We start from the raw sequence: 57671 nt of genomic DNA on the forward strand, positions 1-57671 counted from the left end.
AGCACGTCGGCGCCGGCGACCGTGGCGTGACCGGCGGTGGGGCGGGCCAGGGCGCACAGCAGGGCGATGGTGGTGGACTTCCCCGCGCCGTTGGGGCCGAGGAAGGCGTAGGTCTCGCCTTGTGCCACATCCAGGTCAAGGCCGCGTACGGCGTGGATGGTGGTGCCCTGCGGGCCCGGGTAGCTCTTGACCAGGCCGCGCGTGCTGATGGCCTGGACGGGCTCGGGGGCGTGCCGGGTGGTGTTCGGGGTGGTGTGCGGGATGGCGTGTGCGTCGGTGACGGCTGCCGTCGTGCGTGCTGCTGGGGCCAGGTCGTCATCGCCTGCGGGGAGCTGCATGGGTCCGGTCCTCTCCTGGGGATACGCCCACCGCGGCCTCCCGGCCTACGAGGCGCTTCAGGCCGTCGCTCCGGCCGGCGGCTGTCCCGGGACAGCCGCCGGCCGGATGGTGCCGGCTGTCTTAGGCGCAGCTGATGCCGATACAGACGGTGTTGAGGACGGTCAGCAGGCCGACGCACTCGCACGTCGCGGCGAACGGCGCTCCGTCGACACCGACGGGGTCGGTCTCCGGAAGGGCGTGGAGCCGGGCCAGCAGTTCGAGGTCCTTGTTCTCCATGGGTTTCTCCTTCTTCTCTTTCCTGTGGGGAGCGGCGGACTTCCCGCCGCTCAGTCCGGCACCTGGACCATCCAGTGCCGGGGGCCGGCGTGCCGGAGCCGTACGAGGAAGGCCAGGATTCCGGCGGATCCGTCGCTCCAGCCGGTCGAGACGTCCCCGTACTCGTTGGGGAAGACCACGTGGCCGTGCCGGTGGGCTCGCTCGCCGAGGAGGAGGCGGGACACGTCCTCGGCCATGGCCCGGTAGACGGGGTCACCCGTGGCGTCGGCCACGTCGAGGAGGAAGTCGCCGTTGCCCGCCAGCCCGTGGCACTGGGTGAGGGCGGCGCGGGAGGCACGTTCCATGACGGCGTGGGTACTGCGGCGGGCGAGGTCGCCGAACCTGTCGTCGCCGGTCGCCTGCCACAGCCGTACGAGGAAGGCTCCGATTCCTGCCGCACCGTGGCACCAGTACGGGGCCGTGGGCACGTCCGAGGCCTGGGCGGGCCACTGGGCGGCCTCGCCGACGAGCACGGCGTCGGCCAGCAGCCGCTCGCCGGCCTCCAGGGCCAGTTCCTCGTGCTCCGGGCGCTGCGAGACGGCCGAGGCGGCAAGCAGGAAGCAGCCGATGCCGGCCGTTCCGTGAGCGAAGCCGAGGTACCGCTTGCCGCCCTCCGAGGAAGCGGCCTCCGCGGGAACAGCCCAGCTCACACCCGTCGCATCGCGCTGTACGGCGGCGGTCAGCCGGTCGGCCGCGTCGACGGCCAGCTCGGCGAAGCGCGGATCACCGGTGCGGTGCCACAGGTGGACGGCGGCAAGCCCACTGCCCGCCGTGCCATGGGTGATGTCGTGATGGGGTGTCATCTGCTGCGGGGCCAGCGCCAGGGCCAGCGCGTGGTCCGTGAGCCCGTGGTCGTCGACGGCACGCCCGGCGTCGTACAGCGCCCAGGCGGTGCCGGGGCCGCCGAAATGCAGGCCGGGGCGTGGAGAACGGACATCGGTGCGGGCCGCGATCCAGCGACCCGCCGTGGAGATCAGGCCGGGCAGACGCGCGTCGCCGGTCAGTTCCCAGTACCGCGTCAGGACGGCCAGGACACCGGCCGCGCCCTGCTGCACGGTGCACGGATCACTCTCCCCGGCCATGGTGGACACGGGCCACAGCCGCCGGTCGTCCGCCGGATTCATCGAATCGACCAGGTGGTCCACCAGGCCGGTCACCACATCGTGGGGGTCGTCGCTCCGAGCCGGGCGAGGGACGACGCGGTTCCCCGGCCCGCGGTTCCCCAATCCGTGGTTCTCCGGCCGCACCGGGGCCGCCCTCCGGAGAGCCTCGCGCGCCCTGGCAGGGTCCCACCGCTCGGCGGGATCGTCCTTCATCAGCCCGAGGACCATCTCCGCCAGGCCCTCCGGCAGCCCGAGCGGACCCGTACAAGAGGCGAGCCATGCGGCGAGCCGCTGTTCCGCGGCCCTCGTGGCAGGCTCCTCGGGCAGCAGGTTCGGCACCTTCCCCGCCAGGACGAAGCACGCGGTGGCGCCGAGGCCGTAGTAGTCGGCCGCCGGATGGACGGGTGCGTCGGCCAGGCGTTCGGGGGCGCTGAAACCGGGGGTTCCCACGCGGGTCGGCAGGGCGGGCTCGTCCTCCATGACGGCGAGTTCCAGGTCGATGAGGCGCAGCTCGCCGTCCGGGCGGACCATGATGTTGGCAGGGGTGAAGTCCCGCAGGACGCAGCCGCGGGCGTGGGCCGCCGCGACCAGTTCCACCAGGCGCAGGACCTGCGCGGGCGCGTCGGCGCGGTAGCGCTCGGCCCCGGCGTCGCGGAAGTGCTCGGCGACCCACGTACGCAAGGTCACGCCCGGCACCTCGTCCTGGGCCAGGAACAGGTGCCGGCCGTGCTCGAACAGGGCCAGCGGCACCGGAGCCAGCCCCGTGCCCTTCAGCTTCTCCAGCGTCCGGGCCTCGGCGCGCAGCCAGTCGCGGACGTCGCGGCCCGACGCGTCGGCCTCCACGTGCGGACGGGCTTCCTTGATCACCACGGGTGCGCCCGTGTGGACGTCACTGCCCCGGTAGACACCGCCCTTGTTCGTGTGCCGGATCGCCTCCCGTACGGCGAAACGCCCGCCCAGCAGCACCGGCCCGCTCGCCGTATCCGCGGTATCCGCCGCCTGCCTCGTATCCGCGCCCTTCGTATCCGCGCCCCTCGCCTCCGCCGACCGCGGCGAGACGGGCACGGAGGCGGGGAACGGGCAGACCGCCCAAGAGGGCGGAGAATAGTGGCCGGTGCGCTTGTCCTCTACGGGATTGCCGTCGGGGTCCTCGATGAACCACACCAGCAAGCCGTCGTCCGACAGCCGGCGCCGGCCGACGAAGGAGCCGTAGCGGTAGTGCACCAGGGAATGCGCGGCGTAGGGCTGGTCGGACAGGATCCGGGGGCCGGCCAGCCCCGCCGTCACCCGGTGCAAGTCCCGGGCGAGCCGGGCCGCGTCGGCGTCGGAGCGCGGGTAGACGGTGATGAACTTGCCCGAGCTTCCCCTCGGTGTGGCACGGGAGTTGAGCGCACTCACCTGATCCAGCGACCGGGCGAACTTGAACGCCGAGTCCTCCCGCAGCAACACCTCCAGGGTCTTCCCGAGAACCACCGGAGCGGAGGCGGCCGTCGCCGACACGTGCAGCTTCCACCCCTGCTCGCGCCGCGCCCCGGCCAGGGGCGCGACACGGCACCACATCTCGTCCGTACCGGCCGTCCAGAGTGCGGCGGCATCCGCGGCGTGCAGGGCTTGGCGGAGGAGGTCTTCCAGCTCGACTTCGGTCACGTCGCTCGTCATTGACTGTCCCTCTCAACGGTGAGAACCGCTGGTCGGAACGTGCCCGATGACATAAGCAGACCAACACACAGGCGCCCGGATTCACTTGAACCGGCGAGCGCGCGGCGCTGCCCACCCCTCCGCAGGCGCGCCCGGCGCGGGCGGCGGCGCACGACGCAGGCCCCGCCAAGCGCCGTCACCGAGCGCCCAACCGGCCTTCGACACCCCCGCCCCGCGCCCCCGGCCCCCTGTTCAGGACACCAGCCCCAGCCCCTCCAGCTCGGTCAGCCGCACCGTGCACAACCCCCCACGCTCCGCCTTCACCTCCGTCACCTTCAGCTGCGTGCCCGGAGTGAGGAGGTACTCCTCCTCGCCCGTGAACGCGGAGAACCGACGGATCCCCACGGCACGTACGGGTGTCACCTCGAACAACGTCCGCTTGCCGCGGTTGCCGAGGAACGCCCGGGCCACGCCCAGCTCGGACGTGCACGACGACACGCCCCACCACGTCACCGTCCGCCCCAGCGGGTACTGGGACCGCAGGTCCAGCGCCACACCGCGCCACAGCGGCTCCGTCCTCGCCGGCAGCCCCGCCACCGCCGAGAACAGCAGGCGCAGGTACGGCAGATACGGCACCAGCCGCTCCCGGTCGGGGGACCGCAGCACGGCGTTGATCTCGCGGTAGAAGGCGGACTCGCACGTGTACAGATACAGCGCGGAGATCGCGTCGGCGGACAACCCGGCCACGGACGATCCCCCCGCCTCCGCCGCGGCCTGTGCCTCGGTGACCTTGGCCTCCGCGAACCGACTCGACCGCTCGATGTGCCGGTCCAGGTTCGCGAGCACCTGCGACACCGGCTCGACGGCCTTCCGGAAGTCCATCACCGGTGTGTCGAACACACCGGTGATCGGCGGCAGGACGAGGCCCTCGTCCTTGACGCTCGTGAGCCGCTCCAGATAGAGCTGGTGCAGCTCCATCGTCGACGCGATGAACGCCCCCATCCGCTCCGAGACGCCACCGCCTGCCGTCCCGCCCGTTCCCGCCGCGTCCTGGTCCCAGCCCTTCCGGGGCAACCAGTCGACCGGCTCGGCCCCGACCGCGGCCAGGGCGTCGTTCACCTGGGCGAAGTGGTCTCCCTCGCAGAAGATGTCGCCCTGCGCCGCCGGGTTGGCGTGGTCCAGGTGCCGGACCTCGACCCCCGGGTACTTCTTCTCCAGCCGCTGGACGACTCTCTTCAGGCTGCGGGCGTGCGCGCCCCACCAGGCGAAGACGACACCCCGGTCCTCCTCCGCCGCATCCTGCTTCGCCCGAAGGATCTCCTCGACGATCTGCTCGGCCACGGGCCGCCAGAACGACGTGTGCCGATCGGTCGGCACGGCCCCGTCCGCACTCGCCGTCAGAGACGCGTTCAGCAGGAGCACGCCCTGGGTGAGCATCGCCTGGAACCACTCCGGCGGCTGGACCGTGTCCTCCTTCTTCAACAGGGCCCGGATGTCGGCGATCGGCGTCTTCTTGGCCACGCCGTACTTCCACATCGCGGCGGCCTTGATGATGCAGCGCATGCTGACCACACGACCGAACTGGCTGTCCTTCCAGTCGCCGAAGGTGTTGTCGAACATCGCGATGCCGGTCGCGCTCTCGGCCCGCGGATACGGGTTCTGCCCGAAGGCGACGACCTTCCACTTCTGCGGCGGATGCGGCTTCAGCGCCTGGAACGTCAACTCCCTTACGGGAACGACCTCCGGACTCCGCTTCGGACCGATGAAGTCGGCGGCTCCCGGCTGCGCCTCGATCACAGGACCGAGCAACGGCAGCCACGGCTCACCGCCACCGGCGAACAGCTCGGCCAACCCCAACGGGTCCCCGGCGGAGGGGGAATGCCCCTCCGGTACGTTGATCCGCACCCGCTGTGCCGGCCCGGCGCCCTCGATGTCGTCGAGCTGCCCGAGCACTGCCGCCCGCAACGCGTCGTAGTCCGCGAACCCGTGGTCGTGGAACAGGGTGTAGCCCGTCCACATCAGGTTGGCGCACACCGTCGCGGGCACGCGCCCCGTCCGCGCGCCCATCCCGACGAGCGCCACGGAGCGGATGCTGCCGGGCTTCGCCCGGTTCTGCAGGTGCACCGCCTGGAACGCGGCCGCGCACGCCAGCGCCACGTTCATGGTGTCGCTGACGTTCTGCGAGGACTGCCGCATGGTCGGCGTCGAGATCAGATACCGCGGTACGGCCGCCCCGGACGGGACGCACACCGCGCTGCCCACGGGCAGACTTCCGCCGAACCGCTCGCGGATCGCCCGCTGCACCCGCACCTGGATCCCGGCACCCAAGTGCCGCTTGACGAGCGCGTCGACACCGCCGTCCATCCGGCCCCGTGCGTTCGTCGGGGACACCCAGGCGTCGACGTCCACATCGAGAAGGGAACCTCTCCGGATCTCGACCTGGGGCGTGTCCGCGAAGGCGGACCGCCAGGCCGCCACCACCTCGTCGTTGACATCGACCAGGACGACCTTCAACGCACGCTCGACACCCACGAATCCACCTCTCTCGCACACGCTCTCGAACGATTCCGAAGCTACAACGCCCCACTGACATTGATACTCGTAGCGGGTTCCGGGGGCCGTGGCTCTCCCACTGACTGACGCCCTGCTGGGCTGTCTTCGCGTTGTACCGTCCGGCCGCCGGGACCCGTTCTTCATGGCTCCGGCCAGGTGGAACATGACCTGATAGGAGCTTGGTCAGAAGCCCCATCAATGTCCTGTCTGCGCCACCTGGCCGGTGTCACCTCCGGCTAGGAAGGCACCCCCAGCATGACGTCAGCGGGCACGGTGGACATGGATCAGCAGTGGGTGTTCGGCGGCGTGGATTCTCATGCCGACACCATCCACGTCGCGGTCGTCACCGACAACGGCGGTCACGTTGCCGACGCCGAGTTCCCCACCACCACGGCCGGATACACCGCGGCCCTCGCGTTCCTGGGCGCCCATGGGGACGTGATCGCGATCGGCGTGGAAGGCACCGCGTCCTACGGAACCGGCTTCACCCGCGCGGCCCGGGCCACCGGTTTGACCGTGGTCGAGGTCAACCGCCCCGACCGCGCCGAACGCCGCCGCAACGGCAAGTCCGACCCCATCGACGCCTACGCCGCCGCCCGCGCCGCACTGTCCGGACGCGCGTCCAGCGCGCCCAAGGACGACGCCGTCACCGGCATACGTGCCCTCCACAACGCCGCCCGGTCCACGGTCAAAGCCCGCACCGCCGCCATCAACCAGATCGGTCACATCCTGGTCAGTGCCCCCGACGCTATCCGCGACCGCTACCGGGCCCTACGCGGCAAGGTGCTGATCGACACCCTCGCCCGCCAGCGACCCCACGGGGACGCGGTCCATACTGCCGTCCTGACCGCCCTGAAGAGCCTGGCCAGGCGGGTCCAGGCCCTCACCGGCGAGCACGACGAGCTCACAGCCGCACTCGACGGCGTGGTCAGCACCCACAATCCGGGCCTGCGAGCTGCCTACGGCGTCGGTCCCGACACCGCGGCCCAGCTCCTGATCACCGCCGGCGGCAACCCCGACCGCCTCCGCACCGAGGCGTCCTTCGCCGCTCTATGCGGCGTCGCACCCGTGCCGGCCTCCAGTGGCAAGACCAGCCGTCACCGCCTCTCCCGAGGCGGTGACCGGGCCGCCAACGCGGCCCTCTACCGCATATCCCTCGTCCGCATGGCCAGCGACCGGCGCACACGCGAATACGTGGCACGGCAGACCGCGGCCGGCCGGACGAAGAAGGAGATCATCCGTCTCCTCAAGCGGGCCATCGCCCGCGAGGTGTTCCGCTACCTCACCACCACGGTCACCGTCCCCGACATCGCCGACCTACGACCTCTGCGGCGGTCCAAGAACATCACCCTCACCACCGTGGCCGAGCACTTCGGCGTCTGGCCCGCCGTCATCTCCTGCGTCGAACGCGGCACCCGCCGCGACGACTACCTCGCAGGCGCCTACCGCGACTGGCTCATCGCAGCTTGACCCTCTGACGCGGAGGTTCACTCATAGCCAGTGGCGGCCTGAAGCGCTTTCGCCAGGAAAGCCCAGTTCCCGCCTTCGGGGAGCTCTTGACCCACGTTCTGATACCAGCCCGGCGAGTCATGCATCCATGCCGCAAGGGCCTCAAGGAATCGATCGAGGGTCTGGTTCTCCCACTCGTCTCCCCTTCGGAGATAGTCCTCATGCAGTCCTCGAACAAAGGAGACCAGTTCGTCGCGGCTGCGGACTTCATCGTCGGGAATCAGTGACATAGAGCGAACCTACCCTCCACCTCGTCCGCAGAGCGCTTGACGATCAATAGGAGCATCAACGCCGAGGCCCCGACGTCAGGGCCGGCCGGCCACCGGGCCGGCCGGCCGTCGGAGTGGGCGGTCGTCGGGTGGGCGTCCGTCGGAGTGGGCGGCGTGGAGGGTGCGGTGGACGGTGACGGCGAACTGTGTTCAGACGCCGGTGTGTCCCCCGTCGCCCGCGCCGAGGACGGGGACGGTGAGCTTGCGTTCGAGGGCCTTGGGCGGGGACCACAGTTCGGTGCGCCGCTTCCGGTCCTCCAGGCCCTGGCGTTCGGCACGGCGGATCCCGGGCACGGCGAGGGCCAGGGCGACCAGGGAGCCGGCCAGACCGGCGCCGAGGAGGACACCTGCACGTACGGCGCCGTCTGCCAGGGCGAACGGAAACGCGAACCCGAGGCAGAGAGTGCCGAGGCCGCCGAGGACGGCCACGATCCACCACAGCGGAGTGAGCGGGTGCTCGTTGCGCAGGTGGTCGAGCAACTGCCGGTCGGTCGGACGTCGCCGGGGATGCTTCTCGGCGGCGGCGAACAGCTCGGCCCGCCCGCGCAGTGCCCACACGGCATGGGCTCCCACCCATGCACCGGGCAGCGCGAAAATCGTCACCAGGATCAAGACCACCTGGACCGCCCGAGGCACCGGCACCCAGCCGGAGGCGTCGGCCACCAGTGATGCCACGGTGGCTCCCACGAGTACGGCACCAGCCGCGGTGGTGGCCACGAGCCCGCGCCGGGCCCGGCGTACCCGAGCACTGAGAGGGAACTCGACCGCGTCCAACGTCTTCTCCGTTCGATGACCACGGGTACTCTACGCAGCTCGCCGGGGACACCCGGCGGCTCCCTCGCGCCGAGCACGGCGACCCCCGCGACGAGATCCGACAGCGCCGGATGTCGGATCCCGTCACTGGCGACGACCTGGCTACCGGATCGTCCGCCTACCGGCCTCCTCGTTCACCCCTCTCACCCGCTCACCCACCCCCTCGCTCCTGAGCCGGTCGACCGTGACCGCCAGCTCCGCGATCGTGCGCGACGTGAACATCTCCCGGAGGCCGATCGCCACCCGGAACCCGTCGCGGATCCGGGCGACCAGCCGGGTCGCGGCCAGGGAGTTCCCGCCGAGCTCGAAGAAGTTGTCGCTGACACCGACCCGGGGCAGGTCCAGGACCTCGCACCAGAGCGCGGCGAGCCGTTCCTCGGTCTCCGTGCGCGGCGCGACGAACCCCGGCGCGTCACCGGCCTGCCTGGGAGCGGGCAGCGCGCGCCGGTCGAGCTTGCCGTTGGCGCTGAGCGGCCAGCTGTCCAGCGCCAGGACGTGGTCGGGGACCATGTGTGCCGGCAGTCGGTCGCCGAGCCAGACCCGGAGCCGTTCGGTGAGCGGCTGGGCGGGTTCGGCGGGCCGGGCGGGCGCGTCGCGGTCCACGCGGCCCCCGAGCAGGGAGTGCACCAGCACGTGGCGCTCGCCCAGCGCGAGCAGCGGCCTGACCGGGTCGAAGGAGAGCGCGCCGATCGGGCAGAGGCCGATGTCGGTGCGTGCCGCCTTGTCCATCAGGAGCTGGCCCATGTACCCGGCCTCCAGCAGGCACATGTCGCGGGCGATCGAGCCGTACATCGGCTCGATCGCGTCGAGGTCGGCGACGAGGAACACGCTGAAACCGGACGCCTCGAAGACGGCGCGGTTGTGCGGGGCGTGGATCGCGGCGTCGACCGTCGCACCCTCGTCGGGGGCGAGGGCGACGAGCGCGTTCTCCCGCGGGTCGAGGTAGTACGTTCCCGCAGGGAGTCCCGACACCGCACCGGCCTTCACGTACAGGTACGTCTGGACCGGGTAGAGGCCACCGGCGGACGGATAGCGGCACTTGGCCAGACCGTCCGCTTCGTCCTGGCGCAACACGCCCAGGCAGTCGGCCAGTTCGGCGAGGCCGACCGGCCCGGTGAGGAAGTCCCGGTCGCTGCGCCGCCGCGACGGCTCGTCCGGCACGCGCGGGAGGACGACCCGGGGGCGTTCGGCTTCCTGGCGCAGGCCGTGCCGGGCGAGCTTGAACGCCGCCCGGCTCACCGGGTCGAGCACGGTGACGCCACCGCGGCGGGCCTCCTCGACGTCGGCCGCGTCCGGCCCGGCGACGACATAGGCGACCAGGCCGTCGTGGCCGGGCCGGTCGGGGCGGCCGGTCGCGGTGACGACGGCCGAGGCGACGGCGGGGTGGGCGAGCAACGCCGCCTCGATCTCCCCGAGTTCGATGCGCTGGCCACGGATCTTGACCTGGAAGTCGGCCCGTCCCATGAACTCGATGGTCCCGTCGGGGCGCCACCTGCCGAGATCCCCGGTGCGGTACATCCGCTCCCCGGTGTCGGGGTGGGGGACGAACACCGCGCCGGTGCGCGCGGCGTCGCGCCAGTAGCCGTCGGCGAGGCACACACCGGAGACGTACATCTCGCCGGTGACCCAGTCCGGGCACTCCTGGAGCCGCTCGTCGAGCACGTAGTAGCGGACGTTGGCGAGGGGAGTGCCGTACGGAATGCTCCGCCAGGCCGGATCGACCTCGGCGACGCGGTGCCAGATGCTCCACACGGTCGTCTCCGTCGGTCCGCCGATGGCGAGCACCTCGACGCCCGGCGCCGCCTTCGCGAGGCGGGGCGGCACCGTCAGCGGGATCCAGTCGCCGCCGAGCACGGCCAGCCGGAGCGAGGCGAGCCGGTCGCCTTCACCCGTGCTCTCCAGGAGCATCTCCATCATCGCCGGCACCGAGTTCCACACCGTGACCCGGTGGGTGGCGATCAGCTCGCTCCAGTGCACCGGGTCGCGGCGGTCGGCGGCGGCGGGCACGACCAGCGTGCCGCCCGCGCCCAGCATGCCGAAGACGTCGAAGGCGGACAGGTCGTGGTGGAGCGCGGTGACCCCGAGACAGCGGTCGCCCTCGCCGATCCCGAACGTCTCGATGGTCTCCACCAGGCAGTTGACGAGCGCCCGGTGACCGACCATCACGCCCTTCGGCTCGCCCGTCGAGCCGGAGGTGAACATCGTGTACACGAGGTCCGCCGGGCCGCCGACGGACGGGAGCGACACGTCGGCGACGGCGGGCAGCGGCCGGTCCAGGCTGAGCCGCAGCGGTCCGGCCGGCCAGTCAAGCCGGTCGTCGAGCTGCGACTGGGTGAGGACGAGGCCGACCTCGCCCTTGTCGAGCAGGTGGCGGAGACGCGCGCCGGGCAGGTCCGGGTCGATCGGCAGGTACGCGGCGCCCGAGAACAGCACGGCGTAGGCGGCGACTACCTGCTCCCAGCCCTTGTCCATGACGATGGCGACCAGTCGGCCGGGCCGGGCCCCGTGCGCACGGAGCCAGGCCGCCACCTGTCGGGCGTCGGTGTCGAGTCGGGCGTAGGACAGCGTCCGGTCCGGGGCGATCACCGCAGGGGCGTCGGGGCGGGCGGCCACGTGCCGCTCGAAGAGGTGCTGCACCTGGATGTCCGGTACGGCCCTGGTCGGTCCCGCACTCTCCCGGCGCCGCTCGGCCTGCGCCGGGGGCAGGGCGAGCGGCCCGCTCCGCGACCAGGCGTCCTCGTCGGTCGCGAGCCGGTGCAGCAGGGCCGTGTGCGCGGCGAACATGTCGTCGAGGAGCCCGGCCGGGAAGAGCTCGTCGACCGTGTCCCAGTTCAGGAGGAGCGCGCCCTCCTCCTCGTGGACCTGCTCGTCGAGGGAGACCTGCGGGGTCTGCGAGACGGCGAAGACCGGGGTGAGCAGCCGCTCCAGCGGAGTCTTCGCCGCGGTGGCGAAGGCGAGGTTGCTGGTCATGACGACCGGCATGAGCGCCTGGTCGAATCCGCCCTGGAGCCGCATCAGTTCGCGCAGCACCTCCACGCCGCTGACGTCCTGGTGCCGCAGGTCGGACCTGAGCTGCCGCTGGAGGCCTCGTGCCCGGTCCCGGAAGGAGGCGTCGGTGCGGAAGTCGACCTCCAGCAGGGTGAAGGACGCGAACTGGCCGAACACCTCGTGGTACGCGGGGTCGTGCACGGGCCGGGTGAGGCGCGGCACGTTGAGCGTGAAGTGCCGGCTGGTGCTCCAGGTGGCCATGGTCTCGGCGTACGCGGCGAGCAGCAGTCCCGTCGGGGTCAGCCCGGCCCGGCCGGCCCGTTCCTTGAGGCCCTGCCAGAGCCCGGCGGGCAGGGTGACCTCCCGCCGGGTGAACCGCGGCCGGTCGATCGATCCGGCGCGGGCGGCCGCGGGCAGCTGTGGTGCCGGGGGCAGCTCCGGCAGCCGGCGCCACCAGTAGTCCCGCGCACGCCGGTACGCGGCCCCTTCGCGCCGCTCCGCCTCGGCCCGTACGTGGTCGCGGAAGGTCTTCCCCGGTGCAGGCGGCAGGGCGTCCGGTACGTCGTAGAAGCGGGACAGGTCGTCGAAGAGCAGCCGCCCGGAGGAGAAGTCGGCGATCAGCGAATCGACGCTGAGGTGGATGCGCAGTCCGCTGTCCAGCCGGGTGGCGGCGACCTCGAAGAGCGGCCACTGATCGGCCGGACGCACCTCGTGCGACAGCCGGTCCCGGGTGGCCGCCAGCGCCGCCTCGGCCTCGTGCGGTGCGCGGCCGCGCAGATCGGTCACCCCGATCTCGTACGGGGGTACGTCGGCGAGGATCCGCTGCTCGTTGCTGTCTGGCAGCATGACGGCCCGCAGCATCTCGTGCCGGTCGATCACGCGCCGCCAGGCGTGCTCGAACCGGGGCAGGTCGAGAGCGGGCGCGTCGAACTCCAGATAGACGTGGGTGGAGACGTTGCCCAGCTCGAAGGCGCCCGTGCGGCCGAGGCAGTACGCCTGCTGTGTGTCGGTCTGGGGGAAGGGGGCGGAGGAGGCGGAGAGGGCGGAGGAGTCCGCCGGCTCAGTGGCGGAGAGGGCGGAGAGGGCGGAGAGGGCGGAGAGCGGGGTCTCGGACGGGATCAGCAGGCCCTCGGCGGTGAGGGGGAGTCCCGACGGGCGCCGCTGGAGGAGGGTGGCCGCGAGGGTGGTGACGGTCGGATCGCCGTCGAACACGGCGTCGGCGATGTCCACGCCGAGGTCGCACTCGATCCGGCCGACGAGCCGCAGTGTGGCCAGCGAGTCCAGGCCCAGGTCGAGCAGCGGGCGCTCGCGGTCGGGTGCGTCCGCGCACCCCGGGACCAGGGTCGCCACCAGGTGGCTCAGATAGGCCTCGACGGCGTCGTGGTGGTGGTCGGCGCGGGACTGTGCCGGGGCGGTGTCCCCACCGGCGGTCCATTCGCCGACGACGGTGAGGGTTCCGTCGAGGAGAGCCTGCCGGATGGCCCGGCGCTGGATCTTTCCGCTGGAGGTCTTGGGGATGGTGCCCGTACGCACGAGGACCAGGCCGTGGAGACGGACGTCGAACTCCGCGGCGATCGCCCGGCCGACGTCCCGGGCGACCTCTGCCACGGGCGGCAGCTCCGCCCCGCGCCGGAGCTCGGCGACGAGCACCAGGTGCTCCGCGCCGCCGTCGTCCACGGCCACGGCGGCCGAGGAGTTGGCCTGGAGGGCCGGATGGCTCTGCTCGGCGCGGCGCTCGATGTCCTGCGGGTAGAGGTTGCGGCCCCTGATGATGATCAGGTCCTTGCTGCGGCCGGTGACGAACAGTTCGCCGTCGCGCAGGAATCCCAGATCGCCGGTCCGGAGGAACGGCCCTTCTCCGGTGGCCAGTTCGGCCTCGAAGGCCGCCGCGCTCTCGTCCGGGCGCCCCCAGTACCCGTGGGCGACGTTCGGACCGCCGACCCAGATCTCACCGACCTGCTCGGGCCCGCAGACGGTCGCGGTGGCCGGATCGACGACGAGCAGCCGCTGCCCGTCGACGGCGGAGCCGCACCCGACGACCTCCCGGCTCCGGCCGGGCCCCGCGTCGGCGGTGCCGGGGACGACGCGGTGCGCCTCCAGGGCGGGGGCGTCGACGGTGAGCGCGGACGAGGGGGTGAGGTACTCACCGCAGGACACCATCAGGGTGCCCTCGGCAAGACCGAAGCTGGGCCGCAGTGCTTCCCTGCGCAGCCCCCAGCGGGAGAAGTGGTCGGCGAACCGGTCCAGCGTCGCGGCCCGTACGGGCTCCGCGCCGACGATCACGGTGTCCAGTGTGCTCAGGTCCAGGGGCACGTGCTCCGCGGGGTCGACCCGGTCGACGCAGAGGTCCAGGGCGAAGGGGGGTGTCGGGGACGACGTGGCGCCGTAGGCGGAGATCGCGCGCAGCCACTGGAGGGGGTCGAGGACGAAGGTGCCCGGCGCCATCAGGACGGCGGTGCAACCGGCGACGAGGGGCTGCAGGATGCCGCCGATGAGCCCCATGTCGTGGTACGGCGGCAGCCAGCTCACGATGCGGGAGCCCTCCGAGGTCCGCGTGCGGGCCTGGATCTGGGCGGAGTTGTGCAGGAGGTTGCCGTGGGAGACCATCACGCCCTTCGGTGCGGCGGTGCTGCCCGAGGTGTACTGGAGGAACGCGAGGGAGTCGGTGCCGACGAGCGGATCGGTCCACTCCTCGGCGTCGGCGGTGACGGCGCTGCCCGGCAGCCAGGTGACGTCCCGCAGTTCGGGCGCGTCGAGGAGCTGCTCGCGGACGCGGGCCGTGATCCGGTCACCGGTCAGTACGGCGGTGGGCGCCGCGTCCGCGGCGACGGCCCGGAGCCGGGCCAGGTTGCGGGCGTGCGGCGGGTAGCACGGTACGGCGATCGCCCCCGCGTACAGGCAGCCGAAGTACGCGCTCACGTAGTCGGGGCCCGGCGGGTGCAGGATCAGCACCCGGTCGCCGGTCTTCCCCTCCTCCTGGAGGGTCGCCGCCACCACCCGTGCGCGGTGGTCGAGTCGGGCGTGGGTGAGGCGGGCCTCCTCCTCGCCGTGGCTGTCGAGGAAGACGTACGCGAGGCGGTCGGGCTGGTGCGCGGCCCGTGAACGCAGCAGGTCGACGAAGCTGCTCGGCCGTCGGCCGAACGCCTGCGGGAAGGGTGCGGAGAGGTTCATGACTCCTGGGTCCCGTCGAGGTCGTCGCTGTCGCCGGTGCGGCCGGCCGGTTTCGTCGCGCTCACCAGCAGGGTCGGGACCCAGGGGCCGCTCCACCACATCCGGGGGCCGGCGTCGGTGCAGGTCGTGTCGACCGCGCCCGCCGCGCGCAGGATCTCGACGTAGCGGCGGGCGTGGAAGATGTCGGCGATGAGCAGCCGACCGCCCGGCCTGAGGACCCGGTAGGCCTCGCGCACGGCTTCCTCGCGGCCTTGTGCGCTGGTGATGTTGTGGATCGCCATGCTGGACACCACGACATCGAACCGGCCGTCTGCAAGGGGGAGTTGTCGCATGTCCGCCGTGACCAGGTCGACCTGGTCGGCGACCTGCTCACGCTCGGCGTTGTCGGCCGCGGTCCGCTGGTTGTTGCCGGACTGGTCGACCGAGCGCCAGATGTCGACCCCGGTGACCCGGCCCTTCGGCACCCGGCGTGCCGCGGCGGTCAGCACCGCTCCGCGCCCGCAGCCCAGGTCCAGTACCCGCTCGTCGCCCTGCAGGTCCAACGCGTCCAACTGCTCGTCCCAGACAAGGAACTTGCCCCGTACCGAAGCGTGCAGGAACAGCCCTCCCGCGACGGCCAGGACCGGCGGGATCCGCAGCAGCCGCCGGGATCCGCCCGCGGCGACCGCCGCCAGGGGTGCCACGACCCCGGCGCCGAACGCCAGCAGCCAGTTCGGGGCGTCGACGCCGTAGCGCCCTCGTCGTCGTAACGATGTGTTGCTCATGAAAGACAATCCTTGATTCACGATGTCCGTACGGATGGGGTGCGGATCAGCGGGCCCGGCAGGCGGCCGATACGAGAGGGAGGACCTGGTCGCTCGACTCGAAGGGGAAGAAGTGGCCGCCGGTGAAGGTCCGGACCGTGACGTCGGTGCCCAGCTCCTGCCAGCGTTCGACCTCGGCGGGCGGGGCCGCCGGGTCGTCGGAGCCGCCGAGGGCGATCAGCCGCACACCGGCCGAGAGCATGGCGCGGGTCCGGTAGGTCTCGGCCGCCTCGAAGTCGGCGCGCAGCACCGGAAGGAAGAGCTCCAGCCACTCCTCCTCGGCGAGCAGCTCCGGCGGAATGCCGCCCAGTGCGCCGAGACGGCGGATGAACTCCTCGTCCGCGAGCCGGTGCATCGCGGGGGTGCTGCGGGGTACGTGGGGCGGCACACTGCCCGAAACGACCACCGCCGCCGGAGGGTTGGGGCCGTCCTGGAGGGCGAGGCCGAGTTCGTAGGCGAGCAGAGCGCCCATGCTGTGGCCGAACAGCACATAGGGAAGGCCGTCGGCCCGGTCGGCGATCGGCCCGGCGAGCAGCTCGCCGAGCCGGACGATCGACCTCTCGGCAGGCTCCGCCATACGGACCCCGCGGCCCGGGAGCCGAACCGGCACGACCTCGATTCCCGGGCCCACTTCACCATGCCAGAGCCGGAAGGCCGACCCGTCCGCGCCGCCGTGCGGGAGACAGAAGAGCCGGGCATCGAGCCGGGGCGTTTCTGGACGTTCGGGGGGAAGCCACAGGTTCTCGGAGATGACACTCACGGATTGCACGCACTTTCGGTTCACCGGTGACGCTGCGTCACCCCAATGGATCTTCGGGTGCAACGATCACTCCGGCCGAAAGAAACGGTTATCCGTACGGTCGCACGTGCGAACTCGATGACGGGTGATGCGTCACCGACGAACCGGCCTCCACCTGGTGTTCGTCGAGGCCGGGACGCCGGTGTCGGCCGCGGCTACTCCGCGGCCTTCGTCGCCGGGTGCGCCTTGGCGAGGGTGCAGACGCCGTCCTCGCACTGACGCTCCAGCCGGCCGCGCGAGACGGTCTGCGCCAGACCGACCAGCCAGCAGGTGGGGCAGCCGCGGAAGGCGATCAGGGCCAACGGGGCCGCCAGCAGGGTGGCCGGGCCGGCGACGGGCACCAGGGCGACCGAGCCGATGATCAGCCCGAAGCCGACGGCGCCGCGCGCCAGGTGGCGCGGGACGGACTTGCTGGCGAAGTCCCTTACGGGCGGGGTGGGTCGGGTGGACTTCGTGGCGTGTGTGGTGTGCTCGGTGTCCACTGTGCTTTCTGTGCTCACTGCGTTCACGGTCGCGGGTCTCCTCCGGTGGGTCGGTCGGCGGCTTGACCGGGTGCCTGGCCGGTCGCTGCCAGTGAGTGACGCAAGGTCGTGCGTGCTCTGTGCAGCCGTGACTTCATCGCGGCGCCGCTCAGACCGAGCGAAGCGGCGACGGTCCTGCCGGGCAGGCCCTGAATGTCCCGCATGATCAGGACCTGCCGCTGATCGCGGGGCAGGGCGCCGACCGCCGCCGCGATCCGCTCCACCTCCAGCCTGTGCAGCACCGTTTCCTCGGCGGACCGTTCCGCGGCGGCCTCCGGTTCGTCCGGGTGTTCGCCTCGCCGTGAGGCGAGCACCCGGACCTGCCGGAGGCATTCGTTGCGCACGATCCGGAACATCCACGAGGCGAGCGCGCCGGTGGCCCGCAAGGTGCCGATCTTCCGGTAGAGGATGATCAGCGCCTCCTGTGCCGCGTCCTCCGCGTCCTGCGGCGAGGCGCACAGGGACGCGGCGAACTTGCGCACGTGCGGCTGGGATTGCACGACGACGGTGGTGAGCGAGGTGACGTCGCCGTCCTGAGCGGCCTTGATCAGCCGTTCGTCCGGCCAGGAGAAGCGTCGGTTCATGGGTTACTCATACTCGGAAGGCCCCCCCGTGGCGCGCGCCGGTCAGCCTCGGCTCCGGTAGCGGCGCATCAGATGCCAGCTGCACGCGCCCACGAGCAGGGCTCCGATCACGACGATTCCGGTGACCATCATGGGTGTCTCCTCCTGGTTCCGCCGGCCCGTTCGACCGGTACGCACATAGGAGGCGGGGAGGCCCGGAAAGGATTCACGTTCGCTTGCGGGATCTTCGGGATCTTCGGGATCTGTGGGGTCACTCCCAGACCGCGGACTCCGGGTCGACGCCGTGGGCCTCGGCGTTCGCGAAGATCACGTCGCGCAGCCAGCCGGCCAGGCCCGGGGCGAGCGCCTCGTAGGACTCGGTGTAACCGGGCTCGCTGACGTACATCCGCCCGATGCACACCTGCATCGCGTGCGTGCAGTCGAAGTACCCGGAGAGCAGCGCGCGGTGCCGTTCCGCGAGGGCGTTCGCCTCGTCGGAACCGGGCACCACACCGGCGCGCTGCGCGGTGGCGAGATCGGCGTTCAGGGCGTCGGTCGCGGCCGCGACCTCCCGCCAGTCCTCCGGCGTCATCACGGCCGCCCGCTCGGCGTACTGCTCCCACTGTGCGCTGTCGCCCCAGCGTTCCTCGGCCTCGTCGACCCAGGCGGGCAGCCAGTCGGCACCGAAGATCTCGACCTGCTCCTGCGGAGTCAGCCGCATCCCCGGTCTCGACGCCTCCATCATGCGATCGACCGCGCCGACCATCGTCTGCAGGCGGGCGATGCGGTCCACGAGCTGCGACCGCTGGCGGCGCAGGTGGCCGCGGGCGTCGATGTCCGGGTCGTCGAGGATGCGGCCGATCTCGGCGAGCGGGAAGCCGAGCTCCCGGTAGACGAGGACCCGGTGCATCCGGGCCACGTCGTCGCCCGAGTAGACCCGGTAGCCGGCCCAGGTGCGGCCGCTCGGGCGGACGAGGCCGATCGTGTCCCAGTGGTGGAGCGTCTTGACGCTGACCCCGACGAGCGCGGCCACACGGCCGACGGTCAGGCCGTCGAGGCCGCCCGTGCCATCCGTGCCATCCGTGCCGAGCGCACCCGTGGCATCCGTGCCGAGCGCACCCGCCCCGTCCCCGGTGATTGTCGATTCCTGCTCGTGGGCGTCGTTCGTCATCGGTACAGTCTCGCTCACGTCACCGGGGCCCGGCGTTCCGCGCGGCGGTGGTCAGGCGTCGGTCGGCACGCCCGCGTTCGCGAGGATGTCGCGTGCCGGCAGCGTGGTGCTCTGGGCGGCGGTCAGGCCCGAGGCCGCGAGATGGGCGTCCACGATCCGCAGGCCGGCCGCGTAGCCGGCGGAGTCCGGGAGCCCGACGGGCTGTTGGCCCATGCGCTGCGCGGTGGCGTCGCCGTACACGTACGCGGGCAGGTTCTGCATCCCGGCCACGTCGATCCCGGCCGTGACCTTCGCGTAGACGTCGTCCAGTTCCGCGCCGGACAGCGTCGTCGACCACGGCCCCATGGCCCGCTCGCCCGCCAGCTCGCGTACGAACGCCTCGGCCAGCCCTTCGGCCACGACCTGCTCGCCGACCGTGACCGTCGCCGGGTCCCAGACCACGTTGGCGTAGCGCACGTTGTGGTGGAGTTCGTGCGCGGCGGCGTAGCCGATCTTCGCGAGGCTGGTCTCCGTGGGCCACATCGTCAGCTGGATCGCGCCCGGGATGCCGCCCATGCCGAAGTAGCCGGCGCTGCGGACCGTCAGCAGGTCGTCGTCGGGGTTGCCGAGCGCCAGGACGACGTGCACGGTCTCGGCGGTCCTGACGCCGGGCAGTGCTCCGCTCAGGCGCTCCCACGCCGCGCCCAGGCAGTCCTCGATCCGGTTCCACACGTCCGCCTCCCGCATCTGCCGCAATGCGGTCAGGTACCGCGGGTCCTCGACGTCGATCCGGAATCCGCTGCCCATCCGATGCATCTGGACCATGTCCAGATCGCCCATCACGGACATGGCGTCCTGCAGGGGGCTGAGCATGGCGCGCAGGGCGTCGGGCCGCTCCTCCAGCGGGGCCTGAAGGAGATCCAGCATGGCGGACGCCGTGTCATGAACAATGATCTTCATGGCTCGGACCGTAGGGCCTCCCCTTACGGGAGGGTCCAGTCCGGCCGCGCCGGGTGCGGGGTTCGGCCGAATTTCCTTCCCTACCATGTGAGTCGGGAATGATGTCGACCGGCTTTCCGTTGTCGCGGGCATGACTGCGTCCAACAGCGAATTCATCCGTGGCACCGCGCGGGGAACCGCGCCCGTCCCCCTGTCCGTACTCGACCTGGCGGCCGTCGGCGAGGGCACCACGGCCCGGGAGGCGCTCCAGGCCTCGGCGCGGCTGGCCCGACTGGCCGAAGCCCGCGGCTTACTCCGGTACTGGGTGGCCGAACACCACTCGATGCCGGGGATCTCCAGCAGCAGCCCGGCCGTCATCCTCGCGCACCTGGCGGCCCAGACCCGTACCCTGCGGCTCGGCTCCGGCGGAGTGATGCTGCCCAACCACGCCCCGCTCGTGGTCGCCGAGCAGTTCGGCACCCTGGAGGCGCTCGCGCCGGGCCGCATCGACCTCGGCCTCGGGCGCGCCCCCGGCACTGACGGCGCCACCGCGGCGGCGCTGCGGCGGGCCGGCGGAGCGGAGAGCGACGACTTCCCGGCCGAGGTGGCCGAGCTCCTCCGCTTCCTCCGCGACGACTTCCCCGACGGGCACCCCTACCGGCGCATCCACGCGGTGCCCGGACCCGTGCAGGGCGAGGTGGGGCAGCCGCAGGTGTGGCTGCTCGGCTCCTCCGGCTTCTCCGCCCGCCTCGCGGGCCAACTGGGCCTGCCGTTCGCGTTCGCCCACCACTTCTCCGCGCGGAACACGCTCCCGGCGCTGGAGCTGTACCGGTCGAGCTTCCGGCCCTCCGCGACCCTGGCCGACCCGTACGTGGTGCTCGGCGTCTTCGCCTTCGCCGGGGACGACGCAGCGGAGGCGCGACGCCAGGCGCTCACCGGGGCACTCGCCACGGTACGGCTGCGCAGCGGCCGCCCGGGTCTCGTCCCGACGCCCGAGGAGGCCGAGCGGCACGCCTTCACCGAGCAGGAACGCGCCGTCCTCGGCACCTGGCTCGACAACGCCCTGTACGGCACGGCCGACGAGGTCAGGGCCGGCCTGGACGAGCTGCAGAAGCGGACCGACGCGGACGAGCTGATGCTCGCCATGAACTCGCACGGCCCCGACTTCCGCGTGCGCTCCTACGAGCTCATAGCCGACGCCTACGGCCTGCCGACCGACGCGACGGCAGCGGGCTGACGCGCCGACGCCGGGCCGGTGCGCCGGCCCGGCGTCACCACAGGCAGGTCCCGCCAGGCGGCCCCGGTGGACGGCTTCCGCAAGAATCGCGGTATGACCGACATCGTCGACGCAGCCTGGCACAAGGTCCTCACCACTTACGGCGAACCCTCCCGGCCGGAAGAATCACCGCTCCGGAAGCCGTTTGCCAGTCTGGTGCGAGTAGCGCATGCCGAACCGCTGCTTCGGCAGCTCTCCCCGTGGATCGGTATGTGGGAGCTGCACTTCAGTAGGTGCACGGAGATGGAGTACACCTGGGACATCCCGTACATCGGCACGCTGAGAGACGGCTGGTACTACGTCGAGGGACCAAGCCGGAGCAGCCCGCGGATCGCTGAGACGGACAGTGCGCAGGCCGCGGTGGCGATGGTCATCGATCGCCTGCCGCCAGGCTGCGGCCCGGCCTTCATCGGCAACGCAGGTGAACTGGCCGCCTACGAGAAGGCACGCGACAGGAGGTAGGGCCCGCGGTCTCGGCGGAAGCGGAAACCGGGACCATGGCGGCTTTGAAGGCGGTCCTAATACCAAGGGCGGGCGTCGTGCGTGGGCAGGGGGCGCAGCTTCGGCCAGCGTGCGAGCAGGCGGTCGGCCAGGGCGGAGCCGAGGCGGCCGACGGCGTGGAGGTGGTCGTGGTCGCGGGTCAGGTCGGCGACCACGCCCAGGCGGTGGACGAGCCGTTCACGGGCGGATACGTAGCCCCACTCGAAGTCCTCGGCGGGTACCCGGGCGAATTGGTCGGCCGTCCCGCGGTGGGCCCGCTCGACGAGCGCGTCGCCCTGGATCAGCCAGCCCGCGCACGCGTCGGCGAGGTCACCCGGCACGTCCTTCCCCGTGAGGCCGCGCCAGGTGGTCCGGTAGACGTCCTCGACCTCCGTGAGCGGGGCCGCGGTGACCGACATGGCACACCAGCAGGTAGGGAAGCCGATGCGGAAGTAGGCGAGTTCGGTCAGGCCGTTGCCGAGCGATGCCCGCTCGAAGTCGACGAAGCGGACGCCGTCGGCGGTGCGCAGATCATTGCCGGGGCAGGGGTCGCCGTGCAGCAGCGCATGGTGCGGGGTGGGGTCCAACCGCTCCAGGAGACCGGCGAGTTCCTCGGGAACCGTGGACGGTACGGGCACGTCGAGCGCCCTGGCCAGGGTGAGGAACGACTCCGCGTCGGCGGCGGTGGGACCCGACGAGACCGGCAGTGCGCCCGCGTCGGCGGGTCCGGTCAGGGCGTGCAGCCGGGCGAGCGACTCGGCGTACCCCGGCATCCAGTCGTCCGTCCTGCCGAGGTCGTCCAGGTGCTCCAGGACCATCACCCGAGAGGACGGGTCCGTGGCGAGCACCGCGGGGGCCACGGCGAGCCCGGAGGCCCGCCCCGCCAGGCGCAGCCCGGCGGCCTCCCGCGCGAAGCGCGTGAGCGCGTCGGCGCCCGCGTCCCCGCTGTCGGTGATCTGCTTGACGATCACCAGCCGCCGGTCGGCCAGCCGCACGCGCCACACCCGTGACCGCGGACTGCTGTCCAGGAGTTCGGCCTGCTCGGGGGTGCCCACGGTGGCGAGCAGCGCCTCATTGAACGGAACACGGTTCGGCATGCCGACGAGCGTAGCCGTGGCTTCGCCGCGCGAGCGAGGGTCGTGGCCCTGCCGACGTCCTCCCAGGACGTGTTCGGAAAGTCCCGCGACGGACGCGGGGCCGTCACGTACCCGCCGTCACGCACCCGTCGTCACGTACCCGCTGCCACCGTGACCCGCCAGCCGTCGTCGGCGAGCCGGCGGCGGACCGCCTCGGCCGTGGGTGCGGGGGCGGCGAGGAGGGCCGAGAGCTCCGTGTCCGCGTCGGACCAGCTCAGGCGGATGCCGTCCGCGTCGATGCCGGAGCCCTCCGCCGCGTCGATCAGCCGGTCCACCTCGCCGGGCCCGCCGCCGAGCGGGACCGTCAGCGTCACCCGCTCCACGGGGATCCGGCCGCCCGGCTCGTACACCGACTCCCAGCCTTCCCTGCCCCGCTCCAGCAGGTCCCCGAGCGAGGCCAGGGCCTCCTCCGACTCCGGCCCCGACACCTCCAGCGCGTTGAGCGCGCGCGTCAGTGCCTCCAGGTCCTTGCGCAGGTCGCCGAGGATCTCCGCGATCGCCGGACCGTTGGACCGGACGATGTCCGTCCACAGCGTCGGAGCGCCGCCGGCGACCCGGATCACGTCCCGTACGCCCTGCCCGGCCAGGGCGAGCGCCTCCCGGGACGCCCCGCCGAGGCGCGCCGCCATCAACGCCGCCACGAGGTGCGGCGCGTGGGAGACGAGGGCCACCGCCCGGTCGTGCACGCCCGGCTCCATCACCAACGGCACCGCACCGCACAGCGCGACCGCGGCGAGTACCCGGTTGAGCGTGCCCGACGCGGTCTCCGGGTCGGGGGTCAGGACCCAGGTGCGTCCCTCGAACAGGTCGGCACGTGCGGCCAGCGGGCCGGACCGCTCGCTCCCGGCCATGGGGTGGCCGCCCACATAGCTCGGCCGGTGCACCCCCGTGTGCGAGACGGCCAGCGCCGTCGCGGACTTGACGCTCGCCACATCCGTGTACGCGTGGGCGAGACCACGACGCTGCTGGTCCGCAAGCACCTGCGCCACCCGCGTCGGCGGTACGGCGACGACGGCCAGGTCGACCGGACCGGGAGGCGGCCCGAAGACCCCGGCCCCCCGCGCCGCGGCCACCCGCGCCGCCGACTCGTCCGCGTCCAGCAGATGCACATGGACGCCGCGGCGGGTCAGCGCGAGTCCCATGGACGTGCCGATCAGCCCGGTCCCCACCACTGCCGCAGTGCGAATCACTGGTTCCCCCCTCATGGCCCGTTCATCGACGGTCGCAGTCTGACCGCAATCGGGTGTCACGTACTCGGCCGACCGCGCACGGCAAGTGCCGCATCAGCGCACTTCGGGCATTCGCGAACGCGACAGAGCGCATGCGCGGGGACAGCACAGTCGCCCGGCGGCGGCCCATAACTTGCTTTCGCCAAGGGCCGACAGCGAACGAAGGAGGAACGCCGTGGAACTCGATCTGCGCACGGTGATGCGGCACTTCGCCACCGGCGTCGGAGTGGTGAGCACCTGGACCGAGGCGCCGGACAGCCCCGGCCCCGACGGGCGTCGACACGACGCCATCACGGTCAACTCGCTCGTCCCCGTCTCCTACGACCCCCCGCTCGTGTCGCTCTCCCTGCGCCACGGATCGGCGTTCCTCGCCGACCTCCTCGCCTCCGGGCGGTGGGGCGTGTCGATCCTGGCCGCGGACGGCGCGGACACCGCCCGCCGCCTCGCCGGCTCCCGGGAGAGCCGGACCGAGGCGCTGGCCGCCCTGCCCGCCGTGCCGGGACCGCACACCGGATCCCTGCTGTTCGAGGGGCCCGGCTGGATGGAGTGCGCGCTTGCCGACTCGTTCACGGTCGGCGACCACCTCATGGTGATCGGCACCGTGCTGGCCACCGGGGTCCGCGCACCACAGGAGCCCCTGGTGTTCCTGCACGGGGCGCTGACCCCCGCCACCGGTCCGTGACCCGACCGACCCCGACCCCGTCCTCGTATCGCCATCTCGCCAGGGAGAGCACCATGACCGAACAGCCCCCCAGCAACGCGTCCGCGAGCCCCGCGCTGCGCAAGGCGCTGGACGCGGCCGCCCGGATCCTCGGCGAGGACCGGGTGGTACGGCCCGAGGACGACGCGCAGGCGACCCGGCTCCTCGGGCCCAACGCGAGCCTCTTCCGCGCCCGCCGGATCGCCGCCGTGCTGCGGCCCTCCACCGCCGGACAGGTCCCCGAGCTCGTCGAGCTCTTCGCCAGGGAGACCGAATCGGGCAGCCTCCACGTCGTCAGCACCGGCCGCAACTGGGGCCTGGGCTCCCGCGAACCCGCCGACGACGACGTGGTCGTCCTCGACCTCGGCGGCCTCGACCGGGTCCGCGAGCTGGACCTGGAAGCCGGCTGGGCGGTCGTCGAGCCCGGCGTCACCCAGGGCCATCTCTCCCGGCTCCTCGCCCACACCCCGCGCCTCGTCAACGTCACGGTCTCCGCCGCCGCCACCAGCGTCCTCGGCAACGCCCTGGACCGCGGCGTCGGCCTGCGCGGCCAGCGCACCGACGACCTCGCCGGCCTGGAGGTCGTGCTGCCGGACGGCGAGACCGTACGGGTCGGCTGGTGGCCCACGGCGGACCGGACCGCGCCGGTCTACCCGCACGGTCTGGGCCCGTCGCCGCTGCCGCTCTTCGTCCAGTCCGCCCTCGGCGTGGTCACCGCCGCGGTGATCCGGCTGCCGGCCCGCCCCGAGGCGCTGCGCGTGGTCCGGCTCGACTTCCCGCAGTCCGCGCTGAGCGCGGCGACCGACGCCGTACGCCGCTGGGTCGCCCAGGGCCTCACGCGCGGCGTCCCGCGGATCTACGACCCGGCGGCCGCCCGCTCGTACGGCGGCACCGAGGGCGAGTTCCTGGTGCACCTCCCCGTCGACGGCACGGCCGAGGCCGTCGAGGCCCTGACCGGCATCCTGACCGCCGAGGCCCGCCGTACGGGCCTGTTCACCCAGGTGACGGCCACCGAGGCGATCGACCCCGCCCATCCGAACCACGAGGTCGCCCGGCTGGTGGAGCGCGGCTACGCCGGCGACCCCGACATCGCCGACGTCCTCTTCCGGGCCAAGATGGGGGTGCCCGCCGACCGCGTCGACACGGAGGCCGGGTTCGTCTTCTTCCTCCCGCTGCTGCCGTTCACCGGCGCCGACGTCTCCCGTGCGGACGGGCTGCTGCGGGAGGCGGCCGCCGCGACCGGCACCCGCCTCTCGGCGACGCTGCACCTCCTCGGGCCCGACCTCATCGACTGCGTGGTGGCGATGAAGTTCTCCCGCGAGGGGGACGCGCCCGACCGGGCCCACCGCGCCCTCGACCTGCTCCACACCTCGTTCGCCGACGCCGGCTTCGCGCCGTACCGGCTGGACGTCGACCACGCCCACCGGCGCGACGCCCTCGCCGTCGATCCCGGAGCCCTCGCCCTGACCCGTCGGCTCAAAGCCGTACTCGACCCCAACAACGCCATAGCGCCGGGACGTTACCGCTGACCGCGGAGACCACCGGACACCAGTGAGACAGGGGACTACAGCACATGGTCACTTCACAGGAGGTCGCCGCCCGGCGTCCCGAACCCACCCGGCCGACCACCCCGGAGGAGCTCCTCAGGCGCGCCGAGGACCTCGTCCCGGTGCTGCGGGGACTCTCCGACGACATCGAACGGGCCCGCAGGCTGCCCGACACGGTCGTGGAGAAGCTGCGTGACGCGGGCGTCTTCCGCATGGGCGTGCCCACCGAGCAGGGCGGCCCGGGCCTCGACTCCGTCCAGCAGACGGAGGTGGTGGAGACCCTCGCCCGCGGCGACGCCTCCGCCGCCTGGTGCGCCATGATCGGCATGGACACCCCGCTCTACGCCCAGTTCCTGCCCGAGTCCGTCGCACGGGAGGAGCTGAGCGACCCGGACGCCATCACGGCCGGACTGATCCTGCCGCTCGGCCGGGCCGAGCGGGTGCCCGGCGGCTACCGGGTCACCGGACGCTGGGGGTTCGGCAGCGGCATCACCCACGCCGACTGGGTCGTGGCCGGCTGCTTCGTCCACCAGGACGGGCGGCCCGAGCCCGGGCCCGACGGCGCGCCCCGGCACTGGCGCATCATGCTGGCCCGCCGCGACGCGTTCGAGGTCCTCGACACCTGGCACACCACCGGCCTCGCCGGCAGCGGCAGCAACGACTACCAGGCGAAGGACCTCTTCGTCCCCGAGGAGCACTCCTTCAGCCTGGGCGCCCCGCGCGTCGAGGGCCCGCACTCCACGGCGGAGGCGATCCTGCGCAACATGCCCGGCGTGCCGCTCGGCGTGGCCCGCGCCGCGCTCGACCACGTACGGGAGCTGGCCGCCGGCCGCACCGACCGCGCCGCCGCCACGCCCTGGGCCGACACCTACCGCGTACAGATGGCCATCGCCGAGTCCGAGATGGAGCTCGGCGCCGCCCGGCACGCCGTCTATGGCAGCCTGCGCAGGCAGGCGGAGATCCTGGAGAAGGGCGGCGAGATCGGCCGCGACGACCGGGTGGACACCGTCCTCGCGCGCGTCAACGCCTTCCGGGTGGCCCGCGCCATCGTCGCCCGGCTCTACGACCTCGTGGCGACGACGGCCGTCTACCGGCCCTCGCCGCTCGACCGCTGGCTGCGCGACCTGACGACGATGCGCCAGCACGTCATCGCCCAGGACCAGGTCCTCCAGTCGGCGGGCGCGCACCTGCTCGGCGGCACCCCGTCCAACCCCTTCAGCCTGGGCATCGTGGCATGAGCGGACACCCGCGCGCGGAGACCGGCGGACCACCCGCCGCCACGGCCACGGTGGGCCGGGCGGACGGGGAGGGGGCGGACCGAGCGGACCGGGCCGAGTTGAGTGGCGGGCCGCTGCCGGCACCCGCGGTCGGCACGCTCGGCGAGGCGCTGCGGCGTGCCGCGCGCAGCCCGCACGGCGTCGTCGTCATCGACGGCACGGGCACGGCCGTCCGCAGGTCGTACGCCGAGCTGTACGAGGACGCGGCCCGGACGGCGGCGGAACTCGCCGCCGCGGGTGCGCGGCCCGGCGCGCGGGTGATCCTCCACACGGACCGCACCACCGACCTGCTCACCGCCTTCTGGGCGTGCGTGCTCGGCGGGCTCGTCCCGCTGCCCGTGGCGTACGGCTCCGGCGCCGACGGGCTCGCCGAGGCGGTCGACGCCGTCGGGGAGGCGTGGCTGCTCGGCGACGAGCCGCCCGGCCCGCACCCGCCGGGGCTGCGCCCGCTCGGGCGGGTGGACGCCGGGGACCGCACGACCACCGGCGCCCGCGAGACGGCCGGGGAGCGGCGGCCCGACGACACGGCGGTGCTCACCCTCACCTCCGGCAGCGGCGGGCGTCCCAAGGCCGTGCCGCTGACCCACCGCCAGGTACTCGCCCGGGCCCACGGAACCGCCCTCGCGCGGGGTCTCGGCCCGGACACCCGCAGCCTCAACCGGATGCCGCTCGACCATGTCAGCGGGATCGTCATGTTCCACGTACGGGACGTCTACCTGGGCTGTCACCAGGTGCACGCGGACGCCGGATGGGTCCGCGCCGACCCGCTGCGCTGGCTCGACGTCGCCGAGGCCGAGCGGATCGACACCACCTGGGCACCCAACCGCGTCCTCGCGCTCCTCGTCGACCGGCTCGCCGAGGAACCGTTCCGGTCCTGGGACCTGAGCCGGCTCCGCTATGTGATGAACGGCGGCGAGGCGGTCAAGGACCGCGTCGTCCGGCGGTTCGTCGAGGCGCTCGCGCCCCACGGACTGCCCGCCACCGCGGTGCACCCGGGGTGGGGCATGCCGGAGACGGCCTCCGGCGTCGTCGACAGCGTGTTCCGCCCCGCCGCAGGGCCTCCCCGACGCCATGTGCCGGTGGGGACACCGCAGCCCGGCGTCTCCGTCCGGGTCGTGGACGAGGCGGGACGAGTGGTGCCGACCGGGGTCGTCGGCCGACTCCAGGTCACCGGCGCGCCGGTCGCCGACACGTACCTCGTGGGCGGGGTGCCGCGCCGGGCCCCGCTCGCGGACGACGGCTGGCTCGTCACCGACGACCTGGCCTTCGTGGCGGACGGCGAACTCACCGTCACCGGCCGGGCCGACGGCCTCATCGAGGCCGGCGGCGCCCGGTGGCACGGCCACGAGATCGAGGACGCCGTCGAGGAACTCCCGTGCGTGCTCCCGTCCTTCACGGTCGCCCGCCCTCTCGCCGCCGAATCCACGGACGGTACGGACGTCACGGACGGTACGGGCTTCGCCGGGCTCACGGTGTTCTTCCGGCCCCGGCCGGGGGTCTCGCCGGACGAGGCGGCGGAGCGGGTACGCGAGCGGGTACGGCACCGCTTCGGGGCCGGCCAGGTGCGCGCCGAGGCCCTCACCGAGGCCCGAACCGAGCACGAAGCGCCCAGGACCGCCACCGGAAAGCTCCGCCGCTCGGCCCTCGCCGCCCGCCGTCCCGGCACCCCGGGCTGACCACGTTCCTTCCCCCACCGAGAGGCCAGACATGTCCCCGGACCTGACCGCGACCATGCGCACCTTCGCCACCGGAATCTGCGTCGTCACCACGTACGAGGAGGAGGGGGACCGGCGGCGCCACGACGCGGTGGCCGTCCGCTCCTTCACCTCCGTCTCCCTGGACCCGCCGCTCGTCTCCCTCGCCGTCCCCCGCGACTCCGAGGTCCTCGCGACGCTGCTCACCACCAAGGTCTGGGCCGTGTCGATCCTCGACGTCGCCGGCATCGACATGGCCGAGGCCCTGGACGGCGACCGGGAGACCCGGGCCAGGGCCCTGCTCACCTGCACGGCCTCGCCCGGGGAGCGCACCGGGGCGCTGGTCCTCGACGCGCCCGGCTGGCTGGAGTGCACCCTGTACGACCGCCACGACACCGGCGACCACACGGTCCTGATCGGCGAGGTGCTGGCCACCGGCGGCCGGCACCGGCGGCCCCCGCTGGTGTTCGTCAACGGCGGCCTGCGCGCGCTCTCCGAAGCCTGACCGGGCACGGCGCCCCGCCCGGCAGACCTGACCGCAACCACTCCGAACTCCGAACTCCGAGGAGAAACAGTGAAATTCGGCATCTGGCTCGACTTCCGCAACCCCGCCGGGTGGCGGCGGCCCTGGACCGACGTCTACGAGGAGACGCTGTCGCTCGCCACCGACGCCGAGACCCTCGGGTTCGAGTCCGTCTGGCTGTCCGAGCACCACCTGACCGACGACGGCTACCTGCCCTCCCTCTTTCCGGCGCTCGCCGCCATCGCCGCCCGCACCAGCCGGGTCCGGCTCGGCACCGCCATGGTCCTCGCCGGCCTCACCCATCCGCTGCGGCTCGCCGAGGACGCGGCCGTCACCGACCTGCTCTCCGGCGGCCGGCTGGAGCTCGGACTGGCCCCCGGCTACCGGGAGAAGGAGTTCGAGGCCCTCGGCTTCGACCGGGCCAAGCGGGGCGCCCGTACCGAGGAGACCGTGGAGATCCTCCGCCGCGCCTGGACCGGCGAGCCGTTCTCGTACGCAGGGAAGCACTTCGCCCTCGACGACGTTGTCGTCACCCCGGTCCCGCAGAGCCCGCCGCCCGTGTGGATCGGCGGCGGGAGCGAGGCCGCGGCGCGGCGCGCGGGCCGCCACGGGCTCCGCTTCCTCCCCGACCTCGGCACCCCGCCGGAGATCCTCGACCTGTACCGCCGCACCCTCGCCGAGCACGGGCACGACCCGGCCGAGTTCGGCCTGACGGCCATCGTCACCCCGGGCGTCTACGTGTGCGAGGACGCCGAGGAGGGCTGGCAGGAGATCAGGGAGCACTACTGGTACCTGCTGAACAAGTTCCAGGAGTGGTTCGGCAACCCGGGGCTGCCGTCCGTGGACGACCTGCCGCGCGAACTGTTCCTGGTGGGCCCGCCGGACGTCGTCGCCGAGGGGCTGCGCGACCGGATCAAGCCGCTGGGCGACGTCGAACGGATCATCTTCTTCGGCCGGGCGCCGGGGCTGCCCGCCGACCGGGCCCGCCGCTCCCTCGAACTGTTCGCCGAGCACGTCCTCCCGCAGTTCGCCTGAGCGCGCCGGCCGACGGCCTCGCCCGCTCGCCCGACCCATGAAGGAGCAAGGAGCACCATGTCAGACATCGCCATCGTCGGCGCAGGCATCTCGGGCCTGCACCTCGCCCTGCGGCTCCAGCAGGCCGGGGTGACCACGACGGTCTACGCCGAGCGCAGCACCGAGGAGCTCGCGGCGGGGCGCCCGCTGAGCCTCCCCGTCCGGTTCGGGAAGACCCGGGACCGGGAGCGCGAGCTGGGCGTCTCGCACTGGGAGGGAGGGGACGACGACACCCTCGGCGTCCGTCTCGTGGCCCGCGGGGAGCCGGGGATCGAGTTCCTCGGCCGCCTCGACGCCCCCGCGAGCGGCGTCGACCTCCGCCTCTACCTGCCCACGCTCACCGCCGACTACCTGGAGCGCGGCGGCCGCGTGGTCGTCCTCCGGCCGGACGCGGCCGAGATCGACCGGATCTCCCGCGACCACGACCTGGTCGTGGTCGCCACCGGACGGGCCGCCACCACCGGTCTGTTCCCGCGCGATCCGGAGCGCTCGCCGTACACGGCCCCCCAGCGCGCCCTGACCGCCGGCCTCTTCCACGGCATCGCACCGGTCGACCCGGGCCACATCCACTTCCAGGTCTCCGAGGCGGGCGAGATCTTCTCCACCCGGATCCTCACCGCCGACGGACCCGTGCACGGCATGGTCATCGAAGGCCTGCCGGGCGGCGCGCTGGAGCAACTCGCCTCCTACGACCACCTGGAGGACCCGGCGGGCTTCGAGAAGACGCTGCTGTCGCTCGTCGCCGAGTACGCGCCGGACCTGCGCGAACGCATCTCCGACCGGGAGTTCGGGATCCGCCGCCCCGGCGACGTGATCCAGGGCGGCCTCACCCCGGTGGTGCGCCGCAGCTGGGCCGCGCTCGACTCCGGCCGGATCGCCCTGGCCCTCGGGGACGCCTGGATCGTCAACGACCCGCTGGCCGGGCAGGGCGCCAACCTCGGGTCGCGCAGCGCCTTCGAGATCGCCGAACTCATCGTCGCCGGCGGTCCGTTCGACGAGGCGTTCGCCGAGCGGGTGGCCGAGCGGCTGTGGCGGATCGCCGAACCGGTCGTCGCCTGGTCGAACCTCAACGTCGCGCCGCCCGTCGAACACGTGGGCGGGATCTTCGTGACCGCCACGGCCGATCAGCGCGTCGCCGACGCGTTCGTCGCCAACTTCAACCACCCGGCCGACATGTGGGAGGCCGTCAAGTCACCGGACGCCACGCGGGCCTGGCTGGACAAGATCACGGAGGCCGGGTGACGGAGGGGCGCCGACGGTAGGGAAGCGCGCACGGCCGGGCCGTGCGCGCTTCCGCGTCACGCGGCGATCAGCGGACCGGTCCGGGGGCTCCAGACGGACATCGCCATGTCCACAAGCTCGTGGAGCTGGGCGCGCTCGGCTCCGTCGCGCGCCTGCAACGAGAGGCCGTTGAGGAACGTGGTGTAGAAGGCGGCGATCCGGTCCGTCTCCGTGTCCCCGGCGAGCTCCCCGCTCGCCACGGCGGCGTCCAGCCGGGCCTTGAGGGTGGACTTCGTCCGGGCCCGGCAGCGCAGCGCGAAGTCCCGGACGGACTCGTGGTCGGTGGTGCAGCTGCTGGCCGCGTGCACGATCATGCAGCCGCGCGGCTTGTCGGCGGCCGTGAACCGGTCGACGCTCTCGTGCAGGAGCACGGCGACGGCCTCACGCACCGTCGGGGCCTCGTCCATAGCCCGGCGCGAGGCCTCCGACTCGGTGCGCTCGTAGAGCTCGATGGCCTCCCGGAACAGCTGCTCCTTGTTCGTGAAGGCCGCGTACAGGCTGGGTGGGTTGATACCCATCGCGGCGCTGAGGTCGGTCGTCGACGTGGTGGCGTACCCGCGTTCCCAGAAGACGAGCATCGCCGTGTGCAGTGCGGCGTCCCGGTCGAAGCTGCGGGGGCGTCCGGTGCGGGCCACATGTCCTCCTTGACGGCCGATCAGCCGGTCGTTAGCCTCTTCTGTAGAGGTTAGTACAGAAGTGGTGTTGTCCGCTGCCCCCCGTACGGGGAAAACGGCGGTCACTCCGTCCTGCCCTCGACTCTACGGTCGGTCCGATAAGGAGATCCAGTTCATGACTATCGCGGACGACGCCACGACGGACGGCGCATTACCCGGCCCGAGCGGTCCCGAGGCCCGTGTGCGGTGGGGCCTGCGGGAATGGCTGATGCTCGTGGTGGTGTGCGGAGCGTTCTCCCTCGACGCGCTCGACAACATCATGGTGGGCATCGCCACCCCCCAGATCAAGGACGAGTTCGGCATGAGCACGTCCGCCGCCCAGTGGGTGGTGAGCGCGTACGTCCTCGGCTTCGGCGGCTTCCTGCTCCTCGGCGGCCGGATGTCCGACCTGCTCGGCCGGCGCCGGGTGTTCCTGGTGGGCCTCACCGTCCTCGCGGCCGGCTCACTCCTCGGAGGACTGGCGAACAGCGGCCTCCTGGTCATCGTCGGCCGGCTCGTGATGGGCATCGGCGCCGCACTGACCGCTCCCTCCGCCCTCTCGATCGTCGTCGGCAACTTCCCCGAGGGACCGCAGCGGAACAGGGCCCTCGGCATCTACACGGCCTGCGGCGCCATCGGGTACTCGATCGGCGTGGTGGTCGGCGGCGCCCTCACCCAGGCCAGCTGGCGCTGGACCTTCGTCCTCGGCGTGCCGGTGGCCCTCGCGGCCCTCGTCGGCGCCCTGATCCTGGTCCCCAAGGACCCGGCGCACGACGGCACCAAGCGGCACTTCGACGCCGCCGGTGCGGTCACGGTCACCGCCGCCATGCTGCTCCTCGTGTACGGGATCGTGCAGGCCCCGTCCACGGGCTGGTTCTCCGGCGTCACGCTCGGCGTCCTCGCCGCCGCTGCCCTGCTGCTCGCCGCCTTCGTGGCGATCGAGTCCCGCAGCCCGCAGCCGCTGCTCCGGCTCGGCCTGCTGCGCAACAAGTCCCTGGTGGGCGCCAGCCTCATCGCCGCGGCGATCCTCGGCACCTACATGAGCTACCAGTTCATCGGCAGCCTCTACCTCCAGTCCTACCGGGGCTGGTCCCCGCTGGAGATGGCCTTCGCGTTCCTGCCGATCGGCCTCATGATCCTCACCTTCGCGCCCCGCGCGGGGAAGTGGCTGGGCCGCACCGGACTGCGCTGGCCGGTCTTCGGCGGCATGTTCGCCTACACCGTCGCCTTCCTGCTCTTCCTGCGGGTGGGCGAGGGCTCCTCGTACTGGCTGGTCATCCTGCCCAGCATGGTGCTGATCGGCGTCGGCTTCCCGTTCGCGTTCACCGCGGCCAACGTCGCGGCCACGAAGGGCGTCGACGAGTCCGAACAGGGCCTCGCCGCGGGCATCCTGCAGACCGGCTACCAGGTGGGCGCCGCGGTCGTCCTCGCCGTCGTGACCGTGCTCATGGGCGGCGAGGAGAGCCCCTCGCACGCCGAGGCGCTCACCGGATACCACCAGGGCACCTGGGTGATCGTCCTGATCGCCGCCGTCTCGGCCTTCTCGGTGCCGATCGCCGCGGCCGCCGCCAGGCGACGGGCCGGCCGGGCCGCCCCGGCCGCGCGCGTCACGGACGGCGGCTCCCTGGAGAGCGCCTCCCCCGAGGGGAGCGGTATGGAGAAGGCGGACGGGCGTACGGCCGAGTCCGCCGGCCGGTCGGCGCGCTGACCTGGTCCGGTCCGGATCCGTGATCCGGTCCGGAGCGCGCTCCGGCGGTCAGGTGCCTGCTCGCGAGAGGCCGCTCCCCGGTCGGGGGAGCGGCCTCTCGTGTCGTTCGTGGGCCGGGCCGGCCGGGGTCACGGCCCGGCCGGCCCGCCTCCGGTCACTCGTCCAGGAGGTCCGGCTGCTCGTGCACGATCTCGTCCCAGAGCAACTGGAAGCTGAACCAGCCGAGATGGCGGTCCCCGAAGCCGTCGCGGGCCGCCAGGGCCTGCTCGTGGCTCATCGGCTTCACCTGTCCGGCGGCTGCCGCGAGCAACTGCACCTGGGCGGCGGCCTCGTACGTGAAGAACCAGTGCACGGCCTCGTCGACCGAGCCGCCGACGGTGATCAGACCGTGGTGGCGCAGCAGGATCGCCCGCTTGTCGCCGAGCCGGGCGGCGATGTCCTCGCCCTGCGCGAGGCTGATGGACGGCCCCTCGTAGTCGCCGTAGAGGACCTGGTCGCCGTAGAAGGCGGCGGACTCCTGGTCGAGCGGTTCGAGCAGCCTGCCGAGCGCGCCGAGCGCCCGCGAGTGCGGGGTGTGCCCGTGCGCGGCGGCGACGGCGCCCGGCTGGGCGCGGTGGATGGCGGAGTGGATCACGAAGGCGCTCGGGTTGAGCCGGTGCCGGCCCTCGACCACGCGGCCCTCGGAGTTCACCAGGATCAGGTCGCGGACCTTCACCCGGCTGAAGGGGACGCCGAACGGATTGACCCAGAACAGGTCGTCGCCCTCGGGATCCCGCACCGATATGTGCCCCGACACCCCCTCCCCGTACCCGTACTTGCCGAACAGTCGCAGGGCGGCGGTCAGGCGCTGCTTGCGGTGCCTGCGGTCGTCCTGCACGGAGTCGAAGACGGGTTCCGTCGGCAGGGGCAGACCGGTGTGGGTGTCGGCCAGGTAGTCGGCCCGTTCCTGCGTCGCGATCTCGGTCATGCGAGGGCTCCTCGGTCGTGTGGGGGCAGCCGGTGTCCGGCCGGGGGAGAGGGATGAGGCGTGTGGCTGTGCGAGTGGGTCCGGGGCGTGCGGGCCGGGCAGGGTCACAGGGCGCGGACCGGGTCCGCGGACCCGACGGGGGTGCGGGCGGCCTCCGCGTGGACGGCGTCGGCGATGTCGACGGCCCGGTCCACCAGGGAGGGCACGCCGAAGGTGAAGAAGAGCGACCCGGAGGCGAGGTCGCCGAGGACGTGGATCCGCCGGTCGGTCTCGCCGGCGGCGAGCAGCCCGCTGGTCGACCGGGCGACGTGGACGCCGCCGCGCGGATGCCGGACGGCGAGGCCCCTGCGGGAGAGCGCGTCGACGAGCGCCGACGCCCCGTGCGGGACGCGGTGGGCGGCGGGACTCACGGCGTTGACGACGACGTCGGCGTCCTGCACGCCGGCGTCGCCGACCAGGCGGAAGCCGCCGGTGGGCCGGGCGGTGATCCGCTCGACGCCGCGGACGATCCGCAGCCGGCCCCGGTCGGCCCGGTCGAGCAGCGTCGCCGCGCTGGCCGGCGGCATGGGGCAGCACAGGCTCATCACGGTCCGGTAGTGGTCCCGCAGCAGCCGGGTCCGCTCGTGCTCGGGCAGCAGCGGCCAGACGTCGGGGCCCGTGTCCGGGACCGCGCGCTGGAGGAGCCGCAGGCCCGGGTCGGCGCCGTCCACGAGCTCGTACTGGCGCCGCAGCCGGCCGACGGGGTCCTCGGTGCCGCATGTGGCGATCTCCGCCGCGACGGAGTCGAGCCCCGACCCGGCGTCCGCGAGCTCGGCTCCCATCAGGGCGACCACGTCGTCGACGGAGAGCCGCTCGCCCCGCGCGGCGACGGCGCGGAAGTGCGCGGCGGTGAAGTACCGGGGTTCGCGATCCACCGGGCGCTGGCGGACGCTCGGCAGCACCCCGCGCCGGGAGGCCATGAGGATCTCGCCGGTGTGCCCGGCCGCGGTCAGGTGCAGCACCACGTCCACGGCGGTCAGCCCGCTGCCGACCACGACGACCCGGTCCCGTTCGCCGATGCCGGCGAGCCGCCGCACGACCGGGTAGGGATCCGCGACGAACCCCGGGGTGCCGGTCAGCCCGTGCGGGTCGGCCGGCTCCCCGGTGCCCACGCAGAGCACGGCGTGGTCGAGGGCGTACGGGGTGCGGTCGGCGGTGTACGCGACGAGGGCGCCGTCCTCGCGCGCCAGGTCGACCACGGCCGCCCGGACCAGCCGGATGACGCAGCCGCGGGCCGCGAGCCGGTTCAGCGCGCTGCGGGCGCACTGCTCCAAGTAGTCGCCGTACAGGGCCCGGGGAGGGAAGGTGATGCCCGACCGGGCGTCGACGTGGTCGGTGCGCGTGCCCAGGACCACGGCCCGCGCTTCCAGCCACCGGGTGAAGTGTTCCGGGTCGCCGGCCCGCACGGTCATGTCCTCGGGTGGGGCGTTCACCCGCAGGGTCGCCGCGTCGGGTTGGTAGGCACGGCCCCGCCACAGGTGCGGGGAGGGGTCGAACACCGTGACCGACTCGGGAATTTCGTCGCGCTGGCTCAGAGTATCGAGGAGGCAAACGGCGGAGGCGCCGCCTCCGATGATGCCGATTCTCGCAGGAAACAACATTCGAGCGAACCCCGTTCGATGGCGCGGATGATGTCCGTTCTTTTACAGAGGGAAATCCGATCGGAACAGGCGCGAAAAGAAATGCGGAAGGCATGGACCGGAACATCGGGAGAACCGAACCGCAAACCTGTGAAATCGGGCTCCAGTCTCCTGGCTTCCCGTCGTCGCCGCTGGCGCGAACACGCATGCGGCATAACGGGTTTGCGCACGCCGGTTCGGCATGCGCACCGGAACGGGAAGCGAGGAGGAGAAAGGGAAGGGTGGGGGAGAGGGTGCGGAGGGGCGGTCGGGCTAGGGGAGCCCGCGCGCCGACTGGCGGCGCCACTCGCGGGGCGCCATCCCGTAGCGCTCGCGGAACAGCTTGCTGAAGTGCGAGGCGCTGTCCAGGCCCCAGCGTTCCGCGATGTTGGCCACCGTCAGATGGGCCGTGCGCGGGTCGGAGAGGTCGTCCCGGCAGCGGCGGAGCCGCTCGTTGCGGATCCACAGGGCGGGACTGCTGTCCTCGTCCTGGAACAGCAGCTGGAGGTAGCGCAGCGAGATCTTGTGCGTCCTGGCGAGCAGCCGGGGGCTCAGCTCGGCGCAGCCGAGGCGGGCGCGGGCGAAGGTCTTGATCCGGTGCAGCAGGGCGCGGCGGGCCAGGACGGGGTCGCTCACCGCCTCGCCGAGCTTCTCCGAGCAGACGGCGCCGACCAGGCTGGCGACGCTGCTGCCCAGGTGGTCCGCGATCGCCGCGTCGAGCCGGGACATGTTCCGCGCGGCGCTGCGGAGCAGGTCGGCGAGGAGCACGCTGGCCCCTTCGGAGCCGGACCAGGTGGCCGCCCGCAGCGGGTGCTCGACCCCGGCCCTGAGGTCGACCAGGTGGTGGTCGAACTTCACGGTGACCATGTGGATGGGCTGTCGCATCCAGAGGGTGAAGGGGAGGGAGCTGTCGTAGCAGAAGAGGTTGCCCGCCCGGGCGACGGCCGTGATGTCCCCCTGCCGGACCCGGACCTCCCCGTCCAGGACGCAGGCGAGGTAGAGCGGAGCCGCCGCCGCCCTGGTGGCGAGCAGCGCGGTGCGCTCGACGGCGTGCGGGCCGGCCTGGACCTCGGCGAGCTGCACGGTGCCGAACGTGCCCGTGGCGATGGCCCCTTCGAAATGGCCGGGCTCGGTGCGGTAGACGCGCAGAGGGCCGCAGGTGTCCGTGACGAGATCGCCCCAGGCGTGGAATCCCCGGTGCAGATCGGATTCCCCGGTGCGCAGGGTGCGCACAGGACCGGGCGGGTCGAGCAGGACAGCGCTCATGTGAATCGTCCCGGTGCCGCCGAAAGAGATATGCAGTTGCCCTGAGGCTCGCGGGGCATGAAGTTCTCCTTTCCTGAGGACCGTTGCCGGTTCCGTGCACAGATGATCCTCATCCTGCTCCATGAGCTCGGACGCCCGGCAGTTGGATTTGCGCCAGTGCCGATCGAACAAGGATTCCTGCATCGTGTATATCCACGAGATGGGGGTGCGACCTCTGTCGCACTGCGTAGTTCATGGAACATTCACGAATGCCGGGTCGCTCCGGACACGGCTGAAGCCCCGTCGGTGCGTGACCGAAGGGGCTCTTGCTTTCCTGTGCGGGCATGTCCGGGCATGCACGGGACGCGTTCAGAGCGTGTTCCCGGGCGGTCCCGAGGCGCGGAGGCCGGAAAGGCCGTCTTGACGGCGGGGGCCGGGCGGCGCGTACGGCCGTCCGGACAGGCCCTATCGCGCCACCGGTACGCCGCCGTGCACGACCTCGCGCTCCCAGCCGTCCCGGGGCTGGCCGTGCAGGCGCCAGTAGTGCTCGGCGATGTCGTCCGGGTCGTACGCCGTCCCGGGCGCCACGGCCCCGGGGACGGTCACCGAGGCCACGTGGACCCCGGCCGGACCGTACTGCGCGTCGAGCAGGTCGACCAGGGTCCGGACGCCGAATTTTCCGAGGCCCAGGCTTACCCAGCCCGGGTTGATCCGGGGCATTCCGCCCGTGACCAGGATTGTTCCGCGCCCCCGCTCGGCCATGCCGGGGGCCACGTGGCTCGCCGTGGTGAGCGCGCCCACCACGTTCACGGCCCAGGCGTCCAGCTGCCCCCGCGCGTCGAGCTCCCCCGGGCCGTCGCGCCGGATGAGAGCGGCGTTGTAGACGGCCACCTCGACCGGCCCGAGTTCCTCCCCGACCGTGTCGAGGGCGGCCCGCAGCCCTTCCTCGTCCGTGCTGTCGGCGGTCAGGGCCAGTACCCTGCCGCCGTCCCGCCCGATCTCCCCGGCGATCCGCGCCACGGTCTCCTTCGTCCGCGCGATCACGGCGACGGCATACCCCTCCCGGGCGAACCGTGCGGCCACGGCCTTCCCGATCCCCGGCCCGGCACCGACCACTACTGCTGTGGACACCACAACTCCCTTGTTCCAGCGAACGGTTACGGGCGGAGCGTACGACGATCTTCGACCCGGTCGCCGCCCTCCACGGGCAGGATCCACTCGCGCGAGCGAACGGCGGACACGGAGCGTGACGGCGGCCCGTGGAGGTGTTCGCTACCGCTCCTTTCGCAGCTCCACGACGTACGCCGCGGTCAGCGCGACGGACCGGTCCTCGTCGTGCGACAGCTCCGCGAGGGCGCGTGACGCCGTCTCACCGGGGATGTCCGCGAGGGCCTGCGCCAGCCGCCGGCGCGCGGACGCCCGGTCGGTGCCGTGGGCGAGGTGGCCGACCAGCCGATCCACGAGCCCGGCGGCGATCTCGTCCGCCGACTCGGGGCGGCTCGCCAGCGCGCTCAGCGCGTCGGCCGCGTCGACGTCGTTCGCCGCGTCGACGATCATGTCGATGAGCGTCGGGACCGCGTCGGCCAGACCACGCGCCCCGAGCGCCAGCGCCGCGTACCTGCGGACCACGACATCGGGGTGCGCGAGCGCGTCCCGCAGCAGGGCGGTCGCCTCGTCGTCCGGGATCTCGGCGAGGGACCGGACGGCACGCTCCCGCACCGCGGCCACCGGTGAGCCGAGGCCCTCCGCCAGGAGCGCGGATCCGCCCTCCACCCCCTGCGCCAGCGCCCATCGCAGGGCGCCCGCGACGTTCGGGTCCGTCTCGCTCAGGGCCGCCTCGACCAACGCCTCCACGGGGACAGGCGCCCCCTCGACCGAGGACAGGGCCGCGCGCTGCCGCGTCCCGGCGCTCTTCGACCCGAGCGCCTGGAGGAGGGTGACGCTCCGGAGGACGTCCTCCCAGCCGGCGGGTTCGGCGGCGCCGATCCGGCGGAGCCGCGTGAGCAGCTCCGTCTCCGCCGCGATTCGCTCCCGCGTCTGACGGATGAGGTCGTCGACGAGCTCCGAGGGCGCGAAGCCGGGATCGTCGAGCGCACGCCCCACCTCACGCAGCGAAAGCCCCAGCGACCGCAGGCTCTCGATGTGGAAGATCCGCCGGATGTCCTCGCCCGAGTACTCGCGATAGCCGCCGTCGGTACGCCCCGTCGGCCGCACGAGGCCGAGCGAGTCGTAATGCCTGAGCATGCGAGCGCTGACCCCGGACCGCCGTGCCACCTCACCGATCAGCATGGCCTGTCACTCCCCTTGTCACTCCTCCTGGCCGGTCGTGCCGAGGGCAACGATGCGCTTCGCCTCCTCGATCGCGAAATCGAATCCGGCATCCGGGTCGCGCGCCAGCCGCTCCGTGGCGATCGCGTGCCGGCGCCGGTGGGGGTCCGGGTCCTCCATCGTGTCGCGCAGGGCCGGCAGGGCCGCGTCGCCGAGCGCGATCAGCGCCCGGCTGAGGCTCAACCGCGTCTCGCGTCCGCCGCGCCCGAACTGCGTCGCCAGCGCTCCGGCCAGCTCGGCCTCCCGGCCCTCGGGCACGAGCGCGACCGCCGCCCGCCAGGCGCACTTCGCCACCTCGTCGTCGGCGTCGGTCAGCAGCGCCCGCGTGATCGCCGGCCACGCCCCCCGGTCCCCGATCTTCGACAGGGTGTGCAGCGCCTGGCTCCGTGCCTGACCGTGCTCCGAGCGGAGTTCGCCGACGAGTGCGGGGACCGTCACCGCCGCCGGGTGACGGGTGAGCGCCCAGGTGAGCATCTCGCGGACGGAGAAGTCGGGCTCGGTCGCGCAGTGTCCGACGAGGGTGTCGACGCACCGCGGATCCGGGCTCGTACCCACCGCCAGCGCCGCCCGCAGCCGTACCGACGAGCTGCTGTGCTCCAGCCCTCGGACGGCTCGTGTCGTGATCGCGTTCGTGTTCGTGTTCGTCTGCGCGGTGTCTTTCCGCTCGGTCATCGGGACCACCTCCTCGGCCCCACTGAAGGCCTTGTCACGGTGTCAAGGTCAAGCGGGGCCGCGCGGCGAGCTCGTGCCGGGTCAGACGCGGTCCTGGAGGGCGGCCTGCCAGGCGGGGGCGGGGATGCTGGGCCGGGGCTCGGGGCTGCGGCCGCCCCGGGCGAAGAAGTCGGCCAGCGGCAGGAGCGCCGCGCCGACGGTGACGGCCTGGGGGCCGAGGGTGCCCAGGCCGATGCTCGTACGGCTCGCCGGGTAGCGGAGCGCGTACTCGCCGGCGTACCGGTGCACGGTGTGGAGGAAGCGGGTGCCGAGCTGGAGGCCCGCCCAGCCGCCGACGAGGATCCGCTCGGGCTGGAAGAGGTTGATGAGGTCGGCGAAGCCCGCGCCGAGGTACTCGGCGGTCTCCTCCAGGACGGCGAGTGCCGTGGTGTCGGGTTCCGTTCCCGGGTCGGCGGGGTAGGCGGCGGCGAGCATCGCGGTGAGCGCGGTCTCCTCGTCCGCTCCGGCCGGGGGCAGCCCGCCGGCTTCGCGCCACCGTGCCAGGAGTGCCTCGGCGCCGGCGTACGCCTCCAGGCAGCCGTGCGAGCCGCAGCGGCAGCGCCGCCCCCGGACCCGTACGGTCAGGTGTCCCCATTCGAGCGCGCGGCCGGGTTCCATCGGGTCGGCGACGGAGCAGGCGCCGACGCCGGAGCCGAAGAGGACGACGACGGCGCTGCGGGCGCCGCGTCCGGCGCCGAACCACATCTCGGCCTGGCCGAGGGTCTTGGCGCCGTTGTCGATCCAGTACGGGACGGTCTCGGGCAGGTCGACGGCCCGGCGCAGGAGGCGTTCCAGGGGGACGGTGTCCCAGCCGATGGTCTGGCCGTGGACGACGGCGCCGACGTCGTCGTTGCAGCGGTCGACGATGCCGGGGACCCCGACGCCGACGCCGAGGAGGCGCTCGACGGGGACGTCCGCCGCCCGCAGCACCTCGGTGATGCCGTCGCGCAGGTGGCCGACGACGAGGTCGACGTCGTAGCGCTCGGTGCGGGGCCCGGAGCTGGCCAGGGCCCGCTCCGTGCGGGCGAGTTCGGTGAGGGTGAGGTCGAAGAGCTCGATCCTGATCCGGGTCTCGCCGATGTCGACGCCGATCATGAATCCGCTGTCCGGGGTGATGCGCAGGAGGGTACGGGGGCGTCCGCCGGCCGAGTCGACGCTGCCGGCCTCCTCGACCAGGCCCTCCGCGAGGAGCTCGGCGACGACGTTGCTGACGGAGCCGGAGCTCAGGCCGGTCGCGGGGCCGAGCATGAGGCGGCTCTTCGGCCCGTCGAAGTACAGCCTGCGCAGAACGGCGGTGCGGTTCTCACGCCGCAGGTCACGCACCGTGCGGCCACTTCTCGCGTGCACTTGGGTCCCCGTCTCTGAAGTCGTTCGTTGCAACATACCCGCAGTACAGGCCTTGACGCGACCTTCCCGTGGGGTTTAACTCACATCCTAAATTAAGCCGATGTCACGGAGAGCGGTCCAGGCGCTCTCCTCGTTCGGCATCCCCGTCATCCCCCCGAAAGGGCCCAGGAGCCATGCGCAGAATCAGAGCCGCAGTCACCGGTGCCGTCACCCTCTCCCTCGCCTTCACCGCCACCGCCTGCGGCGGCGGGGAGAGCGGCGAGGCGACGCCGAAGACCCTCACCTACTGGGCCACCAACCAGGGCTCCAGCCTGGAGGTCGACAAGAAGGTCCTCCAGCCCGAGCTCGACCAGTTCGAGCGGGAGACCGGCATCAAGGTCAAGCTGGAGGTGATCCCCTGGTCCGACCTGCTCAACCGGATCCTCACCGCGACCACCTCGGGCCAGGGCCCCGACGTCCTCAACATCGGCAACACCTGGAGCGCCTCCCTCCAGTCCACCGGCGCGCTGCTGCCCTTCGACGCCAAGAACTTCGAGGCCGTCGGCGGCAAGGACCGCTTCGTCGACTCCGCGCTCGGCTCCACCGGCGTCGCGGGCAAGGACCCGGCCGCCGTCCCGCTCTACTCCATGGCCTACGCCCTCTACTACAACAAGCAGATGTTCAAGGACGCCGGCATAGCCAAGCCGCCGACCACCTGGGACGAGGTGACCGCCGCCGGCAAGAAGCTGAGCAAGGACGGGAAGTGGGGCATCGGCGTCGAGGGCTCCAACCTGTCCAACAACATCCACCAGGTCTTCGTCCTCGCCAAGCAGCACGGAGCCGACTTCTTCACCGCCGACGGCAAGGCCGACTTCACCTCCGACGGGGCCGTCGCGGCGGTCAAGCAGTACGTCGACCTGATGGCCACCCAGAAGATCGTCGCCCCCGGCAACGCCGAGTACGCGCAGAACCAGTCCCTGAGCGACTTCGCCAAGGACAAGACCGGCATGGTCCTGTGGCAGACCCCCTCGCAGACCTTCGCCTCCCAGGGCATGGCCCCCGAGGAGTGGGGCGTCGTCCCCGCCCCGGTCCCCGCGGGCAAGCCCGGCCAGGACAAGCAGACCAACTCGATGGTCGCCGGCATCAACATGGCCGTCTTCAAGAACACCAAGAACCTCGACGGCGCCCTCAAGTTCGTGAAGTTCATGACGAGCGACGAGGAGCAGATCCTCCTCAACAAGGCCTACGGATCGGTCCCGCCGGTCAAGGGCGCCCAGAAGGACCCGGCGTTCTCCGACCCGTCCCTCACCGTCATCCGCGACACCCTCGCCGGCAGCGCCGCCGCGCTCCCGCAGGTCCCCGAGGAGTCCCAGTTCGAGACCGTGGTCGGCACGGCCGTCAAGGAACTGTTCGCGGACGCCGCCGCGGGCCGGCCCGTCACCACCGAGTCCGTGCGGGCCAAGCTCGAAAAGGCCCAGCAGCAGATGCCCAAGAAGTAGGCCGCCCCTCCATGACCAGAACCGCCGTCGCTCCCACGAGTGACCCGGCGGTGCGCAAGGCCGCACCCGGAGGGGCACCCGCACCACGCCGCTCCGGGCGCCGCCGCATCGCACTGCCGTACCTGCTGCTCCTGCCCGCCCTGCTCCTCGAACTCCTCGTCCACCTCATCCCGATGCTCATGGGCATCGGCATGAGCTTCAAGGAGCTCACCCAGTTCTACATCCGCGACTGGTCCTCGGCTCCGTGGGCCGGCCTCGACAACTTCGCCGTCTCGATCGACTTCGACGCCCCGGTCGGCCAGGCGCTCCTGAAGTCCTTCCTGACGACCTGTCTGTTCACCGTCCTGTCCGTGGCGCTGTGCTGGTTCCTCGGGACGGCCGCCGCGATCTTCCTCCAGGAGGAGTTCCGGGGCCGCGGCATCCTGCGGACCCTCTTCCTCGTCCCGTACGCGCTGCCGGTCTACACCGCCGTCATCACGTGGGCGTTCATGTTCCAGCGGGACAACGGCCTGATCAACCACGTCCTCCACGACCAGCTGGGCATCGGCGACAGCCCCGCCTTCTGGCTCATCGGCGACAACAGCTTCTGGGCCCTGCTCGTCGTCTCCGTGTGGAAGGGCTGGCCGTTCGCCTTCCTCACCGTCATGGCGGGACTGCAGAACATCCCCCGGGACATGTACGAGGCGGCCGCCCTCGACGGCGCCGGCGTCCTCAAGCAGATCCGGCACATCACCCTGCCGTCGCTGCGGCCGGTGAACCAGATCCTCGTCCTGGTCCTGTTCCTGTGGACGTTCAACGACTTCAACACACCGTTCGTCCTGTTCGGCGAGGCGGCCCCCGAAGCGGCGGACCTGATCTCGCTGCACATCTACCAGTCGTCCTTCCAGACGTGGAACTTCGGCACCGGCTCGGCCATGTCCGTCCTGCTGCTGCTCTTCCTCCTCGTCGTCACGGGCGTCTACCTCCTGCTCACCACCCGCGGAAGGAAGACCTCCGATGTCTGAGAACCCACTCCGGCGCACGGGACGCGCTCCCGGCCGCACGGCGGGCGCCCGCGGGCGCACGGCCCCGCGCTCCCCGATGGCCGCGCCCCGCTCCTTCCTGTGGACCCGGCGGATCTTCCTCACCCTGCTCACCGCCTTCGTGGTGCTGCCGGTCTTCGTGATGGTCTCCAGCTCGCTGAAGCCGCTGGAGGACGTCTCGGGGAAGTTCCAGTGGATCCCCTCGGGGCTCACGATCCGCCCGTACATCGACATCTGGGAGACCGTCCCGCTCGCCGACTACTTCGTGAACTCGATCGTCGTGGCGGGCGCGGCCACCGTCTTCTCGGTGGTCGTCGCGATCTTCGCCGCGTACGGGGTGAGCCGCTACGACTTCCGCGGCAAGCGGGTCTTCACCGTGACGGTCCTGTCGACGCAGATGTTCCCCGGCATCCTCTTCCTGCTGCCGCTCTTCCTCATCTACGTCAACATCGGCAACGCCACCGGCATCGCGCTCTTCGGCTCGCGCGAGGGCCTGGTCCTCACCTATCTGACGTTCTCGCTGCCGTTCTCGATCTGGATGCTGACCGGCTACTTCGACTCGATCCCGCGCGAACTCGACGAAGCGGCCAAGGTCGACGGCTGCGGGCCGATCAAGGCCCTGTTCCGGGTGATCGTCCCGGCCGCGTCCCCCGGCATCATCGCCGTCGCCGTCTACGCCTTCATGACCGCCTGGGGCGAGGTCCTCTTCGCCTCCGTCATGACCAACGACACCACCCGCACCCTCGCCGTCGGACTCCAGGGCTACGCCACCCAGAACGACGTGTACTGGAACCAGGTGATGGCCGCCTCCCTCGTCGTGAGCGTCCCCGTCGTCGTCGGCTTCCTCCTCCTCCAGCGCTACCTCGTCGCCGGCCTCACCGCGGGTGCGGTCAAGTGACGTCGCTCCCCGACTCCTCCGCACTCTCCGACTCCTCCGCCCTCTCGGCCTTGTCTCCTCCCATCACGAAGAGGTTCTCCGTGTCCGCATCCCCCGACGCCCGCCTCCCGCTCGACCTGGAGGCCTTCCCTCCGTCCTTCGCCTGGGGCACGGCGACATCCGCCTACCAGATCGAGGGCGCCGTCGCCGAGGACGGCCGCGCCCCCTCCATCTGGGACACGTTCTCCCGTACCCCCGGCGCGATCGACAACGGCGACACCGGCGACACCGCCTGCGACCACTACCACCGCTGGCCCGAGGACCTCGCCCTGATGAAGGGCCTCGGCACCGACGCGTACCGCCTCTCGATCGCCTGGCCGCGCGTCGTCCCCGGCGGCGACGGACCGGTCAACGCCGCCGGACTCGACTTCTACGACCGGCTCGTCGACGCCCTCCTCGACGCGGGCATCGCCCCGTCCGTCACCCTCTACCACTGGGACCTGCCGCAGGCCCTCCAGGACCGGGTCCAGGACAGCCGCGGCGGCTGGACCGAGCGGGCCACCGCCGAACACCTCGCCGCGTACGCCTCCGTCGTCGCCGAGCGCCTCGGCGACCGCGTCACCCAGTGGACCACCCTCAACGAACCCCTCTGCTCGGGCTGGATCGGCCACCTGGAGGGCCGGATGGCCCCCGGATACACCGACCTGACGGCCGCCGTCCGCGCCTCGTACCACCTGCTCCTCGGCCACGGACTCGCCACCCAGGCCATCCGCGCCACCGCCCCCGGCGCGCGGGTCGGCCTGGTCACCAACCACTCCACCGTCGCCCCCGCCTCCACCCGGCCCGAGGACATCGCGGCCGCCGCCCGCATGGACGGCCACACCAACCGCTGGTGGCTCGACCCGGTGTACGGCCGCGGCTTCCCCGCCGACATGCGCGAGCTGTACGGCGTCGAACTGCCCGAGCAGGCAGGTGACATGGAGACCATCGCGACCCCGCTCGACTGGCACGGCCTCAACTACTACTTCCCGGTGACCGTCGCCGACGACCCGGCAGGACCCGTCCCGCACGCCCGCGAGGTCCGCCTCCCCGACGTCCCCCGCACGGGCATGGACTGGCAGATCGACGCCGGCGGTCTGGAGGCCTTCCTGCTGCGCCTCACCGAGGACTACGGGGTGCGCGAGCTGTACGTCACCGAGAACGGCTCGGCCTTCCCCGACACCGTCGGCCCCGACGGCCAGGTCCACGACCCCGAGCGCACCCGCTACCTGGAACAGCACCTGGCCGCCTGCGCCGGAGCCCTGCGCAAGGGCGCCCCGCTCGCCGGGTACTACGCCTGGTCCCTCCTCGACAACTTCGAATGGGCCTACGGCTTCGACAAGCGCTTCGGCCTCGTCCACGTCGACTACGCGACCCAGAAGCGGACCGTGAAGACGAGCGGCCGGCGGTACGCGGACATCATCCGCGCCCACCGGGCGACGACCACCGGCTGACCGGGCAGCCGTCGTACCCGTCCGGAAGGCCGCCCGGCATCGCAGGGCGGCCTTCCTAGGTACGGCACCGCCGCCCTACCATCCCCGAGTCATCCCCGTACAGGAGCGCCCATGGCCGCCACCGCCGCCGATCCGTCCCCTCCGCCGGGTCCCGACGACGACGCCGACGCGGCGGCGGCCGAGCTCGCCGCCGAGCGGCTGCGGCACACCCTCGGCCCGGTGGCGGTCGTCCGGAGCACCGCTCTCAGCGGCGGCCTCTACAACGCTGCCCGCCTGCTCGAACTCGCCGACGGACGGCGGCTGGTGCTCAAGACGGCACCCCGGGCAGGCACCCCCGCCCTCACCCACGAACAGGGCCTCCTCGGCACCGAGGCGCTCTTCCACGGCCTCGCCGCCCGGGCCGGAGCTCCTGTACCCACGGTCCTCCACCACGAGCCGGTCGGCCCCGGCACCCCCGCCGAGTGGCTCCTCCTCACCCACGTCGACGGCACGACCTGGGACGCCGCCCGCGACCGGATCGCACCGGCCGATCGTGCGGCGCTGCGCCACGGGCTGGGGGAGTGCCTGGCCCGGGTCGCCACCGTCACCGGAGCCGCCTACGGCTACCCGCGACCGTCCGCCGGTCTCTCCGGTCCCGACTGGCCCTCCGCGTTCACCGCCATGCTGCACGCCGTCCTCGCCGACGCGATCCGGTTCGAGGTCGCCCTGCCCGCCCCGCCCGGACTCCTCGCCGACCTGCCCGTACGCTTCGGCCACCGGCTCGCCGAGGTCCGCCGCCCCGCGCTCGTCCACTTCGACGCCTGGGAGGGCAACATCGTCCTCGCCCGGACCGGGAACGGCGGCCCATGGCACCTGAGCGGCCTCATCGACGGCGAACGCGCCTTCTTCGGCGACCCCTTGGCCGACCTCGTCGGGCTCGACCCGCTCGGTTCCGCCGAGGACGATGCCGACCTCATGGCCGGCTACCACTCGGTCGCTCCCGACCGGACCATCGACACCGGAGCCCGGGTACGCCTTGCCCTCTACCGCGTCTACCTCGCCCTCGTCATGCGCGTGGAAGCCGTCCCCCGCGCCTACGGCGGGGAGTTCGCGACCTGGCTCGACACCTGGTCGGCCGACCGCATCACGGGACAGCTCGCCGCACTGGACGCCCTGGAGGCGTGACGCGCCGGTGCGGCCGGGTCAGGTGGACTCGCGGACGACGAGCACCGGCTCGAACACCTTCGAGGCGGGCTCGGACGGCTGCCGGGCCGGCTCCGGCCGGGCGCCGGTGAGCTCCTCGACCAGAAGGCCGGCCATCGCGGCCGCCATGCGCTCCACCGGCTGACGCACGGTGGTCAGCTGCGGCCGTGCCCTCCGTGCGGCCACCGAGTCGTCGAAGCCCACCACGGCCACCGACCCGGGGATCGCGATCCCCTCCTCGCGCAGGTACTGGCAGGCGCCCTGCGCCATCAGGTCGTTCGCGGCGAACACCCCGTCGATCCCCGGGTGTTCCTTCAGCAGCCGCGCCATCGCACGCCGGCCGCTGTCCACCGAGAACCGTCCCCGTACGACGGGCACCGACGTCACCCCGCGGGCCGCGAACGCCTCCCGGAAGCCGTCGAGGCGCTCGCGCGCGGTGGGGGCGCTGACCGGTGCGGCGATGGTGGCCGGGCGCCGCCGCCCGGTGGCCCACAGGTGCTCGGCGGCCAGCCGGGCGCCCGCGGTGTTGTCGAGGTCGACGAAGCCGCACCGCGTGGAGTCGTGGGGGCGGCCGAACAGCACCGTGGGAACACCGGCCGCCACCAGCATCGACGGCAACGGATCGTCCGCGTCGAGCGGGACCACCAGCGCTCCGTCGGCGCCACCCCGCCGCAGGTACTCCACCAGCTGGGCCCTGGCCTGCTCCGACTCCGCGACCAGCATGACCGGCTGGATCGCGCGCTCGCGCAGGACCGGGAGCACGCCGTCCACCACCCGCCCGAAGAACGGGTCGGAGAACACCCGGGCCGCGAAGGCCTTTCCCGTCGCGGAGAGCACCAGGGCGACGGTTCCGGTGCGGCGCGTCACCAGGGACCGGGCGGCCTGATTGGGCGTGTAGCCGGTGCGGGCGACCGCGTCGCGTACGGCCTGCTGGATACCGGGGGCCACGTTGCGCACGCCGTTGACGACACGGGACACCGTCGCCCGGGACACCCCCGCCTCACGTGCGACGTCCTCCAGAGTCGGTCCTCGATGTCCCACCTGCGCGCTCTGTCGATTCCCCACTTGTGCACCATATCGGGGCTCCGTGTCCGGTGGCGGTACAGGCTCCGGCCGTCTCGGACCAGATGGCGCTGCCACTTAATGAAAGCCAAAAGAAAAGCTATGTCGCATGGCTTGACCGTCATCGTGACCGCCGGGCAAGGTTTCGGAGAGCGCTCTCCCATGTTTCCGCCATGTACACCGAGGAGCCCCATGTCTTCCGTCGGGTCCCCGCCGGCCTTCCGGCGCCCCGCTTCATCCGTCCGACGGGCCACCGTCGGCGCACTCGTCGCCTCGCTCGCCGGCGGCCTGCTCGCCGTCCTGCCCGCCGCGACGGCGCAGGCCGCCCCCACCCTGCTCTCGCAGGGCAGGACGGCCACCGCCTCCTCCACGGAAGGGGCCGCCTACGCCGCGTCCGCCGCCGTCGACGGCAATCTGACCGGCACCCGCTGGGCCAGCCAGTGGACCGACGCCCAGTGGGTCCAGGTCGACCTCGGCCAGAGCGCCACCCTCAGCCGCGCCCTCCTGACCTGGGAGGGGGCCTACGGCAAGAGCTACGAGATCCAGGCCTCCGACAACGGCACCGACTGGCGGACCGTCACGACCGTCACCGGCGGCGACGGCGGCACCGACGACGTCACCCTCTCCGGCACCGGCCGCTACGTCCGGATGAACGGCCTCACCCGAGGCACCGGATACGGCTACTCCCTCTGGGAGTTCCAGGTGTACGGCTCCACCGACGGCGGCGGCCCGACCCTGCCGGGCGGCGGTGACCTCGGCCCCAACGTGCACGTCCTCGACCCGTCCACGCCGAACATCCAGGCCAAGCTGGACCAGGTCTTCCAGGAGCAGGAGTCGGCCCAGTTCGGCGCCGGCCGCCACGCCTTCCTCCTCAAGCCCGGCACGTACAACAACCTGAACGCGCAGATCGGCTTCTACACCCAGATAGCCGGTCTCGGCCTGCGCCCGGGCGACACCACCATCAACGGCGACGTGACCGTCGACGCCGGCTGGTTCAACGGCAACGCCACCCAGAACTTCTGGCGCGGCGCCGAGGGCCTGACCCTCAACCCGGTCAACGGCACCAACCGCTGGGCGGTCTCCCAGGCCTCCTCCTTCCGCCGCATGCACGTCAAGGGCGGCCTCAACCTCGCGCCGAACGGCTACGGCTGGGCCAGCGGCGGCTACATCGCCGACTCCAAGGTCGACGGCCAGGTCGGCAACTACTCGCAGCAGCAGTGGTACACCCGGGACAGCTCCATCGGCGGCTGGTCCAACAGCGTGTGGAACCAGACCTTCTCCGGCGTCGAGGGCGCACCCGCCACCTCGTTCCCCGAGCCCCGCTACACCACGCTCGACACGACGCCGATCTCCCGCGAGAAGCCCTACCTCTATCTGGACGGCAACGAGTACAAGGTCTTCGCGCCCGCCAAGCGCGTGAACGCCCGTGGCACCAGCTGGGCGAACGGCACTCCGCAGGGCGAGTCCGTCCCGCTGAGCCAGTTCTACGTGGTCAAGCCCGGCGCCACCGCCGCCACCATCAACCAGGCGCTCGCGCAGGGGCTGCACCTGCTCTTCACCCCGGGCGTCTACCACGTCGACCAGACGCTCCACGTGAACCGGGCGAACACCATCGTGCTCGGCCTCGGCCTCGCCACGATCATCCCGGACAACGGCGTCACCGCCATGAAGGTCGCCGACGTCGACGGCGTCCGGCTCGCCGGCTTCCTGATCGACGCGGGCCCGGTCAACTCCCCGACCCTCCTGGAGATCGGCCCGGGCAACGCCTCCGCCGACCACGCCGCCAACCCCACCACCGTGCAGGACGTATACATCCGCATCGGCGGCGCCGGCGCGGGCAAGGCCACCACCAGCATGGTCGTGAACAGTGACGACGCCATCGTCGACCACACCTGGGTCTGGCGCGCGGACCACGGCGAGGGCTGGGGCTGGGAGACCAACCGCGCCGACTACGGCGTCCGCGTCAACGGCGACGACGTGCTCGCCACCGGCCTGTTCGTCGAGCACTTCAACAAGTACGACGTCGAGTGGTACGGCGAGCGCGGCCGCACGATCTTCTACCAGAACGAGAAGGCGTACGACGCCCCCAACCAGGCCGCCATCCAGAACGGCACGACGAAGGGGTACGCCGCCTACCGGGTCGACGACTCGGTCAACACCCACGAGGCGTGGGGCCTGGGCAGCTACTGCAACTACAACGTGGACCCGACCATCGTCCAGGACCACGGCTTCAAGGCACCCGTCAAGCCGGGCGTGAAGTTCCACAGCCTCCTGGTGGTGTCCCTCGGCGGTATGGGCCACTACAACCACGTCATCAACGACACCGGGGCGTCCACCATCCCCGCCGGCACCTCGACCGTGCCGTCCACCGTCGTCTCCTTCCCCTGAGACGACCTTGCCTCACCGCCGTACGGCGGTGAGGACTTCGACCCCCTTCCGGGCCGGGTGCTCACGTCCCCGCGACCCGGCCCGGAAGGGCTCGCACGACAAGACCGTGCATCCCCCTCCACAAGCGGCGCCGCCCGCGAGCCGGTCCGACGGTCCGGCCCCACGCGCCCGGCGTCATGAATCAGCCAGGAGCACACACGTGTCCAGTCCCCCCTCCACGCCCACTCGTCCTCGCGGGCGCAACGCAATGTCCCTTGTGTCGCTCGGCGCCCTGCTGGCGTCCTCGCTCACCCTGAGTCTGTCCCCGCAGGCACAGGCCGCGGAGACGCTTCTCTCCCAGGGCAAGGCGGCCACCGCCTCCTCCCAGGAGGGTGAGGCGTTCACCGCCGGCGCCGCTGTCGACGGCAACCTGACCGGTACCCGGTGGGCCAGCCAGTGGCGAGACGGCGAATGGATCCAGGTCGATCTCGGCGCGAGCAGGAACCTGAGCCGCGTCGTGCTCAACTGGGAGGGCGCCTACGGCAAGGCGTACGAGATCCAGGCGTCCGACAACGGCACCGACTGGCGGACCCTGAAGACCGTGTCGGGCGGCGACGGCGGCACGGACGATCTCACCGTCTCCGGCTCGGGCCGGTACGTCCGCATGCAGGGCCTCGCCCGCTCCGGCGGCTACGGCTACTCCCTGTGGGAGTTCCAGGTCTACGGCACCGACGCCGGGACCAACCCTCCGCCGGCGGGCGCGGTCAAGGTGACCGGTTCGCAGGGGAACTGGCAGCTGACCGTCGGCGGGCAGCCGTACACGGTCAAGGGCCTCACCTGGGGCCCGGCGATGGCCGACGCTCCCCGCTACATGCCGGACCTGAAGTCCATGGGCGTCAACACCGTCCGGACCTGGGGGACGGACGCCTCCAGCAAGCCCCTGCTCGACGCCGCGGCCGCCCAGGGGCTGAAGGTCGTCAACGGCTTCTGGCTCCAGCCCGGCGGCGGCCCCGGTTCCGGCGGGTGTGTCAACTACGTCACCGACACGACGTACAAGAACACCATGCTCACCGAGTTCGCCAAGTGGGTCGACACCTACAAGTCCCACCCGGCGACACTGATGTGGAACGTCGGCAACGAGTCCGTCCTCGGCCTGCAGAACTGTTACGGCGGCACCGAGCTGGAGGCCCAGCGCAACGCGTACACGACCTTCGTGAACGACGTCGCCAAGAAGATCCACTCCATCGACCCCGACCACCCCGTGACCTCCACGGACGCGTGGACCGGCGCCTGGCCCTACTACAAGCGCAACGCCCCGGACCTCGACCTGTACTCGATGAACTCCTACGGCAACCTCTGCAAGGTGCGCCAGGACTGGATCGACGGCGGCTACGACAAGCCGTACATCATCACCGAGGGCGGCCCGGCCGGCGAGTGGGAGGTCCCCGACGACGTCAACGGCATCCCCGACGAGCCCACCGACGTCCAGAAGGCCGACGGCTACACCACGGGCTGGGGCTGCGTCACCGGCCACCAGGGCGTCGCCCTCGGCGCCACCCTCTTCCACTACGGCCTGGAGCACGACTTCGGCGGCGTCTGGTTCAACCTGCTGCCCGACGGGCTGAAGCGACTGTCGTACTACGCCGTGAAGAAGGCGTACACCGGCTCCACCGCGGGCGACAACACCCCGCCCGTCATCACGAACATGACCGTCAGCCCGGCCTCCGCGGCCCCGGCGGGACGTGAGTTCACGGTCCGCGCCGACATCCGCGACCCCGACGGCGACCCGATCACACCCAAGATCTACCTCAGCGGAAACTACGCCAACGGCGACAAGCGGCTCGTCGACGCGCAGTACCGCTCCCTGGGCAACGGCACCTTCGCCGTCACCGCGCCCGAGAAGCTCGGTGTCTGGAAGGTCTACATCCAGGCCGAGGACGGCCGCGGGAACGCCGGCATCGAGACGAAGTCCGTCAAGGTCGTCGCCCCGCCCGTCACCGGCACCAACATCGCCCAGGGCCGGCCCACCACCGCCTCCTCCGCCCAGGCCTCGTACGGCGACTGCCCCTGCCCCGCCTCCAACGCCACCGACGGCAACACCTCCACCCGCTGGGCCAGCGACTGGAGCGACCCGCAGTGGATCCAGGTCGACCTCGGCTCGGCCAAGCCCATCCGCACCCTGCAGCTCGTCTGGGACCCCGCCTACGCCAAGTCCTACGACGTGCAGGTCTCCGACGACGGGAACACCTGGCGGACCGTCCACACCACCACCACGGGCAACGGGGACATCGACACCGTCGAGACCGCCACCACCGCCCGGTACGTCAAGCTCCAGCTCACCGCGCGCGGCACCGGGTGGGGCTACTCCCTCCACGAGTTCGGCGTCTACAGCTGACGACGCCGGACTCCCTGAACGGGGGTGGCGGGGCCCGCAGCAGGACTCCGCCACCCCTGCACCACCGCACGGGAACCCATCACACCAGTCGCGTGGCGTCTTCGCGTTCACGCGAAACCACCCCCATGGGCAGGAGATCCCCATGAGATCGAGTCCGAAGCGGCTCCCCGCACTCCTCCTCGGCACGGCCCTCGTCGCCGGCGTCCTCGGCATCGGCACCATCGCCTCCGCCGCGGACACGGACAACAGCACCCCGCCCGCCGCCGTCGCGGCCAACGCCCACAGCGGACACATCATGGCCGCCTCCACCCAGGCCTCGGGCGACGACGCCGACGGAGACGGCTACATCCCGGCCGTACCCCAGGTCACCGATGTGACACCGTCCACAGCCACCCCGCCCCCGGCCTACCACCACGAGTTCCAGGCCGGCTGCGCCGTCACCCACACCGCGCCGGACGACCCGATCGTCTACCCGGGCCAGTTCGGCAAGTCCCACGACCACACGTTCATGGGCAACACCTCCACCAACGCCGCCAGCACCACCGGCTCGCTCTACGGAGGCACCACCACCTGCAAGGCGCCCGCGGACGCCTCCGCGTACTGGATGCCCTCGCTGTACAAGGGTGACCAGAAGATCCTGCCCGTCGGCCCGCAGGTCATCTACTACAAGGCGGGCGTCACCGACTACCGGAGCGTGCGGCCCTTCCCCAAGGGGCTGCGGTTCGTCGTCGGCAACCCGATGCAGAGCGCCGAGGAGTTCCGGGCTCACAAGGGCTTCGTCGAGGGCTGGGAATGCGGTGACAGCTTCTTCAACACCGACATCCCGGCGAGCTGTCCGAGCCGGCCCGACGTCCAGCTCAACCTGCGCATGCAGGCCCCCAGTTGCTGGAACGGCCTGTACCTCGACACCCCCGACCACAAGAGCCACATGGCCTACCCGGTGGTCAAGCCCGGAACCAACGACAACATGTGCCCGGCCTCCCACCCGGTCGCCCTGCCGATGATCGAGTTCAAGATGGCATGGCCGGTCAACGGCGACATGTCCCAGGTCCGCCTGGCCAGCGGCCGCGGCTACTCCTTCCACTACGACTTCTTCAACGCGTGGGAGGAGCGCACCCTCAAGGCCATGGTCGACCACTGCATCGTCGGCGGCCTGCAGTGCGACACCCGAGGCTTCGACCTGTACCGCCCCGAACGCGGGACCGTGCTGAACGCGGACCACCGTCTGCCCTGACCCTTCGTCCCCGCACGGCCCGGACGCCCGCGACGGCGTCCGGGCCGTCCTCACGCCCGCGCGACCTCCCTCCCCTCGCCCCAGGAGCATCCCGTGACCTCCACCGCCCCGTCCGTCACCGCCCAGCACGACGAGCTCATCGATCTCCTGCCCCCGCACTTCCGCTTCGGCGCCGCCACCTCCGCCTTCCAGATCGAGGGCGCCGCCGCCGAGGACGGCCGGACGCCGTCCATCTGGGACACCTTCTGCCGAGTCCCCGGCGCCGTGGACAACGGCGACACCGGGGACACGGCGTGCGACCACTACCACCGCATGCCCGAGGACGTCGCCCTGCTCGCCTCGCTCGGCCTCGACACGTACCGCTTCTCCGTCTCCTGGCCCCGGGTCCAGCCCGGCGGCCGAGGCCCGGCCAACCCCGCCGGCATCGGCTTCTACGACCGCCTGGTCGACGAACTCCTCGGGCACGGGATCACCCCGTGGCTGACCCTCTACCACTGGGACCTGCCCCAGGAGCTCCAGGACGCCGGCGGCTGGCCCGCCCGGGACACCGCGTACCGCTTCGCCGACTACGCGGAACTCGTCCACGAGCGCCTCGGTGACCGCGTCACCCACTGGACCACGCTCAACGAGCCCTTCTGCTCGGCCGTCCTCGGCCACGTCGAAGGGATCCACGCACCGGGCGGCCGCTCCCTCGCCGACGGGGTACGGGCCGTCCACCACCTGCACCTGGCCCACGGCCTCGCGGTCCAGCGCCTGCGGGCCGCCGCCTGCCGCCCCCTCGACCTGGCCGTCACGCACCTCCTGGGCACCAGCCGGCCCGCCACCGACAGCCCCGCCGACCGCGAGGCCGCCCGCCGGGCCGACGCGCTCGGCTTCCGCTTCTATCTGGACCCGATCCTGCGCGGCCGGTACCCGCAGGACCTGATCGACGACCTCGCCGCGCACGGCATCGAGATCCCCGTCCAGGACGGGGACCTGCCGATCATCGCCGCCCCCATCGACACGCTCGGCGTCAACTACTACCGCTCCATGCGCACCTCCGGAACCGACGAGAACGGCGCCACCACCGACGCCCGGGGCCTGCCCGTCACCCGCAACCTTCCGCACGGCGGCCTCCCGGTCACCGGCCTCGGCTGGGAGGTCATGCCCCACGACCTCACCGAGCTGCTCCTGCGCGTCTCCCGCGACTACCCCGGCACCCCGATGGTCGTCACCGAGAACGGTGCCGCGTACGAGGACCACCCCGACGCCCATGGCTTCGTCGACGACACCGACCGCACGGCCTACCTCTCCGCCCACCTGGCCGCGGTCGCCCGGGCCCGCACCGGGGGAGCGGACGTCCGCGGCTACTTCGCCTGGTCGCTCCTGGACAACTTCGAATGGGCCTACGGCTACGACAAGCGCTTCGGCCTCGTCCGCGTCGACTACCCCACCCAGACCCGCACGCCCAAGCGCAGCGCCCTGTGGCTCCGTGACACCGCGCGGCGGATCCGCCGCGCGGAATGACACGGCCACGGCACACGCGCGGCTGCCCCGGGCGAGGAGAACTCGCCCGGGGCCTTCACCGCGTCCGGTACACAAGGTCGGCCCAGGTCAGCCCACCAAGTGGTTCTCCCGTGCGGAGCGGTCCGAGGGGTTCGCGGCCTGCCGGTTCAGCTTCTCGCCCTCCACGTCGATGTTCGGGAGGAGCCGGTCGAGCCACTTCGGGAGCCACCAGGCGGACTCGCCCAGCAGGGCGAACAGCGCGGGCACGAGGGCCATGCGGACGACGAAGGCGTCGAAGAGCACGGCGGCCGCGAGGCCGAAGCCGATCATCTTGACGAAGTCGTTGTCCTCCACGATGAAGCCGGAGAAGACGCTGGTCATGATGATCGCCGCCGCGCTGACGACCCGGCCCCCGTACCGGAACCCGGTGACGACCGCCTCGGCGGGACGGGCGCCGTGGACGTACGCCTCACGCATCCGGGACACCAGGAAGACCTCGTAGTCCATGGCGAGACCGAAGACCACGCCGATCATGAAGATCGGCAGGGTGCTCATGACCGGGCCCGGCTGGTCCACGCCGAAGAGGTCGGCGAGCCAGCCCCACTGGAAGACGGCCACGACGGCCCCGAGCGCGGCGGACACCGACAGGAGGAAGCCGAGCGCCGCCTTGAGGGGGACGAGCACGGAGCGGAAGACGAGCATGAGCAGGAGGAAGGCGAGACCGACCACCAGCGCGAGATACGGGAGCAGGGCGTCGTCCAGCGTCTGC

At 72.2% G+C, this 57671-nt stretch carries 45 protein-coding genes (2 of these 45 cut by a window edge); 20 read left to right on the forward strand and 25 right to left on the reverse strand.

Annotated elements, in window-relative coordinates; translation table 11 throughout:
- From OG357_RS35395 to OG357_RS35410, 4 genes are all read right to left on the reverse strand, one after another.
- Positions 1-338, reverse strand: the beginning of a protein-coding gene (locus OG357_RS35395; RefSeq protein WP_329624995.1) for an ABC transporter ATP-binding protein. It extends 787 nt beyond the left edge of the window; the window shows 338 of its 1125 coding nt (coding positions 1-338); the start codon lies at positions 336-338; the stop codon falls past the left edge of the window.
- A gap of 121 nt (positions 339-459) precedes the next feature.
- Positions 460-615 (reverse strand): VenA family class IV lanthipeptide, encoded by a 156-nt coding sequence (locus OG357_RS35400; protein WP_317593320.1) that lies wholly within the window; start codon positions 613-615, stop codon positions 460-462.
- A 50-nt stretch (positions 616-665) separates the two neighbouring features.
- Positions 666-3416 carry a class IV lanthionine synthetase LanL gene (lanL, locus tag OG357_RS35405; protein WP_329624996.1) on the reverse strand — a complete coding sequence of 917 codons (2751 nt, stop codon included), beginning with the start codon at positions 3414-3416 and terminating at the stop codon, positions 666-668.
- A gap of 231 nt (positions 3417-3647) precedes the next feature.
- A complete protein-coding gene (locus tag OG357_RS35410) occupies positions 3648-5927 on the reverse strand; it encodes an ADP-ribosyltransferase domain-containing protein (protein ID WP_329624997.1) in 2280 nt (759 codons plus the stop codon).
- A 276-nt stretch (positions 5928-6203) separates the two neighbouring features.
- Here OG357_RS35410 and OG357_RS35415 point away from each other — a divergent pair, with 276 nt between their 5' ends.
- A complete protein-coding gene (locus tag OG357_RS35415) occupies positions 6204-7418 on the forward strand; it encodes an IS110 family transposase (RefSeq protein ID WP_329619721.1) in 1215 nt (404 codons plus the stop codon).
- Positions 7419-7435: 17 nt separating this feature from the next.
- Here OG357_RS35415 and OG357_RS35420 read toward each other — a convergent pair whose 3' ends face one another.
- The 9 genes from OG357_RS35420 to OG357_RS35460 form a co-directional block, all read right to left on the reverse strand.
- Complete coding sequence (locus OG357_RS35420; RefSeq protein WP_329619722.1) at positions 7436-7687, reverse strand: DUF7660 family protein; 252 nt, start codon at positions 7685-7687, stop codon at positions 7436-7438.
- 189 nt (positions 7688-7876) lie between these two features.
- Positions 7877-8401, reverse strand: a complete 525-nt coding sequence (locus OG357_RS35425; RefSeq protein ID WP_329624998.1) for a hypothetical protein — start codon at positions 8399-8401, stop codon at positions 7877-7879.
- Positions 8402-8641: 240 nt separating this feature from the next.
- Positions 8642-14698 carry a non-ribosomal peptide synthetase gene (locus OG357_RS35430; protein ID WP_329624999.1) on the reverse strand — a complete coding sequence of 2019 codons (6057 nt, stop codon included), beginning with the start codon at positions 14696-14698 and terminating at the stop codon, positions 8642-8644.
- Positions 14695-15462, reverse strand: coding sequence for a class I SAM-dependent methyltransferase (locus OG357_RS35435; protein ID WP_329625000.1), 768 nt, complete (start codon positions 15460-15462; stop codon positions 14695-14697). Before OG357_RS35435 ends, OG357_RS35430 begins: the two co-directional genes overlap by 4 nt.
- Positions 15463-15508: 46 nt before the next feature.
- Entirely contained in the window at positions 15509-16285 is a 777-nt protein-coding gene (locus OG357_RS35440; RefSeq protein WP_329625001.1) for a thioesterase II family protein, read from the reverse strand.
- Positions 16286-16455: 170 nt separating this feature from the next.
- Positions 16456-16782, reverse strand: coding sequence for a hypothetical protein (locus OG357_RS35445; RefSeq protein WP_329625797.1), 327 nt, complete (start codon positions 16780-16782; stop codon positions 16456-16458).
- Positions 16783-16805: 23 nt separating this feature from the next.
- A complete protein-coding gene (locus OG357_RS35450; RefSeq protein WP_329625002.1) occupies positions 16806-17405 on the reverse strand; it encodes an RNA polymerase sigma factor in 600 nt (199 codons plus the stop codon).
- A 250-nt stretch (positions 17406-17655) separates the two neighbouring features.
- On the reverse strand, positions 17656-18555 hold the full coding sequence (locus tag OG357_RS35455; RefSeq protein ID WP_329625003.1) for a MerR family transcriptional regulator: 900 nt from the start codon (positions 18553-18555) through the stop codon (positions 17656-17658).
- Between the two features lie 51 nt (positions 18556-18606).
- The gene (locus OG357_RS35460; RefSeq protein ID WP_329625004.1) at positions 18607-19494 is read right to left on the reverse strand and encodes a DUF2268 domain-containing protein; all 888 of its coding nucleotides are present in this window, start codon (positions 19492-19494) and stop codon (positions 18607-18609) included.
- A 130-nt stretch (positions 19495-19624) separates the two neighbouring features.
- On the opposite strand from OG357_RS35460, the gene OG357_RS35465 reads away from it, so the two are divergent.
- Positions 19625-20710, forward strand: a complete 1086-nt coding sequence (locus OG357_RS35465) for an LLM class flavin-dependent oxidoreductase (protein ID WP_329625005.1) — start codon at positions 19625-19627, stop codon at positions 20708-20710.
- A gap of 93 nt (positions 20711-20803) precedes the next feature.
- Positions 20804-21211, forward strand: coding sequence for a DUF6193 family natural product biosynthesis protein (locus tag OG357_RS35470; protein WP_329625006.1), 408 nt, complete (start codon positions 20804-20806; stop codon positions 21209-21211).
- Positions 21212-21267: 56 nt separating this feature from the next.
- Here the strand turns inward: OG357_RS35470 and OG357_RS35475 are convergent, their stop codons facing one another.
- Positions 21268-22326 (reverse strand): phosphotransferase, encoded by a 1059-nt coding sequence (locus tag OG357_RS35475; RefSeq protein ID WP_329625007.1) that lies wholly within the window; start codon positions 22324-22326, stop codon positions 21268-21270.
- A gap of 131 nt (positions 22327-22457) precedes the next feature.
- Positions 22458-23555 (reverse strand): prephenate dehydrogenase, encoded by a 1098-nt coding sequence (locus tag OG357_RS35480; RefSeq protein ID WP_329625008.1) that lies wholly within the window; start codon positions 23553-23555, stop codon positions 22458-22460.
- 214 nt (positions 23556-23769) lie between these two features.
- Between OG357_RS35480 and OG357_RS35485 the strand changes: the two genes are divergently transcribed.
- From OG357_RS35485 to OG357_RS35515, 7 genes are all read left to right on the forward strand, one after another.
- Entirely contained in the window at positions 23770-24276 is a 507-nt protein-coding gene (locus OG357_RS35485) for a flavin reductase family protein (protein ID WP_329625009.1), read from the forward strand.
- Positions 24277-24329: 53 nt separating this feature from the next.
- Positions 24330-25823, forward strand: coding sequence for an FAD-binding oxidoreductase (locus OG357_RS35490; RefSeq protein WP_329625010.1), 1494 nt, complete (start codon positions 24330-24332; stop codon positions 25821-25823).
- Between the two features lie 44 nt (positions 25824-25867).
- Positions 25868-27079: an acyl-CoA dehydrogenase family protein gene (locus tag OG357_RS35495; protein ID WP_329625011.1), complete on the forward strand. Its 1212-nt coding sequence runs from the start codon at positions 25868-25870 to the stop codon at positions 27077-27079.
- Positions 27076-28794 carry an AMP-binding protein gene (locus OG357_RS35500; RefSeq protein WP_329625012.1) on the forward strand — a complete coding sequence of 573 codons (1719 nt, stop codon included), beginning with the start codon at positions 27076-27078 and terminating at the stop codon, positions 28792-28794. The genes OG357_RS35495 and OG357_RS35500 overlap by 4 nt, the downstream gene beginning before the upstream one ends.
- Positions 28795-28825: 31 nt before the next feature.
- Positions 28826-29317 (forward strand): flavin reductase family protein, encoded by a 492-nt coding sequence (locus tag OG357_RS35505; RefSeq protein ID WP_317593300.1) that lies wholly within the window; start codon positions 28826-28828, stop codon positions 29315-29317.
- 69 nt (positions 29318-29386) lie between these two features.
- Positions 29387-30370, forward strand: a complete 984-nt coding sequence (locus OG357_RS35510; protein WP_329625013.1) for an LLM class flavin-dependent oxidoreductase — start codon at positions 29387-29389, stop codon at positions 30368-30370.
- Positions 30371-30427: 57 nt separating this feature from the next.
- The gene (locus tag OG357_RS35515; protein WP_329625014.1) at positions 30428-31651 is read left to right on the forward strand and encodes a styrene monooxygenase/indole monooxygenase family protein; all 1224 of its coding nucleotides are present in this window, start codon (positions 30428-30430) and stop codon (positions 31649-31651) included.
- Between the two features lie 56 nt (positions 31652-31707).
- Here OG357_RS35515 and OG357_RS35520 read toward each other — a convergent pair whose 3' ends face one another.
- Positions 31708-32325 carry a TetR/AcrR family transcriptional regulator gene (locus OG357_RS35520; RefSeq protein WP_329625015.1) on the reverse strand — a complete coding sequence of 206 codons (618 nt, stop codon included), beginning with the start codon at positions 32323-32325 and terminating at the stop codon, positions 31708-31710.
- A gap of 154 nt (positions 32326-32479) precedes the next feature.
- On the opposite strand from OG357_RS35520, the gene OG357_RS35525 reads away from it, so the two are divergent.
- Positions 32480-34051, forward strand: a complete 1572-nt coding sequence (locus OG357_RS35525; protein ID WP_329625016.1) for an MFS transporter — start codon at positions 32480-32482, stop codon at positions 34049-34051.
- 154 nt (positions 34052-34205) lie between these two features.
- Here the strand turns inward: OG357_RS35525 and OG357_RS35530 are convergent, their stop codons facing one another.
- The 7 genes from OG357_RS35530 to OG357_RS35560 all read right to left on the reverse strand — a co-directional run bounded on the left by OG357_RS35530 (position 34206) and on the right by OG357_RS35560 (position 42307).
- Positions 34206-35018, reverse strand: a complete 813-nt coding sequence (locus OG357_RS35530; protein ID WP_329625017.1) for a class II aldolase/adducin family protein — start codon at positions 35016-35018, stop codon at positions 34206-34208.
- 104 nt (positions 35019-35122) lie between these two features.
- Entirely contained in the window at positions 35123-36658 is a 1536-nt protein-coding gene (locus OG357_RS35535; RefSeq protein ID WP_329625018.1) for an FAD/NAD(P)-binding protein, read from the reverse strand.
- A 291-nt stretch (positions 36659-36949) separates the two neighbouring features.
- Positions 36950-37942, reverse strand: coding sequence for a helix-turn-helix domain-containing protein (locus OG357_RS35540; protein ID WP_329625019.1), 993 nt, complete (start codon positions 37940-37942; stop codon positions 36950-36952).
- Positions 37943-38386: 444 nt separating this feature from the next.
- On the reverse strand, positions 38387-39052 hold the full coding sequence (locus tag OG357_RS35545; RefSeq protein ID WP_329625020.1) for an SDR family NAD(P)-dependent oxidoreductase: 666 nt from the start codon (positions 39050-39052) through the stop codon (positions 38387-38389).
- Positions 39053-39193: 141 nt separating this feature from the next.
- A complete protein-coding gene (locus OG357_RS35550; RefSeq protein ID WP_329625021.1) occupies positions 39194-40210 on the reverse strand; it encodes a HEAT repeat domain-containing protein in 1017 nt (338 codons plus the stop codon).
- An 18-nt stretch (positions 40211-40228) separates the two neighbouring features.
- Positions 40229-40921, reverse strand: coding sequence for a HEAT repeat domain-containing protein (locus OG357_RS35555; protein ID WP_329625022.1), 693 nt, complete (start codon positions 40919-40921; stop codon positions 40229-40231).
- An 81-nt stretch (positions 40922-41002) separates the two neighbouring features.
- On the reverse strand, positions 41003-42307 hold the full coding sequence (locus tag OG357_RS35560; RefSeq protein ID WP_329625023.1) for an ROK family protein: 1305 nt from the start codon (positions 42305-42307) through the stop codon (positions 41003-41005).
- 173 nt (positions 42308-42480) lie between these two features.
- Here OG357_RS35560 and OG357_RS35565 point away from each other — a divergent pair, with 173 nt between their 5' ends.
- From OG357_RS35565 to OG357_RS35585, 5 genes are all read left to right on the forward strand, one after another.
- The gene (locus OG357_RS35565; RefSeq protein ID WP_329625024.1) at positions 42481-43785 is read left to right on the forward strand and encodes an ABC transporter substrate-binding protein; all 1305 of its coding nucleotides are present in this window, start codon (positions 42481-42483) and stop codon (positions 43783-43785) included.
- Between the two features lie 11 nt (positions 43786-43796).
- Positions 43797-44789 carry a carbohydrate ABC transporter permease gene (locus OG357_RS35570; protein ID WP_329625025.1) on the forward strand — a complete coding sequence of 331 codons (993 nt, stop codon included), beginning with the start codon at positions 43797-43799 and terminating at the stop codon, positions 44787-44789.
- Between the two features lie 76 nt (positions 44790-44865).
- Positions 44866-45705 (forward strand): carbohydrate ABC transporter permease, encoded by an 840-nt coding sequence (locus tag OG357_RS35575; protein WP_329625798.1) that lies wholly within the window; start codon positions 44866-44868, stop codon positions 45703-45705.
- Between the two features lie 80 nt (positions 45706-45785).
- Positions 45786-47177, forward strand: a complete 1392-nt coding sequence (locus OG357_RS35580) for a GH1 family beta-glucosidase (protein WP_329625026.1) — start codon at positions 45786-45788, stop codon at positions 47175-47177.
- A gap of 111 nt (positions 47178-47288) precedes the next feature.
- On the forward strand, positions 47289-48341 hold the full coding sequence (locus OG357_RS35585) for a phosphotransferase family protein (protein ID WP_329625027.1): 1053 nt from the start codon (positions 47289-47291) through the stop codon (positions 48339-48341).
- A gap of 18 nt (positions 48342-48359) precedes the next feature.
- Here OG357_RS35585 and OG357_RS35590 read toward each other — a convergent pair whose 3' ends face one another.
- A complete protein-coding gene (locus OG357_RS35590; protein ID WP_329625799.1) occupies positions 48360-49400 on the reverse strand; it encodes a LacI family DNA-binding transcriptional regulator in 1041 nt (346 codons plus the stop codon).
- Between the two features lie 213 nt (positions 49401-49613).
- Between OG357_RS35590 and OG357_RS35595 the strand changes: the two genes are divergently transcribed.
- From OG357_RS35595 to OG357_RS35610, 4 genes are all read left to right on the forward strand, one after another.
- On the forward strand, positions 49614-51809 hold the full coding sequence (locus OG357_RS35595; RefSeq protein WP_329625028.1) for a discoidin domain-containing protein: 2196 nt from the start codon (positions 49614-49616) through the stop codon (positions 51807-51809).
- 247 nt (positions 51810-52056) lie between these two features.
- Positions 52057-54183, forward strand: a complete 2127-nt coding sequence (locus OG357_RS35600) for a discoidin domain-containing protein (RefSeq protein ID WP_329625029.1) — start codon at positions 52057-52059, stop codon at positions 54181-54183.
- Between the two features lie 142 nt (positions 54184-54325).
- Positions 54326-55417 (forward strand): DUF1996 domain-containing protein, encoded by a 1092-nt coding sequence (locus tag OG357_RS35605; protein ID WP_329625030.1) that lies wholly within the window; start codon positions 54326-54328, stop codon positions 55415-55417.
- Positions 55418-55510: 93 nt separating this feature from the next.
- On the forward strand, positions 55511-56923 hold the full coding sequence (locus OG357_RS35610) for a GH1 family beta-glucosidase (RefSeq protein WP_443066776.1): 1413 nt from the start codon (positions 55511-55513) through the stop codon (positions 56921-56923).
- Between the two features lie 87 nt (positions 56924-57010).
- Here OG357_RS35610 and OG357_RS35615 read toward each other — a convergent pair whose 3' ends face one another.
- On the reverse strand, positions 57011-57671 hold the 3' portion of the coding sequence (locus OG357_RS35615) for an MMPL family transporter (RefSeq protein WP_329625031.1). 1580 nt of this gene lie beyond the right edge of the window; only the last 661 of its 2241 coding nucleotides appear in the window; its start codon lies beyond the right edge, outside the window; it ends in the stop codon at positions 57011-57013.

Origin of the sequence: Streptomyces sp. NBC_01255, from assembly GCF_036226445.1 — a bacterium.
Classification (GTDB): Bacteria; Actinomycetota; Actinomycetes; order Streptomycetales; family Streptomycetaceae; genus Streptomyces.

What these genes read in the sequence shown, in the direction of transcription:
- OG357_RS35550 (WP_329625021.1), bottom strand. Translation starts at nt 40,210, where the DNA reads ATGCTGATCGGTGAGGTGGCACGGCGGTCCGGGGTCAGCGCTCGCATG.
- OG357_RS35455 (WP_329625003.1), bottom strand. Translation starts at nt 18,555, where the DNA reads ATGACGAACGACGCCCACGAGCAGGAATCGACAATCACCGGGGACGGG.
- OG357_RS35475 (WP_329625007.1), bottom strand. Translation starts at nt 22,326, where the DNA reads ATGCCGAACCGTGTTCCGTTCAATGAGGCGCTGCTCGCCACCGTGGGC.
- OG357_RS35450 (WP_329625002.1), bottom strand. Translation starts at nt 17,405, where the DNA reads ATGAACCGACGCTTCTCCTGGCCGGACGAACGGCTGATCAAGGCCGCT.
- OG357_RS35575 (WP_329625798.1), top strand. Translation starts at nt 44,866, where the DNA reads ATGGCCGCGCCCCGCTCCTTCCTGTGGACCCGGCGGATCTTCCTCACC.
- OG357_RS35600 (WP_329625029.1), top strand. Translation starts at nt 52,057, where the DNA reads ATGTCCCTTGTGTCGCTCGGCGCCCTGCTGGCGTCCTCGCTCACCCTG.
- OG357_RS35415 (WP_329619721.1), top strand. Translation starts at nt 6,204, where the DNA reads ATGACGTCAGCGGGCACGGTGGACATGGATCAGCAGTGGGTGTTCGGC.
- lanL (WP_329624996.1), bottom strand. Translation starts at nt 3,416, where the DNA reads ATGACGAGCGACGTGACCGAAGTCGAGCTGGAAGACCTCCTCCGCCAA.
- OG357_RS35400 (WP_317593320.1), bottom strand. Translation starts at nt 615, where the DNA reads ATGGAGAACAAGGACCTCGAACTGCTGGCCCGGCTCCACGCCCTTCCG.
- OG357_RS35420 (WP_329619722.1), bottom strand. Translation starts at nt 7,687, where the DNA reads ATGTCACTGATTCCCGACGATGAAGTCCGCAGCCGCGACGAACTGGTC.
- OG357_RS35565 (WP_329625024.1), top strand. Translation starts at nt 42,481, where the DNA reads ATGCGCAGAATCAGAGCCGCAGTCACCGGTGCCGTCACCCTCTCCCTC.
- OG357_RS35460 (WP_329625004.1), bottom strand. Translation starts at nt 19,494, where the DNA reads ATGAAGATCATTGTTCATGACACGGCGTCCGCCATGCTGGATCTCCTT.
- OG357_RS35505 (WP_317593300.1), top strand. Translation starts at nt 28,826, where the DNA reads ATGTCCCCGGACCTGACCGCGACCATGCGCACCTTCGCCACCGGAATC.
- OG357_RS35570 (WP_329625025.1), top strand. Translation starts at nt 43,797, where the DNA reads ATGACCAGAACCGCCGTCGCTCCCACGAGTGACCCGGCGGTGCGCAAG.
- OG357_RS35430 (WP_329624999.1), bottom strand. Translation starts at nt 14,698, where the DNA reads ATGAACCTCTCCGCACCCTTCCCGCAGGCGTTCGGCCGACGGCCGAGC.
- OG357_RS35585 (WP_329625027.1), top strand. Translation starts at nt 47,289, where the DNA reads ATGGCCGCCACCGCCGCCGATCCGTCCCCTCCGCCGGGTCCCGACGAC.
- OG357_RS35500 (WP_329625012.1), top strand. Translation starts at nt 27,076, where the DNA reads ATGAGCGGACACCCGCGCGCGGAGACCGGCGGACCACCCGCCGCCACG.
- OG357_RS35465 (WP_329625005.1), top strand. Translation starts at nt 19,625, where the DNA reads ATGACTGCGTCCAACAGCGAATTCATCCGTGGCACCGCGCGGGGAACC.
- OG357_RS35555 (WP_329625022.1), bottom strand. Translation starts at nt 40,921, where the DNA reads ATGACCGAGCGGAAAGACACCGCGCAGACGAACACGAACACGAACGCG.
- OG357_RS35595 (WP_329625028.1), top strand. Translation starts at nt 49,614, where the DNA reads ATGTCTTCCGTCGGGTCCCCGCCGGCCTTCCGGCGCCCCGCTTCATCC.
- OG357_RS35525 (WP_329625016.1), top strand. Translation starts at nt 32,480, where the DNA reads ATGACTATCGCGGACGACGCCACGACGGACGGCGCATTACCCGGCCCG.
- OG357_RS35605 (WP_329625030.1), top strand. Translation starts at nt 54,326, where the DNA reads ATGAGATCGAGTCCGAAGCGGCTCCCCGCACTCCTCCTCGGCACGGCC.
- OG357_RS35515 (WP_329625014.1), top strand. Translation starts at nt 30,428, where the DNA reads ATGTCAGACATCGCCATCGTCGGCGCAGGCATCTCGGGCCTGCACCTC.
- OG357_RS35435 (WP_329625000.1), bottom strand. Translation starts at nt 15,462, where the DNA reads ATGAGCAACACATCGTTACGACGACGAGGGCGCTACGGCGTCGACGCC.
- OG357_RS35470 (WP_329625006.1), top strand. Translation starts at nt 20,804, where the DNA reads ATGACCGACATCGTCGACGCAGCCTGGCACAAGGTCCTCACCACTTAC.
- OG357_RS35540 (WP_329625019.1), bottom strand. Translation starts at nt 37,942, where the DNA reads ATGAGCGCTGTCCTGCTCGACCCGCCCGGTCCTGTGCGCACCCTGCGC.
- OG357_RS35490 (WP_329625010.1), top strand. Translation starts at nt 24,330, where the DNA reads ATGACCGAACAGCCCCCCAGCAACGCGTCCGCGAGCCCCGCGCTGCGC.
- OG357_RS35530 (WP_329625017.1), bottom strand. Translation starts at nt 35,018, where the DNA reads ATGACCGAGATCGCGACGCAGGAACGGGCCGACTACCTGGCCGACACC.
- OG357_RS35535 (WP_329625018.1), bottom strand. Translation starts at nt 36,658, where the DNA reads ATGTTGTTTCCTGCGAGAATCGGCATCATCGGAGGCGGCGCCTCCGCC.
- OG357_RS35495 (WP_329625011.1), top strand. Translation starts at nt 25,868, where the DNA reads ATGGTCACTTCACAGGAGGTCGCCGCCCGGCGTCCCGAACCCACCCGG.